Origin of the sequence: Nocardioides speluncae (genome assembly GCF_003121585.1) — a bacterium.
Classification (GTDB): domain Bacteria; phylum Actinomycetota; class Actinomycetes; order Propionibacteriales; family Nocardioidaceae; genus Nocardioides; species Nocardioides speluncae.
Genome location: NZ_QEOO01000028.1, coordinates 1 through 55,313 on the forward strand (window position 1 = coordinate 1; position 55,313 = coordinate 55,313).

Below are 55,313 nucleotides of genomic sequence, written 5' to 3' on the forward strand. Positions count from 1 at the left end.
TCGGGCCAAGCTTGCGATGGGTCACGAACACGGAGGAGAACCAGCCGGTTCACCCTGCCAGCCAGCCCCGGGCCAGCCACCACTGACACTCACAGCTTGCGAAGGTTGATGTCGACCCGGTGCTCCGCTGGCGGCGTGTTCTCACGTGAAGACGGGGCCGGGTCAGTCGTCGGTGATGCCGACCTGGAGGTACTCGGCGGCGTACCGGCCGCTGAGCAGGAGCGAGGCGTAGCGGGCGACCTCGCTGGTGGCGTCGGTGGTGACCGTCTCGACGCGTACGCCGCGGCTCTCGGCCGCAGCCTTGAGCCGGCCGCGCTGCTCGCGGACGACCGGCTCCTCGGCGCCGTCGTCGAGGATCAGCAGCACCGGTCGGACCTCGGCGCCCCCCTCGGAGAACGGGTCGTCGAAGACGTCGTGGCGGCGGGTCGCCTCGATCACCGGCAGCAGGTGCTCGGCGTCGCCGGCGAGCGCGCTGCGGCCGGTGGCCCGGCGGATCGACTCGGCGACGCGGCGCGCGGCGCGGGCGGCCAGCACCGAGCCGCCCCAGACCAGCGGGCTGGTCTCGGCCAGCCCGATCGCCAGCATCTTGGCGGGGTTGACGGCGAGGTCCCGGTGGGGAGAGCAGGCACTGGCCACCTCGTCGAGGGCGACCGCGACCTGCTCGGCGTCGGTGGTCGGGCCGAGCCCGACCCGGTCGAGGTACTCCAGCATCACGACCGCGGTGGCGAGCTGGTCGCCGGTCACAGTAGGCAGCACGGTGGTGTAGCGGCCGGCGGCGTGCTCGGCGACCATCGACGTCGGCGGGCAGGCGACGACCACCTGGCAGCCGCGGCGTACTCCCTCGGCGACGGCCGAGGCGGAGCCGGTGTCGGACCCCTCAGGCGCGAGCATCACGACCAGGTCGAGGCTGCCGGCCCAGCCCGGCAGCGCGGGTCCGGGCCAGGCGACGAACGGCACCGGGCACCAGGGCTCGAGTACGGCGCGGAGCAGCCGCGAGTCCGGTCCGGCTGCGATCACCGCACGCGGGCGCGAGATGTCCTGGTTGCGCGCGATCGCCTCCGACGTCGCGGTCGCGGCGTCGTGGGCCTCACGGCGTACCCGCGCTCCGGACTCGGCCAGCGACCGCAGCACGCTGTCGGCCTCGCCCAGCGCGGTCTCGTCGTCGAGGCGCGACTCGTCGAACCAGCGAACCATCAGGCGGGCCTGCGTGCCTCGTCCACGAGCAGCACCGGGATGTCGTCGCGGACCGGGTAGGCCAGGCCGCAGGCGGTGCAGACCAGCTCGTCGACGGTCGGCTCGAGCTTGCCGCGGCAGTCCGGGCAGACCACGATCTCGAGCAGCTTCTGGTCGATGTTCATGTGTTGCTCCTGATCGTGGCGAGGACCTCGTCGCGCACCTTGCTCATCGTGGCCTGGTCGTTGCCTTCGGCATTGAGCCGCAGCAGCGGCTCGGTGTTGGAGGCTCGGACATTGAACCACCAGTCGGCGTGCTCGACGGTGAGGCCGTCGAGGTGGTCGACGGTCACCCCGTCCTCTCCGGCGTACTGTGCCTCGAGCTTGGTCAGCACCGCCTGCTGGTCGGCGACGGTCGAGTTGATCTCGCCGCTGGACGCGAACCGGCTGTAGTCGGCCAGGAGCGCCGACAGCGGTTTGTCGGTCTCGGCGAGCGCGGCGAGCGCGTGCAGCGCGGCGAGCATGCCGGAGTCGGCCCGCCAGAAGTCGCGGAAGTAGAAGTGGCCGCTGTGCTCGCCGCCGAAGATCGCGCCGGTCTCGGCCATGGTCGTCTTGATGAAGGAGTGGCCGACCCGGGTGCGGACCGGCTTGCCGCCGTTCTCGGTGACGATCTGGGGTACGGCGCGGCTGGTGATCAGGTTGTGGATGATCGTGGAGCCGGGCTCACGGGCCAGCTCGCGGGCCGCGATCAGCGCGGTCAGCGTGGACGGCGAGACCGCCTGGCCCTGCTCGTCGACCAGGAAGCAACGGTCGGCGTCACCGTCGAAGGCGAGGCCGATGTCGGCGCCCTCGGCGAGCACCCGCTTCTGCAGGTCCACCAGGTTGGCCGGGTCGATCGGGTTGGCCTCGTGGTTGGGGAAGGTGCCGTCGAGCTCGAAGTACAGCGGGATTAGCTGGACCCGGTCGCTGCCGAGCCGGTCGAAGACCGCCGGCGCGGTCAGGCCGGCCATGCCGTTGCCGGCGTCGACCACGACCTTCAGCTTGCGGCCGGCGACCGGCGCCAGCGCGAGCAGGTGGGCGGCGTACGCCTCGAGCACGTCGTGGCTGCTGATGCTGCCCTGCCGGCCGGCAACCAGGTTCTCGTCGGAGGCGACCTTGTCCCGGATCTGGGCCAGACCGGTGTCCAGGCCGATCGGCTGGGCGTGGCTTCGGCACAGCTTCATGCCGTTGTACTGGGCCGGGTTGTGGCTCGCGGTGAACATCGCGCCCGGGTGCCCGAGGGACCCGGAGGCGAAGTAGAGCTGGTCGGTCGAGGCGAGCCCGATCAGGATCACCTCGGCGCCGGCACTGGCGGCGCCGTCGGCGAACGCACCCGCCAGGCCCGGCGAGGACGGTCTCATGTCGTAGCCGACCACGACCGTCTGCGCGCCGGTGACCGCGACGAACGCGCCTCCGGTGCGCAGCGCGAGCTGCTCGTCGAGCTGTTCGGGAAAGGTGCCGCGGACGTCGTACGCCTTGAAGATCGCCGCGAGATTGGCGGGATCCAGGGTGCCGGAGTGGGCCATGCGGTGAGCCTAGTGGGTGGGTTCGCCCTCTGGGCTGAGCACCCGGAGATGTCCGCGGCGACCGGTCTCCCGGCCGGTCTCCCCCGCCGGCCCGGTCGGTCCGGCCGGCGCTGAGCCTCCGGAGGTGGCCGCCGGTGCGGCGGGCGGTCGCGCCGCCTCGCGGACCGCGTCGGCGAGCGCCAGCAGGTCGTCGTTGGTCGGTCCGGCCGCCGCCGGGTCGGGGCCGAGGCGCAGCACCTCCCACCCACGGGGCGCGCTGAGCCGCTCGCTGTGCTCGCCGCAGAGGTCGTAGGCGTGCGGCTCCGCGAACGTGGCGAGCGGCCCGAGGACGGCAGTCTGGTCGGCGTACACATAGGTGAGCGTGTTGACCGCGGCCCGGCCGCACGCGGTGCGCGAGCATCGGCGGGCGGAGTTCACGGGGCAGACGCTACCGGGATCTCCAACCGCTCAGGATTAGGCTCGCGGTCATGACTCCTCCCACCCGCACCAAGCGCCCCCGGACCCGCGACCGGCACGGCCGTGGGATGAGGGGTCCGGCGGTGCTTCCCGAGCAGCCCGGCCGCCCTGAGGGCCGGACGCCGCGGGAGCGCTTCGACGCACTCGTGCTGGGCGTGGTTACCGAGATCGACACCCGCTGGCAGGACCGCCTCGGCCTGGTCGAGTACGCCGTCGAGGACGCGCCGATGGTCCCCGACGACTGGTCGACCGAGACCGTGCCACTGTCCTCGCTGATCCGCGGCGCCGGCACCGAGCCGACCCGACTGGTGATCTTCCGGCGCCCGATCGAGCAGCGCGCCGACAGCCGCGACGACCTGGAGGCGCTGGTGCTGACCGTGGTCGTCGAGCAGGTCGCCGAGCTCCTCGGCATCCCCGCCGAGGACATCGACCCACGCTACGAGCGCGACTGACCCTAGCTCGCTGACCGGGCACTTTTGATCGGCCAGGATGCGCTGACCGGGCACTTTTGGTCCCGGTCAGCGCGTTCTGCGGACCAAAGGTGCCCGGTCAGCGCTCGGTGGTCAGTTGGGCAGCCGGCGGGCGATCAACGGGATGGCGACTGCCGCGGCGACGAGGTGGGTCAGCACTAGCGCGATGGCGGTTACGAGGTTGGCGTCCACGAGGAACGGCGGGACCAGGGAGACGGCCGTGAGGGCGACGGCGGTGCGGACGAACGTCCGGGACGGGTGCTGAGCCCAGCGGCGCAGGGCTGCGGCGAGCCCAAGTCCGACGACGGAGAAGATCATCGTGGTCGTACCGAAGCCCAGCACCGGGATGGACTCGCCGCCATCAGGCAGCTCGAAGTCGACACCCGCCGCCATGGCCAGGGCGCCGACGAGGATGGCGGCCACGGAGGCGAGCACTGCGGCGAACAGACCATGGACGACAAGGCCGTAGGAGCGTGCGGAGGAGGTCGCGATAGCGGGCTGGGACTGGGTGGTGGTCATGACGAGCCTTTCGAGACGCGAAGCCGATTTCGATGAAGTGTCCGGCAGACACTGTTTCCATAAGATACTGTTGCCGATGGAAGCAGTTGTCAATGGCCAAATCCGCGAAGGAGCTTCGATGGCAGTGCAGCAGGACGAGGACCGGCGGACACTAGAGCTGCTCTGGGGCCAGCGCCGCGCGTCCAGCCGCGGCCCACAGGCGACGCTGAACGTCGAGAAGATCGCCCTGGCCGCGATCAAGGTGGCCGATGCGGACGGCATCGACGCCGTCTCCATGCAGCGGGTCGCCGAGAGCCTCGACTTCACCAAGATGTCCCTCTACCGGCACGTCGCCGGGAAGGCCGAGCTACTGGCCGTGATGGTCGAGCACGCGGTCGGTGAGCCGCCGGACCTGCGCCAGGTGAAGGGCGGTTGGCGGCCGCGCGTCGAGCGCTGGGCCGCGTCGTTGTCGTCGACCTGGGATGCGCATCCCTGGCTGCCAGGCGTCACTGCAGGCAGCCGGGTCATGGGCCCGCGCGAGATGGCGTGGAGCGAAGAGGCCGTCGCGGCGCTCGCCGACACATCGCTCTCCGCGGCCGAGCGCATGGACGTCGTCACCCTGCTCAGCGGGCATCTCCGCAGTACCCTGACCGCCAACGTGGTCGGCACCCAACCCTGGCACGAGCACGGCCACATCGATCTGGTCCGAGAGCACCGCGAGCGGTTCCCGAGCCTCTACGAGCTCGGCGCCGACAGGACCCGAACCCCGCGACAGACCCGAGACTTCGGGCTCCACTGCGTCCTGGACGGCATCGAGAACGCCATCTCCCAGCGGTGACAGCCGAGACTGTCAGCGACCGGGCGCGACCTGCGGAACCAGGCTGGAGTCGACCAGCTGACGGAGGTGTACGACGGCGCCGCCGGCCTTGTCGTCGAACATCCGGATGGTGCCGAACAGCGGCGCCTGCTCCGACCTGACGATCACCAGCACCGTCTTCTTCGGCAGCGTCAGCTTGGCGGTGGTGCGGGCCGACGGTGCGATCCGCTCGTTGTCGAGCAGCTTGCGGCCGTCGGCGGACAGTGCGGTGACGGTGGCCGAGCCCGCGCGCTCGGGGGCGGCGAGCACGAGCGTGCCGACCGAGTCCGCGGGCACCAGCGCGGCTCCGGTCTCGAAGCTGGGCACCGATGCCACGTGGCTCAGGTCGCCGTTGACGACCGAGCGGACCGCGGCGGTGACCGACTGGCTGGCGGTGACCACCAGCCCGCCCTCGGCCTTGGACAGCTCCTTCAGCAGGGCGCCGGTCAGCGGGACCGTGACCGCGCTCTCAGGCGGCAGCTCGATGGGCTCCACGCCGACCGGCTTGAAGGTGCTCTTCTGGGTGATCACCGACAGCTCGGCGTCGACCTGGTCGTCGTTCGGGTTGGCGATGGTCAGGGTGCGGCTGCCCTCACCCTTCGGCAGGCCGAGCAGGATCGCGGTCCGCGACGCCCGTGGCTGACCGACCAGCCAGTCCCTGGTGGTGCTGCCACCCGACTCGGCCTCGTCGAGCATCGAGGCCGACAGCCGGCCCCGCGAGGTGACCACACGGACCGCGAGATCGGTTCGGCTGGGTGCCTCCTCGCTGAGGTCGACGGTGGTGACGCCGCCACCCGGGACCGTGACACCACGCACCGACGACACGTCCAGCAGACCTTCGCTGCTGTAGATCGTGATGTCGGCGATGGCCGGTCCGGCATCGGGGTTGACCAGCTCGAGGGTCGAGCGGTGGCCCGCGCCGCCGCCGACACCGGTGAACCAGCGCTCGGGAGCCGGCGGCAGGCACTCCCCCGCCGCCACCATCTTCGAGGTGCCGAACCGGCTGGCGAGCAGCGCGGCCGCCGGCTTGCCGTCGGCCGTCAGCACCGCGGCCGCCTTCGCCTCGACGGACGCGACCTTGTCGGCCGCCAGGTTCGCGGACTCCTTCCCCCCCTTCCCGGCCACCGCGACCTTGCCGGTAGCGCCGGCCGCGTTCGCGATCGCCAGCTCGGGACTCCGCGGGACACCAGCCGGACAGCCGATCCGGACCGCGTCCAGGGACTCTTGCGCGGGGGCGCCGGGTGCCGGCGTACCGGGCACGCTGCTGGACACCAGCAGCAGGGCACCGACCGCGAGCAGCGGGGCGATCACCGCCAGCACCAGCGCCGGGCTGAGGATGGGCTTACGGCCCCTGGGCGGGGCGGCGCGGTGCGCGTGCGAGGCGTGCTGGTCGGTCATCAGTGGTCACTCCCTCGTGGCTGCGAGGAGGATCTCCCGATGGTCGGGCCGCCGAGTACGGCGACCGAGAAGATCGCGATCCCCTGGATGATCAGCAGCAGCGCCCTGACCACGGAGCTGGGGCCGTCGACGGCGTCGTCGGGTGGCACCTCATCGAGCTTCCAGGCCCGGGTGCCGGGCTCGTCGGCGCTCGCCTGGGTCACGCCGGCGGCCGCGTCCAGGGTCGCGGCGACCCGGCCGTCCGCGGGCGCCGGCAGCACGACGTACTCGATTCCCTCGGCGGTCATCGCGGCGACCGACTTCTGGCTCGGCGCGGACACCAGCTCCCGGATGTGTGCGGTGAGCGCGGGGTTCTCGTCGGTCAGCGCCAGGATCTCGTCGTCGCCGAGGGTGATCCCGTCGCCGCGCCTGATCGTGTAGGTGAGCCCGTCCTCGACGCTGCCGCGGACCACGAGTACGCCGCGGGCGTCACCGACCTCGGCGCTCTGGGCCATGTACGCCGGGACGTCGGCGTCGGCGTCGTGGACCAGCAGGTCGTCGGGCCCGGCGATCAGCCAGGCCAGCCCGCCCAGCGGCACGACCGAGGCAGCCACGACCGCCACACCGCCGATCAGCCGCTGCCAGGCCGGCCGGCTTCGCGCCCACGGCGCCGGGGTCGCGGCCAGGCAGACTGCGACCACCGCGCAGGCCGCCAGCACCACGACCAGGAACGCCAGCCCGGGCTTGGACGAGACTCCAGCGAGGTCGAGGGTGATCAGCGAGAGCAACAGGGCCACCGCCGCAGCGACGGCCGCGACCAGCCAGGTGACGACGACCGGGATCCGGCTCGCGCGGCGCACCAGCGCCAGCAGTGCGCCGACACCGAGCAGCGCGCCCAGCCGCCACGGGGCCGACGGCTCGCCGAGGCGACCGGTGAGCAGGTCGAAGCTGTCCGGAGTGGCCGACGGCTGCCGGCCGGACTCCATCAGCAGTGCGGCTCCGTGGCCACCGATCAGCATCGGCACGAACCACGGCAACAGCAGCAGCGGAACGACCCAGACGGCGGTCAGCATCGGGCCCCACACCGACTTGTCCCGCGCCACGCCCGGCGCGACGAACCAGCCGACACCGACCAGGGCCAGCACCACCAGCAGCGTGACCACCCACGCCACGGGCGCGAACGCGGTGATCACCGCCAACAGCAGGCCGGTCCGCCAGGCCGCGCGCCAGCGCCGGTCGGCGGCCGGGTCGGCGAAGGTGAGCGCAGCGTGCAGCAGCCAGGGCAGGAGTGCGGCCGCCACCACCGTGCCGAGCCGGCCCTGGCCCCAGGCGCCGGAGACCAGTGGCACCAGGCCGTAGGTCATCGAGCCCCACGCCAGCACCCACCGCGAGGACCCGGCAGGGTCCATCACGTGGCCGAAGACCCGCAGCAGCCGCCAGGCACCCCAGGTGGCGACCGGTACGGCGAACGCCAGGACCACCGTGAGGGCGGCGCCGGTCTTGCCGAACAGCAGTGTTGAGAGCAGCGCCATCGGCAGCAGGTACGCCGGCGCCGGGACGTCGGTGCCGGGGCCGAGCGGGTGCCAGCTCTCGCCGTACAGCTTCCAGAGGTCGCCGGCGCCATCGGGCACCGGCGACAGCGCACCGCCGGACAGGTCGCCGCCGAACGCCGCCCGGCAGGCCCACAGCGAGATGGCGATGAAGCCGATCATCACCAAGGCGATCGGGTTGGTGAACAGCCGCGCCACGAAGCCGGTGTCGACTGGCGCATCCTCGTCGTCATCGCCGCCGATCCGAGCGTCGGCGACCCGCCGTCCGGTCGAGCGGCTGGGCGCGGGCGCCGCCGCCTCCTGGCGGGCGGCCCGGCGACGCTCGGCGACGTCCTGAGCCTGGTTGGTCGCCGCGGCAGCGATGTCGCCGACGAAGTCCAGGCCGTGCCGGTACGGCAGCCACCAGGGTGAGAGCAGCGGCATGACGTCGACCGGGTTCGGGCCGTGGACCCGGGCGCGGGCGCGCCGACCGGCGAGGATCGTGCCGAACCGGCTGTAGGTGTGGCCGAGCGCGGCGAGCTCGTCGAACGCCTGGCCCGGCGACCGCGACAGCACGAAGCCGAACGCACGCAGCAGGCTGCCGAAGAACAGCCGGATCGCGCGCCAGGGCAGCTCCCGCTTCTCGACGTTGGCGAGCACGGTGTAGAGCGCTGCGTTGCGCTCGGCGTAGTGCCGGTGGTTGGTCAGCGGCGTCCGCCGGTTCCCGCTGTGGGCGGCCTCAGCGTGGAAGACGATGGCGTCCGGGACAATCATCGTCTGGTGGCCGGCCCGCGCCGCGCGCCAGCCGAAGTCGATGTCGTTGCCGAACATCGGCAGCCGCACGTCGAAGCCGCCGAGCTTCTCCAGCACCGCACGGCGTACCAGCATGCCGGCGGTGTTGACAGCCAGCACCGGCTTGATCTCGTTGTGCTGACCCTGGTCGTACTCGCCGCGCTCCAGGCCGGTCTCCCGGCGACCGGTCGGCGACATCGTCACGCCCTGCTCGAGGAGCCGGCGCAGCGACGGCCACTCCCGCAGCTTGGGACCGAGGATGTCGGTGTCCGGGTCGAGCTCGGCGACCGCGATCAGCGCCTCCAGCGCACCCGGGTCGGGGTTGGAGTCGTCGTGCAGGATCCAGATCCACTCCGAGTCCGGCGCGACCGCGAGGCCGCGCCGGACTGCGGCGGGGAACGACGTACTGTTGTCCAGCCGGACCACGTTGTGCTCACCGATCGCCGCCGCGAGGAGCTCGGGGCTCTCGTCCCTGCTGCCGGTATCGACCGCCACGATGTGGTTCGGAGGGAGGCGCTGCTCCTGCAGCCCCTTCAGCACGGCGGGCAGCCAGCGGGCGCCGTCATGGCTGACGAGAAGGACGGTGACTGTCACGGCGGGCAACCTTAACCCCGTGAGGTGCCGCTGTCCTAACGTTGCGACCGCTGGGCGCCGCTCAGACGGCCCGCTTCTTGAGTTTGCGTCGTTCGCGCTCCGACAGGCCGCCCCAAATACCGAAGCGCTCGTCGTTCATCAATGCATACTCGAGGCAGTCGTCACGTACCTCGCAGGTGAGACAGACCTTCTTGGCCTCTCTCGTCGATCCACCCTTCTCAGGAAAAAACGCCTCAGGGTCGGTCTGAGCGCACAGCGCGCGCTCCTGCCAACCCATCTCCTCGGCGTCCCCGTCGAGCAGAAACAGCTCTCTCACGGCACTCGCCCTTTCGACCCGGCCACGCTTTGTCACGTGGCCCTTCGCGTGGCCCTGACGGACCACCTTTTCGGTGTGTCGAACGGATTCCCGGATCGTGCTCGGGCCCCCGCCTGACTGTTCGGTGCTCCCTGCTCAAGGTCTTGCGGGGTCCCTCTTCACACCTGCCCCGCACGATCTTCAACAAAGAACACTGTAGGAATTACATGCCTGTCGTACACCGGAAGTCAAGCGCGCATCTGGTATGGCGGGATTGTCGGGGCCCTGTTAGCGAGTTTTGGTACCTAGCGGGCTGGTTTCGGCGTCCGCCAGCCGGAGGGCGGGTCGGCCGTCAACCGTACGTCAGGCAAGGTAGGCGCATGCAGATCACGGTCCTCTCCGGCGGCATGGGCGGCGCGAAGTTCCTGCAGGGACTGCTCCACGCCCAGCACACCGGCCTCCTCCCCGACGGGGAGATCACCGTCGTGGCCAACACCGCCGACGACATCTGGATCCACGGCCTCAAGGTCTGTCCCGACCTCGACACCGTGATGTACACCCTCGGCGACGGCATCGACCTAGAGCGCGGCTGGGGCCGTCGCGAGGAGACCTGGAGCGCCAAGGACGAGCTCGCGGCGTACGGCGTGGAGCCGACCTGGTTCGGCCTGGGCGACCGCGACATCGCCACCCACCTGGTGCGGACCCAGATGCTGGACGCCGGGTTCCCCCTGTCCCAGGTCACCCAAGCACTCTGTCAGCGGTGGCTCAGCCCAATTTTTGGCAACGGCGTGCGGCTGCTGCCGATGACCGACGACCGGGTCGAGACCCACATCGCGATCGCCGATGCCGAGGCGCCGAGCGGCCGGCGGGCGGTGCACTTCCAGGAGTACTGGGTGCGGCTGCGCGCCGAGGTGCCGGCCGAGGCGGTCGTAGTGGTCGGCCTCGAGGAGTCCAAGCCCGGCCCCGGCGTCGTCGAGGCGATCACCGAGGCCGACCTGGTGCTGCTGCCGCCGTCGAACCCGGTCGTCTCGGTCGGCACCATCCTCGGCGTGCCCGGCGTCCGCAAGGCCATCTCCGCCACCCCGGCGCCGGTGGTCGGCCTGTCCCCCATCGTCGGCGGCAGCCACGTGCGCGGGATGGCCGAGCAGCTGCTCACCTCGATCGGCGTCGAGGTCTCGGCGGCCGGGGTGGGACTGCACTACGGCCCCCGCTCGACCGGCGGAGTCCTCGACGGCTGGCTGGTCGACTCCCTCGATGCCGACGACGTCGCTCGGGTGGAGGCCGCCGGCGTCAGCTGCCGCGCCGTACCGCTGATGATGACCGACCACGACGCGACCGCGGCGATGGCCGCCGCCGCCGTCGAGCTGGCGGGCCTCTGATGGCCGAGCTGCGGGTCTGGGCGCCGGACGGCGTCCCCGAGGTCCGCGCCGGCGACGACCTCGCCGCGCTGGTCCTGGACGCCTGCGAGCTGGGCGGGCTGGCGGATGGCGACGTGCTGGTGGTGACCAGCAAGGTGGTCAGCAAGGCCGAGGGCCGGGTCCGGTCGGGCGACCGCGACGGTGCGCTGGCCGCGGAGACGATTCGGGTGGTGGCCCGCCGCGGGCGGACCACGATCGTGCGCAACCGGCTCGGTCTGACCATGGCGGCGGCCGGGATCGACGCCTCCAACGTGGAGGTGGGCTCGATCGTGCTGCTGCCGGTCGACCCGGACGCGTCGGCGCGGGCCTTGCGCGCGGCGCTGCTCGACCGGGCCGGCGTCAACGTCGGCGTCGTGGTCACCGACACCGCCGGCCGCGCCTGGCGCGAGGGCCAGACCGATATCGCGATCGGGGCGGCCGGGGTCGTGGTCGCGGAGAGCTTCGCGGGACAAACTGACGGGTACGGCAACCCGCTGGCAGTCACCCTGCCCGCAGTCGCCGACGAGCTGGCGAGCGCGGCCGAACTGGCGAAGGGCAAGCTGGGCGGCCGACCGTTCGCGGTGGTCCGCGGCCGGGCCGACCTGGTGCTGGACGCGGGCGACGACGGGTCGGGGGCCGCGGCGCTGATCCGCGAGGACGGCGCCGACCTGTTCGGGTACGGCGCTCGCGAGGCCGTGGTCCGGGCGCTACGCGGCGACCCGGGCGACCGGGTCCCGTTCGGCGAGGCCGCCTCCGCCGAGGAGCTCGTCGAGGCGCTGACCTGGGTGCTTGGGCACCCGGCGTACCTCAAGGACGGGGTGGTCCTCATCGAGCCGGGACCCACGGGGGCGGCCGCCGCACTCGCCGAGGCTGTAGCGTTCGCGCACGGCTGGGCACCGGCCGACAGCCAGTTCGGTACCGAAACTCCGGTCCGACTCGGGTTCTTGCCGGTCACTCCGTAGACTCTGCCCCCGTACGTCCCAACACCACCGCGTGGAAAGCCTGAGATCCAGTGGCCAAGACCGACAAGACCGACCGGCGCGCAGTCATCGACCAGATGCGCGCCAAGCAGAAGAGCGCCGAGCGACGGCGCGGCTTCACGATCGTCGGTGTGTGCATCGCCCTCGCCCTGCTGATCGTCGGTGCCGCGGCGTACAGCCCGATCAAGAACTGGTGGGACCTGCGCCAGTTCAACGACATCGCGCTGGAGAAGATCGGGTCGCCCGCGAACGTCTGCGAGAAGGTCACGACCAAGAAGGCCACCGGCACCCAGGACCACGTGCCGGTCAACACCGACGTCCCCTACGAGGACTCGCCGCCGGCCTTCGGTCAGCACTGGGACGAGTGGGACGTGCGCTTCGACCGGAAGATGTACACCTCCTCCGACCGGCCCGACGTCGAGCGGCTCGTGCACAACCTCGAGCACGGCTACACGATCCTCTGGTACGACGACAGCATCGCCGACGACGACACCCAGCTGACCGAGCTCCGGGCGATCGCCAAGAAGATGGACGGCCAGCCCGACAACGACCGCACCAAGTTCAAGGCGGTTCCGTGGAAGAAGGACGACGGCAAGCCGTTCCCGGGCGGCGCGCACATCGCCTTCAGCCACTGGTCGGTCGGCGGCGCCGGCGAGTCGGACGCGGAGAAGCAGGTCGGCGTCTGGCAGTACTGCGACAAGGTCTCCGGCGAGGCGCTCAAGGAATTCATGCTCGAGTACCCCTACATGGACTCCCCCGAGCCCAACGCCTCCGACCGCGGCGAGGAGTAGTCCCGTCGGCCGCTCCAGGCCGACTTCCCCGTCGAAAACTGTCCCGGCCCCACCGAAGTTTCGGTGGGGCCGGGGCAGTTTCACTAGGTACCTAGTGAAACTGCCCAGCCGCCCTACTCTGCGCAGTCGATGCGGGTGCCGGGCTCGAGGTCGGCGCCGGGGGCGATCTCGGCACGGTCGCCGACGGTGGTGTCGGTGAGGGTGGCGCCGGTGCCGACCCGAGCGCCGGGGCCGACGACCGAGTCGGTGACGGTCGCGTCGGCGGCGATCTCGGCGCCGGTCATCACCACGCTGCCACTCACGACCGCGCCTGCGCCGACCAAGACCTCGGCCATCACGACCGCGCCGTCGGCCACGCGCGCAGCGGGGTCGACGGTGGCGGTCGGGTGCACCCGAGCACCCGAGGATGAGGCGGAGATCGCCGGCGTCGGCGCCACCCCGAGTACGACGTCCCTGCTGGCCGCGACCAGCGCCTGCGGCGTACCGACGTCGCGCCAGTAGGCGTCGTCGACGAAGCCGACCACCAGCCGGCCGTCGGCGACCAGGCCCGGGAACGTCTCGCGCTCGACCGACACGACCTGCTCGGCCGGGATGGTGTCGATGACGTCGCGCCGGAACACGTAGCAGCCGGCGTTGATCTGGTTGGACGGCGGGTCGTCGAGCTTCTCCAGGAACGCGGTCACTCGGCCGGTCTCGTCGGTCGGCACGCACCCGAACGCACGCGGGTCGGCGACCGGCACCAGGTGCAGGCTGACGTCGACTCGCTGTCCATCGCGCGGGGTCTCGAAGTCCTTCAGCTGGCCGGCCAGATCGTGACCGGACAGCACGTCGCCGTTGAGGATGATCACCGCGCCGTCCGGGTCGTCGGTCAGCGCGCCGGCGACGTTGCGGATCGCGCCGCCGGTGCCGAGCGGAACCTCCTCGAGGACGTAGTCGAGCCGGATTCCCCACCGGCTGCCGTCGCCGAGCACCGGCGCGAACAGCTCGGCGTGGTACGACGTGGCCAGCACGACGTGGCCGACGCCGGCCTCGGCGAGCCGCGAGATCTGGTGCTCAAGGAACGGCACCCCGCCGACGTCGAGCAGGTGCTTGGGGCGGTGCTTGGTCAGCGGGAGCAGGCGGGTGCCGAAGCCTCCGGCGACAATGACGGCTTCCGGTGCTGCGGCCGATGGCGAGGTCATGGCGCCGAGCCTAGAGAATGGCCCGGTGACGACCTTCAGCGCACTCCTGGCCACGCTGCTCACCGAGCCCGGCCGGCCGCTGGTGACCTTCTACGACGACGCGACCGGCGAGCGGGTGGAGCTGTCGGTGGCGACGTACGCGAACTGGGTGGCCAAGACGTCCTCGCTGTTCGTCGAGGAGCTGGACCTGGAGCGCGGTCAGCGGCTCCGGGTCGACCTCCCGACGCACTGGCTCGGTCCGGTCTTCCTCGGTGCCGCGTGGACGGTCGGGCTGACGGTCACCGAGGACGACGACCCGGACGCGGTGGTGTGCGGCCCCGCGACCCTCGACCGCTGGGCGGCCCAGGCCGAGAAGATCCCGGTGGTCGCCTGCGCGCTGAAGCCGCTCGGCGTCCGGTTCAGCGAGCCCTTGCCGGCCGGCGTCCACGACTTCGGCGTCGAGGTGTGGACCCAGCCCGACGCGTTCACGCCGTGGGACCCGCCCACGGCCGACGATCCGGCCACCGACGACGCGACCCAGGCCGAGCTGTTCGCGGCCGCTCGTGACGGCGTACTCCTCGGTGACGGCGGCCGGCTGCTGACCGACGCCAACCCGGCATCGCCGGACGGCCGCGGATCCTTCACCGAGCCCCTGGTACGCCGCGGCTCGGCGATCTGGGTCGCCAACGCTGACCCCGCCACCTGGCAGCAGAAGTACGAAGCGGAGCGGGCGACCGCTACCAGCTCTGGCCGGTGAGCCGCTCGTACAGAGCGACGTAACGGCGCCGGGTCTCCTCGACGACCTCGGCCGGGATCTCCGGCCCGGGCGGGGTGCGGTCCCAGTCGCCGAGGGTCTTGCTCCAGTCCCGGACGTACTGCTTGTCGTAGGAGAGCTGCGGGCCACCCGGCTGCCAGTCCTCGCGGGCCCAGTAGCGCGAGGAGTCCGAGGTCAGCACCTCGTCGGCGAGGATCAGCTGGCCGTTGCCGTCGAAGCCGAACTCGAACTTCGTGTCGACCAGGATCAGCCCGGCCTTCTCCGCGATCTCCCCGGCCCGGGTGAACAGCCCGAGGGTCAGCTCCTTCAGCTGCGCCGCCGTGTCGTCGCCGACGGCGGCCACGACCTCGTCGTACGTCATCGGCTCGTCGTGGCCCTGCTCCGGCGGCACCTTCGAGGTCGGCGTGAAGATCGGCTCCGGCAGCCGGTCGCCCTCGACCAGCCCGGCCGGCAGCGGCACGCCCCAGATCTCACCGGTCTCCCGGTAGGCATCGAAGCCCTGGCCCGCGAGGTAACCGCGGGCGATGCACTCCACGGCCACGATGTCGACGCGACGGCACCGGACGGCCCGGCCCGCGAACTCGGCCGGCACGCCCTCGTCGTAGGACAGCACGTGGTTGGGCACCAGGTCGCCGAGCTGGTCGAACCACCACCGCGACAGCTGCGTCAGGATCGCGCCCTTGTCGGGGACCGGCGTCGGCAGTACGACGTCGTACACCGAGACCCGGTCGCTGGCGACCAGCAGCAGCTCGTCGTCCCCGATCGCGTAGACGTCGCGGACCTTGCCCTGATGGATGAGGACGGGCTCAGAAGTCATGCCCGGATTCTCTCAGCCCACTAGATCGAATGCGTTCAGGCCCTCGGCCAGGAAGCGGCGCGGCGCGAAGCCGGTCGCGTGGCCCTGGATCAGGAAGAGGTAGCCGGTCGCCTTCTCCCGCACCAGCAGGTCGGGGCGGCCGGTGTTGTCGATGGCGCCGACCCCGATCACCCAGTCGTACGGCGCGAGGTCGAGGCCGCTGAGCGCCTTCGGCTTGGTCAGGCCGCCCGGCCCGTTGCCGGGGTAGAGCACCAGCTTGCCGTTGGCCCGCAGGAGGTTGTCGGGCGCGCCGTCGCCGTCCCACCGGCCGACGCCGACGTGCTGGTTGGCATCGATCGCGCGGTGCGCGACGTAGCTGGCGCGTAGGCCGGTGCCGGTGCCGGGGTAGATCCGCATCGCCCGGCCGCTCGGCTGGCCCATCAGGTCCGGGTAGCCGTCCCCGGTGGTGTCGCCGACCGCGGTGAGCAGGTCGACCGAGCCGAAGCCGTTGCTGATCGTGTCCGGCGCGCCGAACTGGCCACCGCCGCGGCCCAGCCGCAGCACCAGCGACCCGGAGGTGGTCCGCACCATCAGGTCGCCGTGGCCGTCGCGGTTCCAGTCGCCGACGTTGAGCACCTGGCGGGCGTTCCAGAGGCTGGTGCCGGTGACAACCGAGCGCCCGGTCTCGTAGGTCCCGGGATGGCGGAGTACGACGAGCCGGTCGCCGCTGCGCGCGACCAGGTCGGGTGCCGCCGTGCCGACCAGGTTGCCGCCGGTGATGCTGGCCAGACCCTTCACCCCGCCGATCGGGCCGAGCCAGTGCCCGAACCTGCCGTTGCCGCGCCCCGGGAAGACGTAGCCGCGGCCGCTCGACGCGTTGCGCACGAACAGGTCGGGCCGGCCATCGCGGCTGTAGTCGCCGAAGCCGGTGATCACGTCGGACCCGCTCCAGTTGCCGGCGACCGCGATCCGCCGCCCGAGCCGGCCGGCGCCGGTTCCAGGGTGCACCCACAGCTTGCCCGTGCGGTCGCGCGCGACCAGGTCGTGCCGGCCGTCGCCGGTGACGTCGCCCGCGCCCGCGGTGAGGTTGTAGCCCCAGCGGCCGACGATCAGCTGCTTGGTGAACGCGCCGTTGCCCTTGCCCTTGAACAGGTAGAGCCGCAGCGCCTTGTCACGGCCGATCAGGTCGTTGCGCCGGTCGCCGGTCAGGTCACCGACCGGGATGAGATGGGCGAGCCCCCGGAAGGCGACGGTCGCCCGGGAGTAGGCGTCCACCTTGCCGTCGCGGTTGCCGGGGTAGAGGTAGGTCATGCCGGTCCGCCGGTTGCGCGCGAGGACGTCGGTACGCCGGTCGCCGGTCAGGTCCGGCGAGGCAATGACGATGTCGGAGGCGCCGTACCCGGTGCTGATCGTCTGCGGCGGCACGAACTTCAGCAGCCCGCCGGTCGGCAGGATCACCGCCTGCTTGTCGCTCTTGCGGCGCAGCAGCAGGTCGGGGTAGCCGGAGCCGACCAGGTCGGCGTCGCGCTCGCGGCCGGACCAGCTGCGCTGCTGGCCGCGGGCGGCGAGCCTGATGTAGGGGATCTTGGCGTAGAGGTACTTGCCGGGGCAGGCGGTCTGAGCGGCGTCGCGGTGGCCGTTGATGGCCGGGAAGTACGACGAGCCGACCTGCTGCCGCGTGGAGCTCGCGGTCACGCCGTGCAGCGACAGCTTCCAGGCGAAGACCCGGCCGTAGGCGTCGAGCATCGCCTTGCTCGGCTGGGCGGTCTCGAAGTTGCCGATCGCCGACATCGCGAACGAGTAGTCGTTGTAGTCCAGCGTGTGCGCCCCGACGACCGGGCGGTCGACGCCGCCGTACCGGCCCTCCCAGACCCGGCCGAAGCGGTCGACCAGGAAGTTGTAGCCGATGTCGGACCAGCCGCGGGACTGCACGTGGTAGGCGTAGATGCCGCGGATGATGGAGGGCACCTCGGCCGCGGTGTAGTCGTTCGCGTTCACCGTGTGGTGGACGAAGCCGGCGTGCACCTCGTAGTAGTGCAGCGACGACGGGTCACGCAGGCTCTCGTTGGCCCCCCACTGGGCGCGGGAGTAGATCTTCGGTCGCGGGGTGTACGTGCCGGCCTGGAGCTTGATCTGGTCGCTGTCGGTCTGCTGCTCGGTCTCCTGCGCCGGTGGGTCGGCCAGGGTGTCCGTGTCGATCGCGGGCGCCTCGACCTGCTGGTCGGAGGCGCCGGGGTCGATCACGGCCAGCTTCAGGTCAGCGGGTACGCCGCCGCTCGCGGTCGCGCGCACCTGGACGTCGTCGACGTCGCCGACCACGACCGGGTCGGTGCCGGGCCGGGCATGAGCGGCCTCCGGGCTGTCCGGATCAGGGGCGTGCTCGGCGTGGTACGGGAGCGTCGACCAGTCCGACCAGGCGCCGTCCTTGCGGGTGCGCACCTCGACAGTCACCTCGCCGTCGGCGTGCTTGGCCTCGGGGCTCCAGGTGACTCCGACAGCGCCGTACCCGGCGACGGGGGCGGGCCTGCTGGTCACCTCGTCGATCGCCGCCTGCTTGGCGGCGATGCCCTTGGCCGGGTCCGCACCCAGCGGGTACTCCGAGACCGTCGGCTCGACGGGCGCGGTCGCCACCTCGGTCCGGTCGCCGGCGAGGGCGACGTTGGTCGCGTGCGTGGCGTCCACGGATGGGCGCGGAACCACGTCGAGGGAGATCACATCGGCTGCGGGCGCAAGCACTGCGAGCACCGCACCGAGTGCCAGCAGCTGCTGGCAGGCGGTCACGAAACGCGCCTTGCTGGGGGGCATCCGAGAGCTCCAGACGTGGGGAAGTTGTCACATGCGTAGCAAGTTTCACACCAGTCACACGGGTCACCGCAAGACTTGGTGAGTAACTACAAACTTGTAATTTCCACTCGACACGCCGACGCGACCCTCACGAAAACTTTCTCGAAGAAATTCTCAGAACCGTGTCGATTGCCGGTCCTGCCGTTCGGCACCAGGGGTGAAGGGCCACCAACGGCCACCGAAATGCAGGACCTACGCAAGGAGCACAACCATCATGGGTTCCATCAAGTCCGGACTGTTCATCTCCCTCGACGGCGTCATCGAGTCCCCGGAGACCTGGCACTTCCAGTACTTCAACGACGAGATGGGCGCCGCCGTCGGCGAGCTGATGGCAGGCAACGACGCCACCCTTATCGGCCGCACGACGTACGACGAGTTCGCGGCGTACTGGCCGAGCGCCGACCCGAACGACCCGATGACCGCGACCATGAACGACGCCCGCAAGTACGTCGTCTCCGACAGCCTCACCGAGGCCACCTGGAAGAACACGACCGTGATCAGCGGCGACGTGGCGGCCCAGCTGACCGAGCTGAAGAAGGACACCCGCCTCGGCACCACCGGCAGCGCCCAGCTGGTCAGCTGGATGCTCGAGCAGGGGCTGGTCGACGAGCTGCACCTGCTGGTGCACCCGATCGTGGTCGGCAAGGGCAAGAAGCTGTTCGGCGACGGCGAGACCGTGCCGCTGAAGCTGGTCTCGGCCACCACGTTCAGCACCGGTGTCCAGCACCTGGTGTACGCCCCCGCCGCCGACTGATCACCTCCTCCTGGTCACCATTGCCGGGAGCCGGACCCACCACAGGAGAGCAACGATGCGCTACATGGTCATGCACTATCAGACCCAGGACATGGAGGACGGCGTACGGCCGTCGCCGGAGCAGCAGGCCGCGATCGGCCAGCACATGCAGGAGGCCGCGATGTCGGGCGTGCTGCTCACCGGCGAGGGCGTGCACCCGAGCTCGCAGGGCGCCCGGGTCGAGGTCGAGGCCGGCAAGGTTCGGGTGATCGACGGGCCGTTCGCCGAGGCCAAGGAGCTGATCGCGGGCTTCGCGATCCTGGAGGTCGACTCGCTGGCCGAGGCCGTCGAGCACGCGCGGAAGTTCGCACTGCTGGTCGGCACCGAGCGGGTCGACGTACGCCGGGTCATCGAGCTCGAAGATCTGCAGTAACACCATGGACGCCGCGCAGCTGGACCAGGTCGTCGCGACACTCTGGAGGGTGGAGTCACCCCGGGTGATCGCGCGCCTGGCCCGGCTGGTCGGCGACCTCGACACCGCGGAGGAGCTCGCCCAGGACACGTTCCTGGCGGCGATCGAGAAGTGGCGCACCGAGGGGGTGCCCGACAACCCCGGGGCGTGGCTCAACCGAACCGCGAAGTTCCTCGCCATCGACCGGCTCCGCCGCCGCGACAGCCGGCGCAGCAAGTACCAGCAGGTGGCCGCGACCGCGCCGGAGACCGTCGAGCACGACCTGGACGAGATCGTCGACGGCGACCTGGCCGACGACCTGCTCGGCCTGATCTTCATGTCCTGCCACCCGATCCTGTCGCCGGACGCACGCTCCGCGCTGACCCTCAAGCTGGTCTGCGGTCTCACCACCACCGAGGTGGCCCGAGCCTTCCTCGCCCCGGAGGCGACGATCGCCCAGCGGATCGTCCGGGCGAAGCGCACCCTGGCTGCCGCCAACATCCGCTTCGAGCTCCCCGACCCATCGGGGCGGCGAGCCCGGCTGGACGCCGTACGCGAGGTCGTCTACCTGGTCTTCAACGAGGGTCACGCGGCCAGCAGCGGCGACCAGTGGGTACGCCGCGACCTCGCCGCCGAGGCACTCCGGCTGGGCCGGATGCTGGCCAGCCTCACGCCCGACGACACCGAGACCCTCGGCCTGCTCGCGCTGATCGAGCTGCAGGCGTCCCGGATCAACGCACGGACCGGCCCGGACGGTCAGCCGGTGCTGCTGCGCGACCAGGACCGCACCCGCTGGGACCGGCTGCTGATCCGTCGAGGGCTCGACAACCTCGACCGGATCCAGGCACTCGGCGGCAGCCCCGGCCCCTACGCACTGCAGGCCGCGATCGCCGCCTGCCACGCTCGCGCCACCACCGCCGAGGACACCGACTGGGCCCGGATCGCCGCCCTGTACGACGGGCTCGCCCAGATCAACCCGTCACCGGTCGTGGAGCTCAACCGCGGTGTCGCCACCGCCGAGGCCTTCGGCCCGCAGGCGGGCCTCGACCTGGTGCTACCGCTGTTCGAGCATCCGGGCATGGGCGAGTACCCGCTCCTGCCCGCCGTCGCCGGCGACCTGTGGTGCCGACTCGGCGACCACGCTCAGGCCCGCGAGCTCTTCCTCCGCGCCGCGTCGCTCACCCAGAACACCCAGGACCGCTCGGTCATGCAGCAACGCGCCGCCACCTGCGCCGCCGGCCACTAGGTATTCGCCGACCCGGCCCGTGTTCACGCCAGGAATCGCCGACCCGGCCCGTGTTCACGGCACAACTCGCCGACCCGGCCCGTGTTGACGGCAAGGCAGTCAACACGGGCCGGGTCGACGTCGTACGGCGTGAAGACGGGCCGGGTCGACGTCGTACGGCGTGAAGACGGGCCGGGTCGACGTCGTACGGCGTGAAGACGGGCCGGGTCGACGTCGTACGGCGTGAAGACGGGCCGGGTCGACGTCGTACGGCGTGAAGACGGGCCGGGTCGGCGACGTACGGCGTGAAGACGGGCCGGGTCGACGTCGTACGGCGTGAACACGGGCCGGGTCGGCGTCGTACGGCGTGAAGACGGGCCGGGTCGACGTCGTACGGCGTGAAGACGGGCCGGGTCGGGCTAGACGTCGGCGCCTAGCTCGGCGTCGGCGTGCTCCTCGGCGGTCTCGCCGGGCTCGTCGTAGTGGAGGTAGCGGATGCCGGCCTTGACGTCGCCGTCGAAGCCGAGCTTGCCCTTCTCCAGGACCAGCACCCGGTCGCACATCTTCTGGACCGACGCCGCGGCGTGGGAGACGTAGAAGAGCGTGCGGCCGCTCTTGCGGACCTCCTGCATCCTCTGCATGCACTTCTGCTTGAAGGGCTTGTCGCCGACGGCGAGCACCTCGTCGGCGAGGAAGATGTCGGAGTCGACGTGGATCGCGACGGCGAAGCCGAGCCGGGCGAACTCGCCGGAGCTGTACTGGCCGACCGGAGAGTCGAGTCGTTTGCCGACCTCGGCGAACTCGACGATGTCGTCGAACTTCCGACGGGTCTCGGCCTCGCTCATGCCGAGCACGGCGGCGTTGAGGAAGATGTTCTCGCGGCCGGTGAGCTGACGGTGGAAGCCAGCGCCGGTCGCGATCAGGCCGGCGATCCGGCCCCGGGTCAACACCTTGCCGGAGTCGGGCGTCATGATCCCGTTGATCAGCTTGAGCAGGGTGCTCTTGCCGGAGCCGTTGAGGCCCATCAGGCCGATCGACTCCCCCTGCTCGACCCGGAACGACACGTCGTCCAAGGCGAGGAACGTCTCTGACAGCTTGTGACCGCGAGCAGCGGCGACCGACATCTGCTTGATGGTGCGGTGGTAACGCAGCGTGAACTGCTTGCTGACGTTCTCCACGACGATGGACTCAGTCATCAGAGACGCTCCGGGATCTTCTTCTCGAGCTTCCAGAACAGCATCTGGGCCAGCACGAGGACGACCAGTGCGGCGCCGAGGTGGGCGAAGCCGATCAGGAAGAGGTGGTCGGGCAGATCGGTCTTCTCCGTGGCCGCCGGGTCGTTGGTGGTGCCGGTCCAGAAGCCGCGCTGGAACAGCAGCACGGCCTCGGCCACCGGGTTGAGCAGATAGTACGGCGCGGCGGCACCGAACCGGTCGGCGACCATGCTGTACGGGTAGATCATCGGCACGCTGAACGTCACGATCTGCGTGAGCGTCTGGACGATGTTGCCGAAGTCGCGGAAGTAGACGTTGGCCGCGCTGAACACCAGCGCGAGCGCGGTGCCCAGCACCGCGACGATGGCGAAGCCGAGCAGCGCCGCGCCGACACCGACCAGGTCAGGACTCCAGCCGAGCGCGACGCAGAAGCCGGTGAGCAGCAGCATGCCGGGCACCACGTGGTACGCCGAGACCAGCATCGAGGCGACCGGGAACATCTCCCGCGGCACCGCCATCTTCTTGATCAGGCCCTTGTTGGCCATGATCGAGCGGGTGCCCGCGCCGAACGTCTCGGTGAAGTAGTGCACGATCACCAGGCCCGCGAAGATGTGGATCGCGTGGTTCTCGGTGCGTCCGCCCATGATGACGGCGAACACGACGTAGTACATGCCGAGCCGGACCGCAGGCTGGATGTAGGACCAGAAGATGCCGAGGAACGAGCCCTGGTAGCGCGCCGACAGCTCACGGCGTACCAGCAGCTTCAGCAGGTACCGTCGCCGGAAGACCTCCAGCAGCCCGCTGTTGCCGGACGGCGGGACCAGCGGCGCCTCAACGACCCGATTGGCCGTCTCAGCCATCAGACTCCCCTGACTGTTCAGGCTCCTCAGCAGCCTCGAGCCACGGCGCGAAGGTGCGCTCCCACGTCTCCGGCGAGGTGACCTCGCCCAGGGCGCTGCGGTACCGCTCGGCCAGCTCCGGCCACTCCCGGTACAGCCGCTCGTGGATCTCCACGCTGCGCTTGAGCATCGCGCGGAACTGGGCCGGGTCGCGCCGGTAGAGCGCGGCCGAGGTGCCGTCGGGCATCGAGACGACCGCGGCGTCCAGGGTCGCCAGCCGGTACCACCGGGCGTCCATCGCCGGCAGCACCTCCTCCGGGAAGTCGCGCGACAGCGGCCGCACCGGCCGGAACTGGCGCAGCGTGCCGACCGCAGCCGACACCAGCTGGCGACGCTTGCTCGGGATCTCGGAGCTGTCGCCGCGGACGGGCGTGTCCCGGCGGGGCTGCGGGAACGCCTCCGGGTCGGCCTTCAGGTCGGAGTCGGTGTAGCCGGAACGGATCTCCCGGATCTCGCCGAGCTTGGTGCCGAGGTCGGGGTGCAGCTGCTCGGGGCCGGCGAGCACGTCCTCGAGCGCCTTCAGGCGGAGCTCTGCCGTCGAGTACTGCATCGACACCAAGTGCTTGACCTGGTGGCTGAAGGACTCGCGCACCAGCCCGCCGCCGTGCTTGAACGGCGAGTGCAGCAGCGCCGCGACGAACCGGTTGCGCTGGTGGAAGTAGGACTGCCAGTCCAGCGCGTCGTTCTTGTCGGTCCACGGGATGTGCCACACGGCCGAGCCGGGCATGGTGACGGTCGGGAAGCCGGCGGCCTGGGCGCGCACGCCGTACTCGCTGTCGTCCCACTTGATGAACAGCGGCAGCGACAGCCCGATCTCACGCAGCACCACGGTGGGGATCAGGCACATGAACCAGCCGTTGTAGTCCACGTCGATCCGGCGGTGCAGCCAGCGGGTGGAGCGCAGGTTGCGGGCGCTGAAGTCCCAGTCGGCCTGGACCGTCTTCGGGGAGCCCCACCAGAAGCGATGCCGGTCCACGACCTCGCCGTAGCTGTGCAGCCGCGACTTGGCGTAGAGGCTGAACATGTGGCCGCCGACGATCGTGGGCCGGCGCGCGAGGTCGCCGAAGGTGACCGCGCGGATGATGCCCTCGGGCTCGCAGACCACGTCGTCGTCCATGCACATGACGTACGTCGCGGTGCCCTTGCGCACGGTCTCCAGCTGGCCGCGGGCATAGCCGCCGGAGCCACCGAGGTTCCCCTGCTCCAGGATCCGCAGCGTCGAGCCGAGGTCGCCCTCGGCCTTGGCGAAGTCCGGCGAGTCGACGACCTTCTGGGTGCCCTGCTCCATCACCAGCACCTCGTCGAGGTACTCGCGCAGCGTCGGGTCGGCGCCGATCTGGCCGAGCAGCTTGGCGCAGAAGTCGGGCCGGTTCATGGTGGTGATCGCGACGGTGACGGTGCCGTGCTCGGCCCGGTCGGCGGGTACGTCGGCCGACCAGCTGGCCTCCTCGATCACCGCGTCGTGGTCGCCCGCGGTGACGTCGTACCAGTACCAGCCGCCGTCCTGGAACGGGACCAGCGTCAGGTCGAACTCGACGGTGGTGCGCTCGTCGGAGGAGATGTGGGCGGCGTCGACGCGCTGCGAGCGGCCGTTGGCCATCGACCGGTAGACCGTGACCGTCGAGCCGGCGCCGCTCAGCGTGACAGAGAGGGTCACGCTGGTGACCACGGTCCAGCGCCGCCAGTAGCCGGCCGGGAAGCCGTTGAAGTAGGTGCCGAGCGACAGGCTCTGGCCGCCCTCGACCCGGAGCCGGTGCCGGTCCAGGATCGCGTCCGGGCGCAGCGAGGTGCCAGTGGAGGTGGCCTGCCGCGCGGCGGCCTTGTTGACCTCCTTGGCCGACTTGTTGCCGCCGATCGAGTCGCGGTCGGCGTCGAGTACGGCGGGCTCGGTGTCGACGTACAGCGGGATGACGTCGACGTCGCGGTCGGCGGGCAGCACGAACCGCTGCAGCACCCTGCGCACAGTTGCCTCGCCCTTGGTTGTGACAGTCACTCGTCCACTCCTCCGGACTTCAGCTCCGCGCCGTCGGCGAAGTGCGGCTTCAGCTTGTTGTCGAACATCGACAGCGCGGACCCGATCGCCATGTGCATGTCGAGGTACTTGTAGGTGCCGAGCCGGCCGCCGAAGAGAACCATCGGCTCCTTGTTGGCGAGCTCGCGGTAGCGCAGGAGCTTCTCGCGGTCGTCGGGGGTGTTGACCGGGTAGTAGGGCTCGTCGCCCTTCTCGGCGAACCGGCTGAACTCGCGCATGATCACGGTCTTGTCGCCCGGGTACTCACGCTCGGGGTGGAAGTGCCGGAACTCGTGGATCCGGGTGAACTTCACGTCCTCGTCGGGGTAGTTCATGACCGGCGTGCCCTGGAAGTCGCCGGTGTCGACGACCTCGCGCTCGAAGTCCAGCGTCCGCCAGGACAGCTCGCCCTCGGAGCGGCCGAAGTACTCGTCGACCGGGCCGGTGTAGACGATCGGGACCTTGCCGACGTACTCGTCGCGGACGTCGAAGAAGTCGGTGTCGAGGCGGACCTCGATGTTCTCGTGCTCGGCCATCCGCTCGAGCCACGCGGTGTAGCCGTCCTTCGGCAGACCCTCGTAGGTGTCGTTGAAGTAGCGGTTGTTGTAGGTGTAGCGGACCGGGAGCCGGCTGATGATGTCGGCCGACAGCTGGTGCGGGTCGGTCTGCCACTGCTTGGCCGTGTAGTGGGCGATGAACGCCTCGTAGAGCGGGCGGCCGATCAGCGAGACGCCCTTCTCGACGAAGTTCTCCGGCTCCTTGTCGCCGAGCTCGGCGGCCTGCTCCTTGATCAGCGCGCGCGCCTCGTCGGGGGTGTACGCCGCGTCGAAGAACTGGTTGATCGTACCGAGGTTGATCGGCATCGGGTACACCTGGCCCTTGTGGGAGGTGTAGACCCGGTGCTGGTAGTCGGTGAACTCGGTGAACCGGTTGACGTACTCCCACACCCTCTTGTTCGACGTGTGGAACAGGTGCGCGCCGTACACGTGCACCTCGATCCCCGTCTCCGGGTCCGCCTCGCTGTAGGCGTTGCCGCCGATGTGGTGCCGCCGATCGAGGACGAGAACCTTGAGGCCGAGCTCGTTGGCACAGCGCTCCGCGATGGTCAGGCCGAAGAATCCGGATCCGACGACGACAAGATCCGGGGCTGACCCGGGGACAGACGAAGGCAAGACGAGAACTCCTGGTTGGGGGTGGGCGGCGGCCAGTCTACGGAGTCGGGCCGTCAGAGGGGATTCGGCGAGAACGCTGATTCGCCGGCGGGGGCACCTTCATGGACTGCGCGGAACGGATTGCCTTGAACACGTTAGCGGCCTCGGAGCGGCCGCCACGGAGTGGGCTGAGCAGGATCACGGCGAGCGTGATCAGGTACGGCTTGAACCGGACCAGGACGTTCTCGCCGTACCGGAAGTGCACGACGAAGAGGTTCCGGTACATGTAGAACCCCTTCCAGGTGTCGAGCGCGTGCTGCTGGTCGAAGTCGAGCTGGCGGACCAGTACGGCGTCGCGCAGCGCCAGGGCCGGGAAGCCGGCCCGGGCCGCGCGGACTACGAAGTCGACGTCGTCGTAGAAGATGAAGTACGACGGGTCCGGCAGGCCGATCGCGTCGATCACCTCGCGCTTGACCAGGAAGCCCTCGAACGCGGCGTTCTGGATCCCCACTTCGGCCGGCATCGCCTCGCGGGTGCCGTAGACCGTCTCCACGCTGGTGCGCTTGGGCCGGATCGCCAGCGGGTTGCGCAGGTCGAAGTGGGTGGCCGCCTTCTCCACCAGGTTGCCGCGGCTGTCCTCACGGACCGCGGCCAGGCACGGGCCGTCGTGGTCGAGCATGATCGTGAGGCAGTCCGGCGCCGGGACCACGTCGTCGTCCATCAGCCAGATCCGGTCGTGGCCCGCGTCGTACGCCGTCCGGACGCCGAGGTGGAAGCCGCCCGCACCGCCGAGGTTCTCCTCGGAGTGGATCGCGGTGAGCGGCAGGTCGTCGCGCTCGTCGAGAACCTGCCGGGTGTGGTCCGAGCTGGCGTTGTTGACGACGTAGATCTTGTCGGCCGGGCGGGTCAGCGCGGCCAGCCCGTCGAGCATCTTGCTCAGCAGGTCGGCCCGGTTGTAGGTCACCACCACGATGGCGACGGACTCCGGCTGGGGCTCGGTCACTTCAGGAACCTCCGGTGGCCGGTGAAGTCGCCGCGCAGCCCGGCCACCATGGCCTGCGCACTGAGCCGGATCCGGGCGGGACTCGGCTTGGTGAAGGCGTAGAACCAGACCGTCTTCACCACGAAGGCGGCCGCGTGCAACGGGCCGCGGTACTCGCGCAGGTTGACCAGGTTGTTGCGGGCCATGCAGTAGTGCTTGAGGTCGGACGGCGAGTGGTTGTACGTCGTCTTGCCGAACATCATCGGCGTACCGAGCGCACCGATCGACGGGTGGTGCACCTGGGCGCCGACGATGGTGGCGACCCGGGCGCCGGCCTTCTCCGCGCGCAGCCGGTACTCGTGGTCGTCGCCCCAGATGAAGAACTCCTCGCGCGGCAGCCCGATCTGTTTGACCAGCTCGGAGGTGACCAGCACGCCGTTGAACGGGATCACGATCTCGTCGATCCGGCCGCCCTTGGCGGCCGCCTCGGCGTCCGCGAGGTCGTAGACGACCCGGGTGCCGCCGGGCAGCCGGATCGGGAAGACCAGCCGGCCCGGGTCGGCCTCGTCGACGACCAGCGGTCCCCAGAAGTCGAGGTCGTCCTCCTTGAGCAGCAGGTCTAGGCAGTCCGGCTGCGGGAGCCCGTCGTCGTCCATCAGCCAGGCGAGGTCGGCCCCGCGCTCCAGCGCCGTCTCCAGCCCGGCGTGGAAGCCGCCCGCGCCGCCGGTGTTGCGGCCGAGGTGCTCGACGTGGACCGGCACCTTGGTCTCGACCAGCCGGTCCCACGGCCGCGACGCCAGCCACTCGGTGGTGCCGTCGGTCGAGGCGTTGTCGACGACCAGGATCTCGTCGAGTCGCGTCACGTCACGGAGTGCGTCAAGCAGTCGCTGGAGTAGCGCCAACCGGTTGAAGGTGACGACAACGGCGACGACACGGGAGCGCTCGGCTCCGTGGTCCGGGGGGGTCACGGCGTACACCATACGGGTCCCGTCCACCCGGCTCATGTTGACACCCAGAGACCGCTCACCCGTCCCGTTTTGACACGGTTCGTGTCACGGCGTCAGCAGGCGGCGCCGAGGTCGTCGGCCTGGTTGGCGGCGTACCCCTCGTCGCGCGAGCCGATCGACCCACCGGTGGTGCTCTTCGGCTTCTTCTTGGGCTTGGCCTTCTCGTCCTTCTTGCCCTCGGCCCGGTCGATCGCGTCCTCGACCATGTCGTGGATCTTGTCGATGTCCGGGTCGGCGGTGTTGATCGTGGGCGGGACCAGGGAGACCGTGGACATCTTCTGCTCCTTGGCCTTGCCGGCGAGGTCGATGAACCTCGCGAGCTCGCTGGCGGGCAGGTTCGTGGAGAGCATGCCGCTGGTCGCCTTCATGATCTTCTCGAAGTTGCGGACCGCGGTCTGCGGGCTGACCTGGGTCAGCAGCGCGTTCATCACGCACTTCTGACGGGCCATCCGCGAGTAGTCGTCGGAGCCCTCGCGGGCACGCGCGAACCAGAGCGCGTCGAAGCCGTTGAGCTTCTTCTTGCCGGGCTCGATGTAGTGGAAGAAGTCCTCGTGCGGCAGGCCGACCGGGATCTTGTCGCGCACATTGAGCGTCACCCCGCCGACCGCGTCCACGAGCTCCTTGAAGCCCTCGAGGTTCACCATCGCCCAGTAGCTGATCTTCAGGTCGGTGATCCCCTCGACCGCGCTGACCGTCGCGTCGATGCCGGGAGTCTTGGAGTCGCCGAACAGCTCTTTGTTGTCCAGCGCCCAGGTGCTGACGCCGTTCAGGAGGCAGCCGTCGCAGTCGAACCCGTCCGGGAACTGCTCGTCCATGACCGAGCCGTCGGCGAACTCGAAGTTCGCCATGTTGCGCGGCAGCCCGACCAGCACCGTCTTGCCGGTCTCGGCGTCGATGCTGGCGACAGTCAGTGAGTCTGGGCGCAGGCCCCAGCGGCCCTTGCCGGAGTCGCCGCCGAGCAGCAGCACGTTGTAGCGGCCGTCCTCGGCGTCGCTGACCTTGCCACTGCCGAAGGTGGTGACGATGAAGTCCCGCTGTACGCCGACCACGTGCGCGCCGAACAGCAGCGTCCCCGCGACCGACAGGCAGAGCACGCCGTTGACCCCCACCACCGTGAGCCGCTGTCCCTGCCGCAGTGTGAGCGGCTCGCCGAGCCGCCATGCGTCGAAGAAGAGTGCCGCCCACGCGACCGCCAGGATCATCAGCGTGATCCGGATCAGCGAGAGGAGCGTCGCGTTCAGGCCCAGCCAGAGTGCGAAGCCGTGCCAGGCGAGCGTGATCAGGACGACGAGTACGACGAGCCCCGCGAGTCCGGCCCAGATCCGCAGCGCGATCCGGCCGATCGTCTTGTTGCCCGCGGCGAGCTGTGCCGAGCCGGGCAGGACCAACGTCATCAGCATCAGGGTGATCGCACGCCGGAAGCGCACCCGGGCCGCCCGCTCGCGAACGGCGTGCGGCTGTGCGGCGGGGCGTCTCTGATCGTCACACCCGGGGGAAGAGACGGGTGGCATCGAGTTGCTGCCTCTCTGCTGGGGAAGTAGCGGAGCGCTCAATAGGCCCATCTAGTATCACCAGTCACATCAGTAACGCGGTGGAAGGCGCGCCGGGCGGCTGGCAGCATGGCGCGGGTGACCTCCATCTCCCATCGCCAGTCCGACGCCCGCCTGCGGGCGACCTCCGTGCTGACCAGCCGTTTCGTCGAGGGAGACCTTGACGGCGCGCTCTCGGTGCTCGACGAGATGATCGCGGCGTACCCCGAACGCCGGCACAACCACGCCTACCTCCGCACCATGGTCCTGACCCTGCTCGGCCGCACCCAGGAGGCGGTTGCCGAGGTGCGGGCCACCGTTGGGGCCGGCGGCTGGTGGTCGCGGGAGAGGCTCACCGAACCGGAGTTCGAGCAGCTGGCGGCCGAGCCCGGCTACCAAGACGCGGTCACGGCCATGGCCGCGCGCTCCGACCAGGCGCTCGCGGCAGCCGCGGCGGCGACCGCGAGCGTGCGTGAGTATGCCGGCGTCGAGCCTCGGGCCGCGGTCGTCGCGCTGCACATGTACGGCGTGACCGCGGAGGAGACGGCCGGGATCTGGGCCGAGGCGCCCGGGGTCGCCTCGTTCGTGCCGGAGTCGACGTACCTCAACTCTGACGGCGCGCCCGGCTGGGACGACCCGGGCCTGGCCCGCCGCGACGTCGCCGTGGCGGTCGAGCGGGCCCGGGCCGCGGCGCCCGGTCTGCCGTTGCTGCTGGCCGGCGGCTCGCAGGGCGCGGCCACCGCGATGACCCTGGCTGCCGAGGGCGCGTTCCCCGAGATCCGCGGCGTGATCGCGGTCGTCGGTGCCTGTCCACCCGACGCGGTCGTCGGCCCGGGCAGCGTGCCGGTCTTCTCGATCGGCGGCGAGGCCGACCCGATGACGCTTGCCAACCAGCGGGCCGCGCACGACGCGCTCGCCGCGGCCGGAATCGCTGCCGAGCTGGACGAGGTGGCGGACCTGCCGCACATCTACCCGCCCGACTGGGCCGAGTGGGCCGACCGGGCCGTGGACTTCTGCCTCGGGTCCTAGCGCCAGACGGGCGCGATGTTCTTGCGGTAGCCGCGGCCGAAGGCCGCGGTGAGGATCTTCAGCACCGGTCCCGGAATCGTCTGCCTCACGAAGGCGTGCGCCTCCGCGTCGCCGCCGTCCTGGAGCCAGGCGAAGAACTGGCCGAGCACGGCCGGTGACTGCTTCTTCAGCTTGCTCTCCGCCTGCTGCCACTCCGGGTTCTCGAAGTGCGGTTTGGACGCCGGCTCCAGCTCGGCCTCCTCGTGGTCCAGGTGGCTGATCACCACCTGGCGCCCGCGCCGTACCGTCTCCTGCGCGGCGGCCGCGTGCGCTGCCGATGCGCTGGCGGCGTACGTCGAGAGGGCCGCGGTGATCTCCTTGTCGGCGGCCTGCATCGCAGCGTGCTCGGAGTCCATCGCGTCCAGCAGCGCGCCGTCGACGCCGACCTTGCGCAGGATCGGGTGGAACATCTCCTCCTCGTGACCGTGGTGCTCGTGCAGTGGTGGGACAGGTGCTGCCACGCCCGGTTCAGGCCGGCCGCGCGCTCCTTGTCGCCGTCCGGCACGGACCCGAGGACGTCCTCGAGCCGCTGGAAGTCACGGCGGAAAGCTGCGTGGATCGCCTTGTTCATCGAATCGATCGCCATGGCGTCGAGGCTAGTCCGCGGTCAGTGGGTGCGCCCGGCCTCGATCTCGGCCTTTCGGGCAAGCCTGTGTGCCCGCCTGATCTCGGCCTCGCGGTGCCGGCGTACCTCGTCGGGCGTCTCGGGAGCCAGCGGTGGCACCTCGCGAGGCTTGCCGTGCTCGTCGATGGCGACGAAGACGAAGTACGCCGAGGCGACGTGCCGCGGCTCGCTGGCGGCGTCGTTCCAAGGCTGCGCCTCGACCCGTACCCCGATCTCCATCGAGGTCCGGCCTGCCCAGTTGACCTGGGCCATGGTGCGGATGATGTCGCCGACCTGGACCGGGTGCAGGAACGCCATGTCGTCCATCTGCGCGGTGACCGCCGGGCCGCCGCTGTGGCGCTGTGCGACCGCGCCCGCGGTGGAGTCGGCGAGCTTCATGATCTCGCCGCCGTGGACGTTGCCGAGCAGGTTGGCTTCGTTGGTGTGCGCCACCAGGGCGAGCGACACGCGAGCGTACGCCGGAGACAGCGCGCGGTCGGTGCTCATGGGCGGCACGGTAGCGTCTTCGCCATGGCAGATCGTCCCCGGGGCAACGGCACCCCCGCTGAGGGTACCCCCGAGTACAACTGGCTCTACGGTCAGCGGGAGCCCGCCTCCCCCGACTCCGAGGCCACCGAGATCTTCCCCGGCTGGGGCTCCCCGGACCAGCCGACGCAGCCCGCGGCGCCCGCTCCGCCGCCCCCGGACCGAACCCAGGTGCTGCCGGTGCAGCAGCAGCCTTATAACCAGCCGCCGCCCCCGCCGCAGCCGCCGCAGCCGCCGCCCGGGCAGACGCCGTACCGCCAGCCGCCCCCGCCGCCGACCGCACCGGGTCACGGCCCAGGGCCCGGCCTGCCGCTGCCCCGCCGGCCCCGGATCCGGTTCCGGCCGGTCCGCTGGGTGATGCTGCTGCTCCTGCTGTGGCTGGTGTTCCTCATCGCGACCCCGTTTTGGGCCTGGCGGTCGGTCGACAAGGTGGACGCCGAGCCGAGCGGTGAGCGCCCCGGCGACCAGCCCGGTACGACGTACCTCATCGTCGGCAGCGACAGCCGCCAGGGCCTGACCAAGGAGGAGCGTGACGAGCTCGGCACCGGCAACCCGTCCTCGGAGCTGACCGACACGATCATGCTGCTGCACACCGGCGACGGCCCCAACCTGCTGATGTCGATCCCACGCGACTCGCTGGTCAACATCCCGGGGTCCGAAGGCAAGAGCAAGATCAACGGTGCCTACGGCAAGGGCGGCCCGGAGCTTGTCGTCCAGACCATCGAGCAGAACACCGGCATCCGGGTCGACCACTACGTCGAGATCGGGCTCGGCGGCTTCGTCGGCCTGGTCGACGCGGTCGGTGGGGTCGAGATCTGCCCGAAGAAGGCGATGAAGGACCCGAAGGCCAACCTCGACATCAAGAAGGGCTGCCAGGAGGCCGACGGCGTCACCGCGCTCGGCTACGCCCGCTCCCGGAAGTTCGCCACCGGCGACATCGAGCGCGCCGAGCACCAGCGTGAGGTGGTCTCGGCGGTTGGCAAGAAGGCGGTCTCACCCTGGTCAGTGGTGAATCCGATCCGCTACTGGAAGCTCAACATGGCGGCCACCGACTTCATCACCACCGACGAGAACACCGGGCCTACGAAGCTCGCCGGCTTCGCCCTGGCGATGACCCGCCTCGACGGCGACAACGGCATGACCTGCGGCGTCCCCATCGCCGACCTCGCCGTCAACTGGGACGAGAAGCGCTCCAAGCAGATGTTCGAGTACATCCAGAACGACGAGACCGACAAGATCGGCAAGCTCTGCAACAAGTCCGGCCTGGTCACCGGCCCGTAGGCCGCAGGTGGACGGTTGCCGGCCGCCGGTTGACGAACCGCCGGTTGCCGCCAGTTGAGAAGTTGCCGGTTGCCGCCGGTTGAGGAGGTTGCGCAGCAACCGTCTCGAAACCAAGGCACGCTCCGCACCGGTCTCCGGGTCATCCACAGGCACGCACATCGACCTTGGTTTGGTCGCGCCATGTCGAGAGGCTTGGCGCCATGGCATGGGCGTACCTGCTGGAGTGCTCCGACGGCTCGTTCTATGTCGGCAGCACGACCGACATCGAGCGACGCGTCTGGGAGCACAACGAGGGCCTCGGCGCGTCGTACACAAGGCGCCGCCGACCCGTTCGCCTCGCATGGAGCGCCGAGTACGAGCGAGTGAGCGATGCGTTCGCGGTCGAGAAGCAGGTACAGGGCTGGAGTCGCGCCAAGCGCCTCGCACTGATCGAAGGTCGCCTACAAGATCTGCCGCCCCTGGCTAGCCGCGCGTGGCGGTCGCCCTGACGCTACCGAGCGCCTTGGTTTCGAGACGGTTGCTGCGCAACCTCCTCAACCAGCGGCGGTTCTCAACCGGCGGGGTCCCTCAACCGGCGGCGTGAGGCTCAGAGCTGGGACTGGATACCGGAGAGGAGTTGGCGGGCGATGACTATGCGCTGGACCTGGTTGGTGCCTTCGTAGATCTGGGTGATCTTGGCGTCGCGCATCATCCGCTCGACGGGGTAGTCGCGGGTGTAGCCGTAGCCGCCCAGCACCTGCACTGCGTCCGTCGTGACCTCCATGGCGACGTCGGAGGCGAAGGCCTTGGCGGCGGCGCCAAAGAACGTCAGGTCCTTGTCGCCGCGCTCGGAGCGGCCGGCGGCGGCGTAGGTCATCTGACGGGCGGCCTCGACCTTCATGCCCATGTCGGCGAGCAGGAACTGCAGGCCCTGGAAGTCCGAGATCGGCTTGCCGAACTGCTGCCGCTCCTGCGCATACCCGAGCGCGTAGTCAAGAGCGCCCTGGGCGACGCCGACGGCCTGGGCGGCGATGGTGACCCGGGTGTGGTCGAGGGTCTTCATCGCGGTCTCGAAGCCGGTGCCCTCCTCGCCGATGATCCGGTCGCCGGGGATCCGCACGTTGTCGTAGTAGACCTCGCGGGTCGGCGAGCCCTTGATGCCGAGCTTCTTCTCCGGGGCACCGAAGGAGAGGCCCTCGTCGGTGGCCTCGACGACGAACGCCGAGATGCCACGCGAGCGCTTCTCGGGGTCGGTGACCGCCATCGTGGTGTAGAACGCCGACTCGCCGGCGTTGGTGATCCAGCGCTTCACGCCGTTGAGGATCCAGCCGTCGCCATCACGGACCGCGCGGGTCTTCATGCCGGCGGCGTCGGAGCCGGCGTCCGGCTCCGACAGGCAGTATGAGAACCCGCCCTCGCCGCGCGCCAGCGCGCCGAGGTACTTCTTCTTCAAGTCCTCCGAGCCCGAGATCTGCACCGGCAGCGAGCCCAGCTTGTTGACCGCCGGGATCAGCGACGACGAGACACAGGCGCGGGCGATCTCCTCGATCACGATCACCGTGGCCAGCGCGTCGGCGCCGGCCCCGCCGTACTCCTCCGGCACGTGCGGCGCGTGGAAGTCGGCGGCGAGCAGGGCGTCGGCAGCCTCGCGCGGGTAGCGGGCGTTCTCGTCGACGTCGGCCGCGAACGGCGCGATCTTGGCGTCGGACAGGGCACGCACGGCCTCACGAACGGCCTGGTGCTCCTCGGAGATCGCGTAGAGAGGGAACTCGGAAGACATAGTGCGCATCGTACTTCCGGGTAGCCTGCGGTTGCGCCTTCGTTCCCGTGGGCGTTGTCACACCAGCGAGGAGCCATGAAGCTGCCCGACCGCCTCGACCGCCTGCCGGCTCACGAGCTCAGCCGGCGCGTGTACGGCGAGCCGTACGTCACCGCGGACGGCACCACGATCGTCCCGGTCTCCCGCGTCGGCGTGACCTCGGCCCGTCCGGTCGGCGTCTTCGTGCTGCGCGATGGCAAGACCACCTGGCACCCCGCAGTGGATCACACCCGAATCGCGCTGATGGGCGGGGCGATCGGCATGGTCGCCGCGGCATTCAGCACCCTCGCGCTGGTACGCCGTCCGCCGTGGCCGGACATCCGGCTAGCGTTGAAGCGTGAGTGACTGGCAGAAGCAGGAGTACGTCGACCTGATGCTCGACGACCTGAAGGTGTGGGCGATCGTGGGCCTGTCCGGCGACCCGAGCCGGACGGCGTACCGCATCGCCGACATGCTGCAGCGGCGCGGCAAGCAGATCGTGCCGATCCACCCGAACGCACCCGTGGTGCTGGGCGAACAGGGCTACCCGACGCTGGCCGACGTGCCGTTCCCGATCGACGTGGTCGACGTGTTCCGCCGGTCCGACGCGGCCGGCGAGTTCGCCGACCAGGCGGTCGCGGTCGACGCCAAGGCCGTCTGGTTCCAGCTCGGCGTGATCGACGAGGACGCGTTCCGGCGTACGGCGGAGGCGGGCGTGCCGATGGTGATGGACACCTGTCCGGCCATCGAGTGGGGCAAGCGTTGACCGAACCGGGTCGCGACCTGGCCGTGCCGCCCGGCCCTGGCCTGCCGTCGGGCGCCACCATCCCGGCGACCGAGCTCGTCGAGCGGTTCTCGCGGTCGGCCGGCCCTGGCGGCCAGTCGGTCAACACCACCGACAGCCGGGTCGAGCTGCTGTTCACGCCGGCCACGTCGACGGCGTTCACCGACGATCAGCGCCGCCGGATCGTGAGCCGACTCGGCGAGGGCGCCATCTCCGTGGTCGCCTCCGAGCGCCGCTCCCAACTGCGCAACCGCGCCGCCGCCCGTGAGCGGCTGGTCGAGATCCTGCGCGGCGCGCTCGCTCCCCCACCGCCCCCGCGGGTGCCGACCAAGCCCTCGAAAGCAGCGCGACGCCGGCGGGTCGACGCCAAGAAGCGGCGCGGCCAGACCAAGGCCCTGCGCGGCCGGGTCCGTGGAGAATGAGCCCGTGCGCAGCGACGAGCGGGTCAAGATCTCCAAGCGGATGTCGTTGGCCTTGCGACACGCACCGGAGCGGTTCGGGCTGAGGCTCGACCGGGCGGGGTGGGTCGACGTGACCGACCTGCTCACCGCGTTGGAGCTCACCAGAGATCAGCTGGACGAGGTGGTGGCGACCAACGACAAGCAGCGGTTCGCGCTGTCCGCGGACGGCGACCGGATCCGCGCCAACCAGGGCCACAGCATCGCCGTCGAGCTGGATCTCGCGGTCGCCGTGCCGCCGGCGGTGCTGTTCCACGGAACCGTCGCGATGGTACTGCCCGCGATCATGAACGAGGGCCTGCGCCCGATGCGTCGGCACGACGTACACCTGTCGGCCTCGACCGAGACCGCCCGCAGGGTCGGCGCGCGGCGGGTGCGCCGGTCATCCTTGAGGTCGCGGCCGAGAGGATGCACGCCGACGGCCACACCTTCCGCGTCAGCGAGAACGGCGTCTGGCTGACCGCGTCGGTCCCGCCGGCGTACCTCAGCGTGATCTAGAAGCCGACCTTCCGAGGGCCGGCTGAGGCTTCTCTGACCTTCGCGCCCTTCTCGCGCGCCAGGTCGCCGAGGGACTCCTGGTAGTCGACCAGCTTCTTCTGGAGCTCGGAGTCGGAGGTGGCCAGGATCCGTGCGGCGAGGATGCCGGCGTTCTTGGCGTTGCCGATGGCGACGGTGGCGACGGGGATGCCGCCGGGCATCTGCACGATCGAGAGCAGCGAGTCCATGCCGTCGAGGTACTTCAGCGGCACGGGTACGCCGATCACCGGCAGCGGCGTAACGGAGGCGACCATGCCGGGCAGCGCAGCCGCGCCGCCGGCGCCGGCGATGATCACCGACAGCCCGCGGCCGGCGGCCTCCTTGCCGTAGTCGAGCATCTCCTGTGGCATCCGGTGCGCGGAGACCACGTCGGCCTCGTACTCGACACCGAGCTCGGCCAGGATCTCGCCCGCCGCCTTCATCACCGGCCAGTCGGAGTCGGACCCCATCACAATTCCCACGCGTGCACTCATGAACCGGAGCCTAGTAGCGCCCCCGGCATGACGACTCACTCACTCTCGTCGCCGAGCTCGCCGGCGAACCAGGCCGCCGCGTGCCGCGCGCGTTCGAGGCAGTCGTCGAGGTCGTCGCCGTACGCGTTGACGTGGCCGACCTTGCGGCCGGGCCGGATCTGCTTGCCGTAGAGGTGCACCCGCAGCTCGGGGTCCCGCGCCAGCGCGTGCGGGAAACCGTCGTACAGGTGACCGGCCGCGGGGTCGCCGCCGAGGATGTTGACCATCACCGTCCACCGAGCCCGTGGCTCGGGCGAGCCGAGCGGCAGATCCAAGACGGCGCGCAGGTGGTTCTCGAACTGCGAGGTGACCGCGCCGTCCTGGGTCCAGTGGCCGGTGTTGTGGGGACGCATCGCGAGCTCGTTGACCAGCACCCGGCCGTCGGTGGTCTCGAACAGCTCCACCGCGAGTACGCCGGTCACGCCGAGCTCGCCCGCGATCTTCAGCGCGATCGCCTGTGCGTCGCCTGCCAGCTCGGGCACGAGGTCGGGTGCAGGGGCGATTACCTCGCGGCAGATCCCGTCGACCTGGGTGGTCTCGACGACGGGGTACGCCGCGGCCTGGCCGCTCGGCGAGCGCGCCACCAGCGCGGAGAGCTCGCGCCGGAAGTCGACCAGCTCCTCGGCCAGGATCTGGACGCCGGTCGCGATGGCCGCGTCGAAAGCCTCCTCACAATCAGCTTCCGAGCGGACCACCCACACGCCCTTGCCGTCGTACCCGCCCCGGGTCGTCTTCAGCACCGCCGGGAACCCGAACGCGGCCACCTCGGCGGGCGTAGTCACGACCGCATGCCGCGGGCAGGGCACGCCGATCGCGGTCAGTCGGGACCGCATCACGGCCTTGTCCTGGGCGTGCACCAGCGCTTCGGGGCCAGGCCGGACCGCCACCCCGGCGTCCTCGAGCGCGTGCAGGTGCTCGGTGGGGACGTGCTCGTGGTCGAAGGTGACGACCGCACAGCCGTCGGTGACCTTCAGCAGCGTCGGCAGGTCGCGGTAGTCGCCGACCAGATGGTCGGGGATCACCTGCGCGGCCGAGGCATCCTCGGCCTCGGCGAGCAGCCGCAGCGGAAGGCCGAGCGTGTTGGCCGGCGGCGCCATCATCCGGGCGAGCTGACCGGCGCCGATGATGGCGAGAGTCGGGGCTTGGTCTGGCACCCGCACAGCGTAGTGGTCATGCTTGGGAGTTCGTCGGGGCCTGAGCGGCCCGGGCACGCACGTCGCTGCGTTGTCGTCGGTCGACGGGCCACCGGCCCGCCTCCCTCCGACGCCTTGCGCTGCACGCACCCTGACCACTCATGCCCTCGAAGAACTCCCAAGCATGACCACAGTCGTGTCCATCAGTAGAACAGGTTCTTGTCGAACGCAAGGACTTTCTTGCATACTTCTGAGCCTAATCGCGCACAAACAAACACTCGGCGAAACGGACGGCCGCCATGCGACGACTCATCTGCCTGCTGATCACCCTCGGTCTCTGCGGTACGGCGGTCGCTGCTGCGGCCTCCGCGACACCCGCGACCGCACCCGCCACCGCGCCGTCCGCTGCGGCGGCCGAGCTCCCCGGCAATGCCGACTCCCCGCTCACGATCCCGCGGGTGCGGAGCTGGGCGAAGTCGAGCACGGGCTACCGGTTCGCGGACGGCGCCCGGATCGTGGTCGCGAAGCCCGCGCTCCAGTCCACCGCGACCCAGCTCGCAGCGGACCTCAGATCGCTGACCGGCCTCACCGTGCCGACCACGAAGGGGGCCGCGCGCACCGGCGACATCGTGCTGGACCTCGGCACCACCGAGGGCGGCGACGAGGGCTACCGCCTGGTGTCGGCTCCGGTCCTCCGGATCACCGGAAACACCGACCAGGGCGTCTTCCTCGGCACCCGGACCCTGCTCCAGGTGGTCAAGCAGAACCGCAGCGTGCCGGGCGGAACGGCGGTCGACTGGCCGCTCTACCGCGAGCGGTCGTTCATGGTCGACGTCGGCCGCAAGTACTTCACGATCGGGTGGCTGAAGAGGCACATCCGCGACATGTCCTACCTCAAGATGAACCAGCTCCACCTGCACCTCAACGACTTCACCGGCTACCGGCTGGAGAGCCCGAAGCACCCGGAGATCGTGTCCGCCCAGCACTACACGCGCGCCCAGATCACCGACCTGGTGGCGTACGCCGCGAGGTACCACGTCGAGGTGATCCCGGAGCTCGACTTCCCCGGCCACTCCGACCCGATCCTGGCCGCGCATCCCGAGCTCAAGCTGATCAACAAGGACGGCGTCGCCCACAAGAGCAACATCGACCTGTCCAAGCCCGCGGCGTACACGCTGATGAAGGACCTGATCACCGAGGCCCTGCCGCTGTTCCCGGGCAGGTACTGGCACATCGGTGCCGACGAGTACATCACCGACTACGCGGCGTACCCGCAGCTGGGCGAGTACGCGAAGCAGAAGTACGGCGCGAACGCCAAGCCGAAGGACACCTACTACGGCTACTTCAACTGGGCCAACGCGATCGTGCGCGCCGCCGGCAAGCAGGCGCGCGCCCACAACGACGGGATGTGGGGCGGCGACGGAACCGTCACCGTCGACAAGAACATCATCATCGGGCACTGGTCGCTCAGCGGCCCGCCGCCGTGGTGGGGCCCGGCGTACACCCCGCAGCAGCTGATCGCGATGGGCTACACGATCCAGAACGCGCCGTTCACGCCGACGCATCACACCGCCGGCGGCTGGGCGGCGCCGTTCAACGTCCCGGCGGGCGTGATGTACGAGACGTGGGACCCGAGCATCACCGTCGACAGCTCCACGCTCACGCCGGCCGAGAACGCGCACAACCTCGGCTCGATGCTGAAGCTGTGGTGCGACGAGGCAATCCAGACCGAGGACCAGCTCGGGTCGGCGGTCTACGACAAGCTGCGGGTGATGGCGCAGCACACCTGGCGGTCGGTCAGCCCGCCGTTCTGGTTCCAGTTCGCCTACATGATCGGCGCCGTTGGGTCGGCGCCGAGCTAGCTGCGCAAGCGGCAGCGGCAGCTAGCCGGGAGAGGGACTAGCTGCCGCTGGCCAGGCTCTGCGGCGCCGCGGTCTCGAAGCGCAGTCCCTTGCCGCGGATCGTGGTGATCAGGGTCGGGTGGCGGGTGTCGTCGCCGAGCTTGCGGCGCAACCAGCCCAGGTGCACGTCGATCGTCTTGGAGGACGTCCAGAACGTCGTGTGCCATACCTCGCGCATCAGCTCGTCCCGGCTGACGATCTCGCCCGGACGGCCGATGAGGGTGACCAGTAGGTCGAACTCTTTGCGTGACAGGTTGACTTCTTGGCCCCTCCGCCAAACCCGGCGATCCGCCGTGTCCACCCTCACGTCCTGAACTTCCAGCACTTGCACACCGTAAGAAGAGACTGGCCCCGGCGTTCGGGGAATGCGGAAACTTTGCTTTCCGAGCGCGGCGAATGTCGCGGATGTCGCGGGGGAATTTCCTAGTGGCGACGTACGGCGATGGGTTCGACCAGCCCGAAGCCGCGGATCGGCCGGGCCGGGAGCTTGCGGGTCTCGAACCTACTAGCCGGCAGCATCGCGGCGGTGGCGTCATCGATGATCACCCGGTTGCGGCGCGCGACCGAGGTGAGCCGGGACGCAAGGTTGACCGGCGGGCCGAACACGTCGCCCATCCGCATCACCACCGCGCCGCTGGCCAGCCCGAGACGGACGTCGGGCATCCGGGTGTCGCGCCCGATCACCGCGATGATCGCGTCGGCGATGTCGAGGGCGCGGACCGGGTCGTCGACCACGAACAGCACCGAGTCGCCCAGTGACTTCACCACCCGGCCGCGGTGCGCGGCGACCACGTCGTGGCAGCGCGACTCGAAGACCTCCACGAGGTCGCCGAGGCGGCTCTCGTCGATCTGGTTGGACAGCGCGGTGAAGCTGACCAGGTCCGCGAAGCCGACCGTGAGCTCGGTGTGGGCCTGCTCGTCGGTGTCGCCGTTGGCCGTCATCGGCTCGGCCCGGGCCACCGCAGCGGCAAGGTGCCGGCGCCAGGCGTAGACCAGCAGGAACTCGAACTGCCGTTCCAGCTCGATCCGCTCCAGCGCGGCCGCGATCCGGCCGCTGCCGTCGGCCGGGGCGAGCAGCGGCAGCAGCGCGGCGACCTGCCAGTCGGCGAGCCGGGCCATGGTCTGTCCGAGGCCGCGGGTCATCGTGATCGCGGTGTCGAAGTCCAGCAGTCCCGAGTCGACGTATGTCCGCAGCTGGGTCAGCGCCTCGACGTCGGCACTGGTGAACGCCGACTCGTCGTCGTACTCCGGGAAGCCGAGCGCCCGCCAGAGCCGCCGGGCCTGGTCCAGCGACGTGCCACCCTCACGGGCGACCTCCGCGGCAGTCAGCGTCGGCTGCTCGCCCAGGATCGCCGTCTCGAGCGCTTCCGGACTGGCGTCCTCGTCAGGTTCCATCGTCGGCGTGCCGGCGCTCCGACAGCTTGTGGAGCTCCTCGGCCACCTTCAGCTGGACCTTCTCGACGCGCGGGATGTCGTGGAGCTCGACGCGGCCGTCGGCGCTCGCGTCGGTGACCACGAGGGTGCCGCAGCCGAACAGCCGGTCGATGATGCCGATCTCGAAGTCGACGCCGCTGATCCGGTTGAGCGGGATCGTGCGGCCCTCCTTCGCCACGAAGCCGGAGCGCTTCATGAACCGCCGGTTGGTGAACGTGTAGGTGGTGGTGAACCAGACCACGAACGGCCGCAGCACCCACCAGACGATCGCCGCCGCTGCGACCACCCAGGCGGCGATGTGCAGGACGTCGGCGCCGGTGCCGTCGCCGATCGTGCCGACGTAGACCGCGGCGGCCAGGGCCAGCACCAGCACGATCAGAGGAAGCATCAGGGCTTTCGGGTGGGTCCGGGTGGACACCACGACGTACTCGCCCTGGTTCAGGAGCTTATTCGGAAAGGCCACGCTCAGATCATGTCACTGATCGGCGGCCCGCACGTGAACCACGTCACCGGCGCCGACCGAGACCGTGCCGTCGGCCGTCTCGACGGCGAGCCGTCCGGACTCGTCGACGTCGGTCGCCCGCCCGGTCAGCTGCTCCCCCGACGGCAGGTCGACGCGGACGTCGGTACCGAGGGTCGCGCAGGCCTGACGGTACGCCGGCCGCAGGCCCGCGTCGGGGTTGCCGTCGGCGCCCGCCCAGGCGGCGTACTCGTGGGCGAAGGTCGCGAGCAGCCCGCGCAGCAGCTCGGTCCGGTCGGGGGCGGTGCCGGTCGCGAGGGCCAGCGAGGTCGCGGTCGGCACCGGCAGCTCGTCCTGGGTGGCCGACACGTTGAGGCCGATGCCGACCACCGCGGCCTGGCCGGCGTCGGTGTCGACCAGCTCGACCAGGATCCCGGCGAGCTTCCGGTCGTCGACGAGTACGTCGTTGGGCCACTTCAGGCGGGTCGGCGCGACCCCGCGCAGCGCCTGGTGGACGGCGTACCCGGCCAACAGCGGCAGCCAGGGCCAGCGCCCCGGCGGCAGCGGAGCCGGCCGCACCAGGAAGGAGAAGGTCAGCGCGGCCTGGGGCGGGGTCTCCCAGGTCCGGTCCAGGCGGCCGCGGCCGGCGGTCTGATGCTCGGCGGCGATCACCAGGCCGGCGGGCGCCCCGGCGCGAGCCCGCTCGGCCACCAGGGCGTTGGTCGATGTGGCCTCGGTCACCACGGTGATCTCCGACCACAGCGAGCCGAGCTCGGTTGCGGTCAGACGAGCCGGGTCGAGCGGTGGGCGGCTGGGCAGCGCATCGGTCACGGGCACTAGATTGACCCACGACGACTGAGGAGGCTAGAGGCGTGAGCGCACAACCTGGCGAGGGGACCGAGGTCCCGGCTGAGATCGACGTACACACCACGGCCGGCAAGCTGGCCGACCTGGAGCGGCGGCTCGACGAGGCGGTGCACGCCGGTTCGGCGAAGGCCATCGAGAAGCAGCACGCCAAGGGCCGCAAGACCGCGCGCGAGCGGATCGAGATGCTCTTCGACGAAGGCTCGTTCGTGGAGCTCGACGAGCTCGCCCGGCATCGGTCGACCGCCTTCGGGCTGGAGAAGAACCGCCCGTACGGCGACGGCGTGGTCACCGGCTACGGCACGGTCGACGGCCGCCAGGTCTGCGTGTTCTCCCAGGACTTCACGGTCTTCGGCGGCTCGCTGGGCGAGGTGTACGGCGAGAAGATCACCAAGGTCATGGACCTCGCGATCAAGACCGGCTGCCCGATCGTCGGCATCAACGAAGGCGCCGGTGCCCGGATCCAGGAGGGCGTGGTCTCGCTCGGCCTGTACGGCGAGATCTTCCGCCGCAACGTGCACGCGTCCGGCGTGATCCCGCAGATCTCGCTGATCATGGGCTCCTGCGCCGGCGGCCACGTCTACTCCCCCGCCGTCACCGACTTCACGGTGATGGTCGACGGCACCTCCAACATGTTCATCACCGGCCCCGACGTGATCAAGACCGTCACCGGCGAGGACGTCACGATGGAAGAGCTCGGCGGCGCCCGCACGCACAACACCAAGTCCGGCAACGCCCACTACATGGGTGCCGACGAGGAAGACGCGATCGAGTACGTCAAGGCGCTGCTGTCCTACCTGCCTGCGAACAACCTCGACGAGCCGCCGGCGTACGACGAGGAGGCGTCGCTTGAGTTCAGCGACCTGGACCGGACGCTCGACACGCTGATCCCGGACTCGCCCAACCAGCCCTACGACATGCACACCGTGATCGAGGCGGTGCTCGACGACGAGGAGTTCCTCGAGGTCCAGCCGCTGTTCGCGCCGAACATCCTGGTCGGCTTCGGCCGGGTCGAGGGCCGGCCGGTGGGCGTGGTCGCCAACCAGCCGATGCAGTTCGCCGGCACCCTCGACATCGACGCGTCCGAGAAGGCCGCGCGCTTCGTGCGCACCTGCGACGCGTTCAACGTGCCGGTGCTGACCTTCGTCGACGTGCCCGGCTTCCTGCCCGGCACCGACCAGGAGTGGAACGGCATCATCCGCCGCGGCGCGAAGCTGATCTACGCGTACGCCGAGGCGACGGTCCCGCTGGTCACGATCATCACCCGCAAGGCGTACGGCGGTGCGTACGACGTGATGGGCTCCAAGCACCTCGGCGCCGACATCAACATCGCCTGGCCGACCGCGCAGATCGCGGTGATGGGCGCTCAGGGCGCGGCGAACATCGTCTACCGCCGCGAGCTCGCCGCCGTCGCCGACTCCGGCGGCGACGTCGAGGCCCGCCGCGCCGAGCTGGTCGACGACTACGAGACCACGCTGGCCAACCCCTACATCGCCGCCGAGCGCGGGTACGTCGACGCCGTCATCGCGCCGCACGAGACCCGCGTCGAGGTCGTCCGCGCCCTGCGGCTGCTGAAGTCGAAGCGAGAGACCTTGCCCCCGAAGAAGCACGGGAACATCCCGCTGTGAGTGACGCTGTGAGCACCGACGGGGGCAAGCCGGTCCTGCGGATCGTCAACGCCGACGCGACGCCCGAGGAGGTCGCGGCGGTCGTCGCGGTGTTCTCCGCGCTGGGCTCATCGAGCGCGGCGGCCACGCCGCGGCGTACTCCGGAGTGGTCGGCACCGCGCCGCCGGTTCCGGCAGACCTTCGCGCACGGCGCCGGCGGCTGGCGGTCGAGCGGGCTGCCCCGGTGATGACACCGGTGATGACACAGTGACCTCGGCGGTCCAGGCGGAGTTCGACCACCTGGTGTACGTCGTACCCGACCTGGACCGCGCGGCTCAGAAGTTCCGGGCGGCGGGGTTCGAGGTCAGCGGCGGCGGCAAGCACGATGACGGGCCGACCCACAACGTCCTGGCGCCGCTGGCGGGCGAGACCTATGTCGAGCTGCTGGCGTTCCGCAGCGGGCTGGTGCGCCGCGCGATCCGGCTGTTGGCCCGGACGCCGCTCTGGCCGCGGTTCGCCGCGAAGCAGCCCCCGGTGCGGCGACCCTTCGTCGATGCGATGGGCCGGGCGAGCGGCCCGGCGCGGGTGGTGTGGCGGGTGGCCGACCTGGACGGTGCGGTCACGGCCCTGCGCGCCGCCGGCTTCGAGTACGACGCCCCGAACGCGATGTCGCGAACCACGCCCGACGGCCGGCCGGTCCGCTGGTGGCTCGCCGGCGCGGCCGACCTGGACCTGCCCACGCTCATGGAGGACCTCACACCTCGTGCGGACCGGATCCCGGCCGCCGCGGCGGACGCGCCGTCGGTAACCGGGATCCGGCTGGCCGTCGCGCACCCGGAGCGGGTGCGCGCGGCGTACGAGCTGCTCGGCCTCGGCAACCTCGACCTGTCCGCGGCCGCGCCGGAGATCACCCTGTCTGAAGGCACCCTTCCGTAGGCCCGCCTTCCGCGTTGAACGACCGTTCGTTCAAACGAAGGTTATGAACGAACGGTCGTTCAAGCGGCGTCACCGGGTCAGCTGCTCGCCCGCGCCCGACCGGGAGCGAAGATCGCGGCGACCACGGCGACCGCGACCGCGGCGGCACCGGTGAGCAGCGCGGGGCCGACGGCGCCGTCGTACCCGGTCGGCGAGATCTGACCGCCGTTCTCAAGGAACACCGCAACCAGCACGGCCACGCCGAGGGCGACGCCGAACTCACGAACGGTCGAGTTGGCGGAGCTGGCCATCGCGAAGTCGTCGTCCGGAAGGCCGTCGAGTACGGCGGTGGCGCTGGGCGCGAAGGTCAGACCCATCCCGACGCCGGCCAGGATCAGGCCCGGCACGAACTCGCCGTACGTGCCCGCGGACTCGGCGACCGCAGCCATCCACACCAGCGCCGCGGCCTGCATGACCAGACCGGTCAGCAGCAGGGCCCGCAAGCCGGTGCGAGGCGCCAGTGCGCCCGCTAGCGGGGCCACGACCATCGGCGCCGCGGTCCACGGCAGGGTGCGGATGCCAGCCTCCAGCGGCGTGTAGCCCTGCACGACCTGCAGGTACTGCGACAGCAGGAACACCGCGCCGAACATGCCGAGGGTGAACATCAGGCCGATCACGTTGGCGACCGAGAACCCGCGCGAGCGGAACAGGCGCAGCGGCAGCGTTGCGTGCTCACGACCCCGGGCGTGCACGACGTACGCCGGCAGCAGCAGCGCCGCGACGACCATCGAACCGACAACGCCGATCGAGCTCCAGCCGTCCTCGTTGCCGTGGACGATGCCCCAGATGCCGAGGAAGACGGCACCGCCCAGCAGGAAGGTGCCGACGATGTCGAGCGGGCGGCGGACGCCCTTCGACTCGCGCACCGCCCAGATCATCAGCGGCACGGCGACGACGGCGACCGGCACGTTCAGCCAGAAGATCGCCTGCCAGCTGACACCCTCGACGACCGCGCCACCGACCACCGGGCCGAGCGCCACGCCGAGCCCGGAGACGCCGCCCCAGATGCCGATCGCGGCGGCGCGCATCTGGGTCGGCACGGCCGCGGCCAGCAGGGTCAGCGACAGCGGCATGATCGCCGCGGCACCCAGCCCCTGAACGGCGCGGGCCGCGATCAGCGCCTCGGCCGACGAGCTCAGGGCGGCCGCGATCGACGCCGCGGTGAAGACGGCGATGCCCGCGAGCATCACCCGGCGGCGGCCGAGCCGGTCTCCCAGCGTCGCAGCCGGCAGCATGAACGTCGCGAAGGCCAGCGTGTAGGCGTTGAGGAACCACTGCAGCTGGCTGACGTTCGCGTTCAGGTCGGCCTGGACCACGGGCAGGGCACTCGTCATCACGAGGTTGTCCAACGTGGCCATGAACATCGGCAGCGAGGTGGCGACGATCGCCACCCAAACAGGGACCTTGCGGCCGCGAACGGCCGGTCCCTCGGGGATCGGGTCGACCGGGCGGTCGACGCTGAGTGTGCTCACGGTGTGCTCCTGGAAGTCGAGTTCGCAACTAAGAAGGCATTGAATGATTACTTATATGGAAGGCTAAGTAATCAAGTGATAATCTGTCAACCATGGCGCCCACGAAGTCAGCAGAAGCAGCAGCCGCACCGGTCACCCGGATGGGCGCCGGCGAGCGCCGCGAGCTGGTGCTGGAGGCGGCGACCCGCGCCTTCGCACGCACCGGCTTCGCCGGCACCAGCACCGACGCGGTGGCGCGCGAGGCCGGCGTCTCCCAGCCGTACGTCGTGCGCATCTTCGGCACCAAGCTCGACCTCTTCCTCGAGGTCTACCGGCGGGCCGTGGGCAAGATCGCGGCCGCGTTCCGCGCCGTACTCGACGACGGTCAGTTCGACCCCGACAGCGAGGACGACTGGACGCGGCTCGGCAACGCCTACACCGACCTACTGGCCGACCGCGACTTCCTGCTGGTGATGATGCACGGCTTCTCGGCCGGCAGCGTCCCGGAGATCGGGGCGGCGGCCCGCGGCTGCATGTCGGAGATCTTCACGATCGTCACCAGTACCGGCTGCTCGGCCGAGGCGGCCAGGGACTTCATCGCCCAGGGCATGCTGATGAACATCATGCTCGCGATGGGCGCCGCGGAGCATCTCGACGAGTCACCGGCGCTCGCGGCACTCACCGAGTGCGCGTTCGGTGAGGCGATGGCAGTGGTCAGCCCGCCCCGCTGACTCGACCACCTAGGCTGACCCGGGTGACCACGCTCGTTCTCGCCTCCGCCTCCCCCGCCCGCCTCTCGACCCTGCGCAGCGCCGGCATCGAGCCGACCGTGATCGTGAGCGGCGTCGACGAGTCACAGGTCGATGGGCTGCCGCCGGCCGAGCTGGCGCTCCAGCTGGCCGAGCTGAAGTGCGCGGCCGTGGCGGCTCGTTCCGATCTCCCCGAGGACGCCCTGGTGGTCGGCTGCGACTCGGTGCTGGAGCTGGACGGCGAGGCGCTCGGCAAGCCGGCCGACGCCGACGAGGCGGTACGCCGCTGGCAGGCGATGCGCGGCCGCACCGGCACCCTGCACTCCGGCCACTCCCTCCACGACACCGCGACCGGCAAGATCGCCGCCGCGACCGCGAGCACCGTGGTCCACTTCGCCGACATCACCGACGAGGAGATCGCGGCGTACGTCGCCACCGGCGAGCCGCTCCACGTCGCCGGTGCCTTCACCGTCGACGGCCTCGGCGGCGCCTTTGTCACCGGCATCGAGGGCGACTACCACAATGTCGTCGGCCTCAGCCTGCCGTTGTTCCGCGACCTGCTCCTCGAGCTCGGCCACACCTGGACCGAGCTCTGGGCGTAGCGGCCCGCCCGAAAACCAGGTCTCATCGAACGCGTCGAGGGCCGACACTTGTTCGCGGCGTAACCGAAGTCTGTCGCGGGAAGGATGCCCGCGCGCGCCGCGAAAGGAAGTCCCATGGAGTCGGCCATCACCGTCACGCCAGCGCAGCTGCCCGAGCTGCTGCTGAACGTGGCGACCGTGCGACCGATCTTCGTGTGGGGCGCGCCCGGCATCGGCAAGTCGAGCATGGTCCGCGCGTTCGCCGAGTCCCTTGGCCTGGACTGCGTCACCCTAATCGGCACTCAGCTGGCACCGGAGGACCTGATCGGCGTACCGCAGATCCACGAGGGCCGGTCGCGGTTCTGCCCGCCCGAGTCGATCGCCCGTGACCAGCCGTACTGCCTGTTCCTCGACGAGCTCAACTCGGCCTCGCCGGACGTCCAGAAGGCGTTCTACTCGCTGATCCTCGACCGCCGCATCGGCGGCTACGAGCTGCCCGAGGGCAGCGTGGTGATCGGGGCGGGCAACCGTGCCACCGACAACGCCTTGGCTCGCCCGATGGCCTCGGCGCTGGCCAACCGGCTGGTGCACGTGCACCTGCGCGCCGACGTGGCCGACTGGCTGGCCTGGGCGGTCAACGCGGGCATTCACCAGTGGGTCGTGAACTATCTGACCGAGCGTCCGGACCACCTCTGGAGTGCCGCCCCGAAGGTCGAGGAGGCGTTCTCGACGCCACGGTCGTGGCACATGCTGTCCGACGCCCTGCACTCGTGGGGTCCGGTGCTGGAGGACGAGATGCTGCGGGTGCTGGCCCACGGCACGCTCACTCCGGCGCACGCGTCGGGGTTCTGCGGCTGGGCCAAGATCGTGCGGCACGAGTACGGCGTCGAGGAGATTCTGAAGGGCAGCGCGAGCTGGCCGCGCGAGCCTGAGGACCGCGACCTCCTCTACTACCTCGCCGAGTCCTTCCGCGCGCGCCTGATCAAAGGGCTGCCCGCGGACAAGAACCATGGCTCGCAGGCGTCACAGGAACTCGGGTTCCGGGCCAAGGCGCTGCTGGTCCAGCTCGCGGAGATCTCCCTGGAGGTCGCCCAACTGGTGCTTGCCGAGGACGAGAACGGCGACCAAGGCACGCTGCCGAGCTGGTTCCTGGTCGAGGCGGCGCGCGACATGCCCCGCCTGGTTGCCGCCCGGAAGTGAGGCCGAGCCCGTGAGCCGTAGTGGCGGCAAGGCGCGTCGGCCCGACCCGGCCGCCGAGGCGCGTCAGGCCGGGCTGGACGCGGTCAACCAGCACGTCGCGTTTCGGTATCTGTCGTGGCGGTCGGTGCTGGACGAGCACCACGATCACGTCCCCGCGGACGGGTGGGCCGTGGTCTCCTCGGCCGGCACGGTCTACCTGCACCCCCGCCGCCACGGCAGCCCTGGCGAGTGGGCCTGGGCCGTTGCGCACGCGCTGCTCCACCTGGGTATGGGGCACGCCCCCGACGCCAAGGGCGCAGCCGCCCGGCCGCAGGCGGGCGTCGCCCGGGCCGCCGCGCAGTGCGTGGTCGCGAACCGCTTCCTCGCCGGGCTGAACCTTGGCCAACCACCGCTCCCGCTGCCGGCCGTCCTGCCGGACGGCGACGAGGACGGGCTCGCCGTGCAGTGGGCCGAGCACGGCGTCCCGGCGCAGTTCCAGGACTGCGGTTCGGGCGGCTCCGCGGTCGACGTACTCCTGGCTGCCGGGTACGGATGGCCAGACCCGGTCGACTGGCAGGCGCAGTTCGCGGCGGGGCTCACCGACGCCGTGGCCGAGGCGATAGAAGAGGCGGGCGGGAGCTCGCGCTGGAACGCGGACGGGTCCCGGCGCCGCAAGCCTCAGTGGGAGCGGGCGCTCGGCTGGTTCGTGTCGCACTACCCGCTCCTCGGCGCGGTCGCGTCCGGGATGACCATCGTCGCTGACCGTGCGCTCGCTCAGCAGTGGGACATCTCCGTCGCCGCCGTCAACGCCAGCGCGGGGGAGATCTACATCAACCCGCTGGTGAGCCTCACCGAGGACGAGTGGCGCTTCGTCCTCGCCCACGAGATGCTGCACGCCGCGCTGCGGCATGCCGACCGCTGCGGCATGCGCGATCCCTACCTCTACAACGTCGCGTGCGACTACGTGATCAACCAGTGGCTGATCGAGATGCGCGTCGGTGCGATGCCCTACGGGAGCCTGTACGACGCGCGCCTGGCCGGCCTGTCCGCCGAGGAGGTCTACGACCGGATCGCTGGGGACCTACGCCGGCTGCGCCGCCTGTCCACGATGCGCGGCAAGGGCCGCCCGGACGTGCTGGGCGACCCGCTGCCGCGGCCCGGCGAGACCGGGCGCGGGGTCGAGTTGGACGACTTCTACCGGCGGGCCCTCCTGACCGGGCTGAGCTACCACCAGAGCGAGGAGCGAGGGCTGCTGCCGAGCGGCCTGGTCCAGGAAATCCGCGCGCTCGAGCACCCTGCGCTTCCGTGGGACGCCCAGCTGGCGCGCTGGTTCGACGAGTGGGTCCCTGCGCGCGAGCCGATCCGGACGTTCGCACGGCCGCCGCGGCGGCAGGCCTCCACGCCCGACATTCCGCGGGCCGGTCGCTACCTGCCCGATGAGCCGGTTCCGAGCTGCACGTTCGGCGTCGTACTCGACACCTCCGCGTCGATGCCCACCAAGCTCCTCGGCAAGGCCCTCGGCGCGATCGCGTCGTACGCACTGGCTCGCGACGTGGCAGCGGCGAGGGTTGTGTTCTGTGACGCCGCGGCCTACGACGCCGGCTACATTCCGGTGGCGGAGATCGCCGGGCGGGTCCAGGTGAAGGGCCGCGGCGGGACCGTGCTCCAGCCGGGCGTCAACCTCCTGCAGACCGCTGACGATTTCCCGGACACCGCTCCGATCCTGATCATCACCGACGGAGCCTGCGATGTGCTGGCAGTCCGCCGCGAGCACGCCTACCTGGTTCCGCGCGGTGCGCGGCTGCCGTTCACGCCACGGGGCCCGGTCTTCGAGTTCCGGTGACCGGCGTGACTAGAGCTCGCCTGGGGTGAAAAGCGTCAGCTGCAGGCCGTCGGGGTCCTGGACACGGGCGTTGCGGTCGCCCCACGGGGTGTCGACGGCGGGTGCCACTCGGGTGCCGCCGGCATCGGCGAGCTGGTCGGCGAGGGCGTCGCTGTCGGGTACCTGGAAGCAGAGGCGCACCTGGCCGGAGACCTGGCCCCCGGCCTCCACGTCATCGATGTTGGCCGCCTGCGCCTCGTCGAACAGCTCGAGGGTGGCGCGGCCGGCCTCGAGCAGGATCACCCGGCCGTCGTCGCTGCTCCAGTCGGCGACCTGGTCCAGGCCCATCGTGTCGCGGTAGAACGCAACGGCCCGGTCGAAGTCCTGGACGGTCAGGGTGACCCGCAGCTCGCTGATCTCGGTCATCGGCATCCCTGTCCTGGCGGTTGATCAGTGGAGGGTGGGGCGGTACGTGAGCTCCTGAGTGTGCCCGTCGAGCACCCGGCTCTCGAGCAGCTCCAGGTCGAAGTCGGCCGCGCCGCCGAAGACCGGGAATGCCCCGGTCCGGCCGCTGACCACCGGGAACACCGTCAGCTGGACGCGGTCAACCAGGCCGGCCGCCATCAGCGCCCGGTTCATCGACAGGCTGCCGTGGGAGCGCAACGGTACGTCGGACTCGTCCTTGAGCCGGGCGACGACCTCGACGGCGTCGCCGCTGACCAGGGTCGCGTCCGGCCAGTCGAGCGGGCCTTCGAGGGTCGTGGACACCACCGTGGTCGGCATGTTCCGCATCAGGGTGTTCACCGGGTCGAGGTCCTTGATCGCCCCTGTGCTGGGGCCCATCAGCTGCACGAACTGCCGGAAGGTGTTGGCCCCGAGCACCAGCCGCTGCTCCTCGCCGTACGCCGTCAGGCGGCCGTCGAGGAACTCGGGACCCTGCTTGCTCCAGTAGCCGCCCCAGTCGCCGTCCTCGTTGTAGGAGCCGAAGCCGTCGACGGTGGAGAACACGTCGAAGGTGTACGTCGCGGGCATGCGGCTCCTCAGTGGTCGGCGGGCACCCGGTTGTGGGGACGCGGGCGGCGCGGGTGGCGTGGGTGGATCGGCGTACTGAAGATGAAGGTGCGGAACAGATAAAAGCGGGCGGCCATGCCGAGGCCGAGGCCGACCACGTTGGCGGCGACGTTGTCCGACCACGGGTCGGTCCGGTCGAGCACGTTGCGGCTGAACCACAGGCAGGCGATCGGCAGCGTCATCGTGGCGACGTTGATCAGCACGTACGCCGTCCGGCCGCCGTCCGGGTGGCTGGTCGAGCGGTGCCGGAACGCAAACGAGCGACTGCCCCGGTAGCTGATCGCCATGCCGACGGTGTTGGCGATCACGTAGGCCCAGATCACGTGGTCGTCGAGCAGCGCGTGGCTGCCCGGGTTGAACCCGTGGACCAGGAAGTTGAACAGGATCAGCGCGACCATGGTGGCGATGCCGCCCACCGTCAGGAAGCGGGCAATCTCCGCCACCAGTCGCTGCCAGCGGTTCCCCATGGCGTTAAGGCTAGCCGGGTGCCCCGTTCAGCCCACCGAAACCCCCAGGTCATCGGGCATATCAGCGGGTTTGTACCTCTTCCCAGGTCACGCCGTTGTCGGTGCTGCGGTAGAGCCTCTTGGAGGCGCCGGCGTAGATGGCGACGCCGTCGCTGCGCACATCGAAGGTGACGAGGTCCGGGCGATGCGCGGCGTCATCGAACGGCGGGCCGGAGTCGACGCGCACGAAGGCTCTCCCGTCCTCACCCAGGTAGAACCCAGCATCCTCGCCGTTGGACGGCGTGGAATGCGTGAGGAACGATCCGTCCGGCAGGACCGCAACCTGGTACGCCTCTGCCGCCGGCGGCACCGCGCCCTCACTCGAGGCTGGCTCGATCCGCTGCCAGGTCGCACCGCCGTCGCGGCTGACATGAAGTGCGTCGATGACGGGTGAGCGATAGGAGTCGCTGGTCTCCCCGAACGCGAGCGTGGCGGCGCTGGCGGACGGTACGACGAAGTAGAGGTCGCCGAGTTGGTCGGGAAGCGGATGCCGCTGCCAGTTCAGGCCGCCGTCGTCGGACCACAGGTAGCCGGGACTGGCGCCGTACCCGGGGTTGACAATCGCATGGAGGCGACCATCGGCCGCCTGATGCAGCTCGTGCACATCCTCGGGCACCGGCACTCGGTGGCCGGCTAGGGTCACCGGGTCGACGGCGACCCAGCCGGCATACGGCACGCCAGACCCTTGGATGCCGACCACAACCTCGGCTGGCTCGGCCGGCCATGGAGTCCGATCCACCTCAACCTCGCTGAGCGTCCCATCGGTTGCCAGCAGCTGCGGCGGCTTCGCCCATCGCTCGATCAGGAAGCCAACCCTGCCGAGCGGCTTGGCGGAGCCGAGCCGACCACGCACCGTATGCCGGGACTCGAAGCCGTCGTCTGTCACGGCAATCGCGTGCCGGTCACCAAGCCACCATCCGACCGCCCTGATATCGGGGTCGTCGGGCGACACCACGACGAACTCGACCTCGGCGCGTCGGTGGTCGATGATCTCGTCGGCCGACATCTTCGGCGTGGGCAAGTCGGTCGGACTGGGACCGGGGTCTGAAGGTTCGGCGCGGTCATGCCCGGGCAGCTGGGCAAGGCCGATCACCACGGCCACCGCAGCGGCGGCCAGCCCGGCGAGCGCCGTACGCCGGAGCCGGCGGCGGCGAGCGCCGCGGTGGCGCAGGGCAGCCAGGTCAGGTGTGCTGTCCACCGCGTCCGCGGCGGCATCGGCGACGCCGCCGGTGAGCAGCTCGTCGAGGTCACGCATGGCGGTCCTCCTTCATGGCCCGAGAGGTGGAGTCGAGCAGGGCGGCAAGCGCCTGCCGGCCGCGGCTCAGCCGCGCCTTGACGGTGCCGACGGCGACACCGGTGGCGGCTGCCACCTCGTTGATCGGCAGGTCGGCCAGGTAGTGCAGCGCGAGCGCCTCCCGCTGCCCGGCCGGCAGCCGCTGCATCGCCGCGACCAGCACCAGCCGGTCATCGGGTAGCGGTGGATGGCTCGCCTCAGGACGGGCGGCGCGGAACCCGAGCCGCTCGCCGGCCGCGCGGCGCCGGAACCGGGTGCGCGCGACATTGACCGCCACCGTGCGCAGCCAGGCCTCCGGGTTGTCGGCGGCCTCGAACGCGCGCCTCTTGTCCGCTGCCCGGACGAACGCCTCGGCGACCACGTCCTCGGCCTCGCCCAGGTTTCCGCAGACGGCGTACAGCTGCCCGACCAGGCGCCGGTACGACGCGTCGAACACCTCCTGCAACCGGTCCATCGCCGTCCCCCTTCTGGTCAGTCACTCATGCGACTCACGGCGACGGCGAAAGGTTGCGTGCGCTTGCGGCCGTCTACAGGCCGAGCCGGCTGGCCGACTCCTCGCGCATCTCGACCTTGCGGACCTTGCCGGTGACCGTCATCGGGAACTCATCGACCAGGAGCACGTAGCGCGGGATCTTGTAGTGGGCGAGCTTGCCGGTCGCGAACGCCCGGACCGCGTCGGCATCCAGCGGCGCGGCGCCCTCGCGAATCCGGATCCAGGCGCACAGCTCCTCGCCGTACTTCTGGTCCGGTACGCCGACGACCTGGACGTCCTCAACGTCCGGATGGGTGTAAAGGAACTCCTCGATCTCGCGCGGGTAGATGTTCTCGCCGCCGCGGATCACCATGTCCTTGATCCGGCCGACGATCGTGCAGTAGCCGTCCTCGCGCATCACCGCCAGGTCACCGGTGTGCATCCAGCCGTCCGCGTCGATGGCCTCGCGGGTCTTGGCTGAGCCCTCCTCGTTGTCAAGAGGCCAGTAGCCGACCATCACCGAGTAGCCGCGGGTACAGAACTCCCCCGGCTCGCCACGCTCGACGGTCGCGCCGGTGGTCGGATCGACGATCTTCACCTCGACGTGCGGGTGCACCCGGCCGATGGTCGCGGTCCGGCGGTCCAGGTCGTCGTCAGCGCGGGTCTGGGTCGACACCGGGGACGTCTCGGTCATGCCG

General features: G+C 70.5%; 58 protein-coding genes (1 of these 58 running past the window's edge). 24 read left to right on the forward strand and 34 right to left on the reverse strand.

Going from position 1 to position 55,313, the window contains the following annotated elements; all coding sequences use genetic code 11:
• Nucleotides 1-162: 162 nt before the first annotated feature.
• The 4 genes from DDV73_RS15470 to DDV73_RS15485 are packed head-to-tail and all read right to left on the reverse strand — an operon-like array spanning nt 163 to nt 3,154.
• Entirely contained in the window at nt 163-1,194 is a 1,032-nt protein-coding gene (locus tag DDV73_RS15470) for an SIS domain-containing protein (RefSeq protein WP_109508164.1), read from the reverse strand.
• The gene (locus tag DDV73_RS15475) at nt 1,194-1,358 is read right to left on the reverse strand and encodes a Trm112 family protein (protein WP_109508165.1); all 165 of its coding nucleotides are present in this window, start codon (nt 1,356-1,358) and stop codon (nt 1,194-1,196) included. Before DDV73_RS15475 ends, DDV73_RS15470 begins: the two co-directional genes overlap by 1 nt.
• The gene (locus DDV73_RS15480) at nt 1,355-2,737 is read right to left on the reverse strand and encodes a phosphomannomutase/phosphoglucomutase (RefSeq protein WP_109508166.1); all 1,383 of its coding nucleotides are present in this window, start codon (nt 2,735-2,737) and stop codon (nt 1,355-1,357) included. Before DDV73_RS15480 ends, DDV73_RS15475 begins: the two co-directional genes overlap by 4 nt.
• Nucleotides 2,738-2,746: 9 nt before the next feature.
• The gene (locus tag DDV73_RS15485; protein WP_109508167.1) at nt 2,747-3,154 is read right to left on the reverse strand and encodes a DUF3499 domain-containing protein; all 408 of its coding nucleotides are present in this window, start codon (nt 3,152-3,154) and stop codon (nt 2,747-2,749) included.
• A 50-nt stretch (nt 3,155-3,204) separates the two neighbouring features.
• Here DDV73_RS15485 and DDV73_RS15490 point away from each other — a divergent pair, with 50 nt between their 5' ends.
• The gene (locus DDV73_RS15490; protein ID WP_240617308.1) at nt 3,205-3,645 is read left to right on the forward strand and encodes a metallopeptidase family protein; all 441 of its coding nucleotides are present in this window, start codon (nt 3,205-3,207) and stop codon (nt 3,643-3,645) included.
• Nucleotides 3,646-3,756: 111 nt separating this feature from the next.
• Here the strand turns inward: DDV73_RS15490 and DDV73_RS15495 are convergent, their stop codons facing one another.
• Nucleotides 3,757-4,182 (reverse strand): DUF6069 family protein, encoded by a 426-nt coding sequence (locus DDV73_RS15495; protein ID WP_109508168.1) that lies wholly within the window; start codon nt 4,180-4,182, stop codon nt 3,757-3,759.
• A 118-nt stretch (nt 4,183-4,300) separates the two neighbouring features.
• Between DDV73_RS15495 and DDV73_RS15500 the strand changes: the two genes are divergently transcribed.
• Nucleotides 4,301-4,999, forward strand: coding sequence for a TetR/AcrR family transcriptional regulator (locus DDV73_RS15500; protein WP_161962418.1), 699 nt, complete (start codon nt 4,301-4,303; stop codon nt 4,997-4,999).
• A gap of 12 nt (nt 5,000-5,011) precedes the next feature.
• Here DDV73_RS15500 and DDV73_RS15505 read toward each other — a convergent pair whose 3' ends face one another.
• From DDV73_RS15505 to DDV73_RS15515, 3 genes are all read right to left on the reverse strand, one after another.
• Nucleotides 5,012-6,415, reverse strand: a complete 1,404-nt coding sequence (locus DDV73_RS15505; protein ID WP_109508170.1) for a DUF5719 family protein — start codon at nt 6,413-6,415, stop codon at nt 5,012-5,014.
• Nucleotides 6,415-9,309, reverse strand: a complete 2,895-nt coding sequence (locus DDV73_RS15510) for a glycosyltransferase family 2 protein (protein WP_161962419.1) — start codon at nt 9,307-9,309, stop codon at nt 6,415-6,417. Before DDV73_RS15510 ends, DDV73_RS15505 begins: the two co-directional genes overlap by 1 nt.
• 61 nt (nt 9,310-9,370) lie before the next feature.
• Nucleotides 9,371-9,586 carry a WhiB family transcriptional regulator gene (locus DDV73_RS15515; protein ID WP_206050907.1) on the reverse strand — a complete coding sequence of 72 codons (216 nt, stop codon included), beginning with the start codon at nt 9,584-9,586 and terminating at the stop codon, nt 9,371-9,373.
• Between the two features lie 398 nt (nt 9,587-9,984).
• On the opposite strand from DDV73_RS15515, the gene cofD reads away from it, so the two are divergent.
• The 3 genes from cofD to DDV73_RS15530 are packed head-to-tail and all read left to right on the forward strand — an operon-like array spanning nt 9,985 to nt 12,772.
• On the forward strand, nt 9,985-10,983 hold the full coding sequence (cofD, locus tag DDV73_RS15520; protein ID WP_109508172.1) for a 2-phospho-L-lactate transferase: 999 nt from the start codon (nt 9,985-9,987) through the stop codon (nt 10,981-10,983).
• Nucleotides 10,983-11,963, forward strand: a complete 981-nt coding sequence (locus DDV73_RS15525) for a coenzyme F420-0:L-glutamate ligase (protein WP_109508173.1) — start codon at nt 10,983-10,985, stop codon at nt 11,961-11,963. The genes cofD and DDV73_RS15525 overlap by 1 nt, the downstream gene beginning before the upstream one ends.
• 50 nt (nt 11,964-12,013) lie before the next feature.
• Entirely contained in the window at nt 12,014-12,772 is a 759-nt protein-coding gene (locus DDV73_RS15530; protein WP_109508174.1) for a DUF3105 domain-containing protein, read from the forward strand.
• Nucleotides 12,773-12,885: 113 nt separating this feature from the next.
• Here the strand turns inward: DDV73_RS15530 and DDV73_RS15535 are convergent, their stop codons facing one another.
• Nucleotides 12,886-13,953 (reverse strand): nucleotidyltransferase family protein, encoded by a 1,068-nt coding sequence (locus DDV73_RS15535; protein ID WP_109508175.1) that lies wholly within the window; start codon nt 13,951-13,953, stop codon nt 12,886-12,888.
• Nucleotides 13,954-13,978: 25 nt separating this feature from the next.
• On the opposite strand from DDV73_RS15535, the gene DDV73_RS15540 reads away from it, so the two are divergent.
• On the forward strand, nt 13,979-14,689 hold the full coding sequence (locus tag DDV73_RS15540; RefSeq protein ID WP_109508261.1) for a TIGR03089 family protein: 711 nt from the start codon (nt 13,979-13,981) through the stop codon (nt 14,687-14,689).
• Here the strand turns inward: DDV73_RS15540 and DDV73_RS15545 are convergent.
• Together DDV73_RS15545 and DDV73_RS15550 are read right to left on the reverse strand one after the other, a co-directional pair.
• Nucleotides 14,670-15,524, reverse strand: a complete 855-nt coding sequence (locus DDV73_RS15545; protein WP_109508176.1) for a phosphoribosylaminoimidazolesuccinocarboxamide synthase — start codon at nt 15,522-15,524, stop codon at nt 14,670-14,672. The genes DDV73_RS15540 and DDV73_RS15545 overlap by 20 nt on opposite strands.
• Before the next feature lie 12 nt (nt 15,525-15,536).
• A complete protein-coding gene (locus tag DDV73_RS15550; protein WP_109508177.1) occupies nt 15,537-18,308 on the reverse strand; it encodes an FG-GAP-like repeat-containing protein in 2,772 nt (923 codons plus the stop codon).
• A gap of 253 nt (nt 18,309-18,561) precedes the next feature.
• On the opposite strand from DDV73_RS15550, the gene DDV73_RS15555 reads away from it, so the two are divergent.
• From DDV73_RS15555 to DDV73_RS15565, 3 genes are read left to right on the forward strand one after another with little or no spacing between them, the layout of a single operon-like run.
• The gene (locus DDV73_RS15555; RefSeq protein WP_109508178.1) at nt 18,562-19,101 is read left to right on the forward strand and encodes a dihydrofolate reductase family protein; all 540 of its coding nucleotides are present in this window, start codon (nt 18,562-18,564) and stop codon (nt 19,099-19,101) included.
• Nucleotides 19,102-19,156: 55 nt separating this feature from the next.
• Nucleotides 19,157-19,513 (forward strand): YciI family protein, encoded by a 357-nt coding sequence (locus DDV73_RS15560; RefSeq protein ID WP_109508179.1) that lies wholly within the window; start codon nt 19,157-19,159, stop codon nt 19,511-19,513.
• 4 nt (nt 19,514-19,517) lie between these two features.
• A complete protein-coding gene (locus DDV73_RS15565) occupies nt 19,518-20,777 on the forward strand; it encodes an RNA polymerase sigma factor (RefSeq protein WP_109508180.1) in 1,260 nt (419 codons plus the stop codon).
• Nucleotides 20,778-21,175: 398 nt separating this feature from the next.
• Here the strand turns inward: DDV73_RS15565 and DDV73_RS15570 are convergent, their stop codons facing one another.
• The 7 genes from DDV73_RS15570 to DDV73_RS15600 all read right to left on the reverse strand — a co-directional run bounded on the left by DDV73_RS15570 (nt 21,176) and on the right by DDV73_RS15600 (nt 29,414).
• The gene (locus tag DDV73_RS15570; protein WP_109508181.1) at nt 21,176-21,952 is read right to left on the reverse strand and encodes an ABC transporter ATP-binding protein; all 777 of its coding nucleotides are present in this window, start codon (nt 21,950-21,952) and stop codon (nt 21,176-21,178) included.
• Nucleotides 21,952-22,830, reverse strand: coding sequence for an ABC transporter permease (locus DDV73_RS15575; RefSeq protein WP_109508182.1), 879 nt, complete (start codon nt 22,828-22,830; stop codon nt 21,952-21,954). The genes DDV73_RS15570 and DDV73_RS15575 overlap by 1 nt, the downstream gene beginning before the upstream one ends.
• A complete protein-coding gene (locus DDV73_RS15580) occupies nt 22,823-24,862 on the reverse strand; it encodes a glycosyltransferase (RefSeq protein ID WP_109508183.1) in 2,040 nt (679 codons plus the stop codon). The genes DDV73_RS15575 and DDV73_RS15580 overlap by 8 nt, the downstream gene beginning before the upstream one ends.
• Nucleotides 24,859-26,052: a UDP-galactopyranose mutase gene (gene glf, locus DDV73_RS15585; RefSeq protein WP_109508184.1), complete on the reverse strand. Its 1,194-nt coding sequence runs from the start codon at nt 26,050-26,052 to the stop codon at nt 24,859-24,861. The genes DDV73_RS15580 and glf overlap by 4 nt, the downstream gene beginning before the upstream one ends.
• A gap of 37 nt (nt 26,053-26,089) precedes the next feature.
• Nucleotides 26,090-27,034 (reverse strand): glycosyltransferase family 2 protein, encoded by a 945-nt coding sequence (locus tag DDV73_RS15590; RefSeq protein ID WP_109508185.1) that lies wholly within the window; start codon nt 27,032-27,034, stop codon nt 26,090-26,092.
• Entirely contained in the window at nt 27,031-27,981 is a 951-nt protein-coding gene (locus tag DDV73_RS15595) for a glycosyltransferase family 2 protein (protein ID WP_240617309.1), read from the reverse strand. Before DDV73_RS15595 ends, DDV73_RS15590 begins: the two co-directional genes overlap by 4 nt.
• 92 nt (nt 27,982-28,073) lie before the next feature.
• A complete protein-coding gene (locus tag DDV73_RS15600; protein WP_240617310.1) occupies nt 28,074-29,414 on the reverse strand; it encodes an LCP family protein in 1,341 nt (446 codons plus the stop codon).
• Between the two features lie 234 nt (nt 29,415-29,648).
• Here DDV73_RS15600 and DDV73_RS27995 point away from each other — a divergent pair, with 234 nt between their 5' ends.
• Nucleotides 29,649-30,578 (forward strand): alpha/beta hydrolase, encoded by a 930-nt coding sequence (locus DDV73_RS27995; RefSeq protein WP_154402776.1) that lies wholly within the window; start codon nt 29,649-29,651, stop codon nt 30,576-30,578.
• On the opposite strand, the gene DDV73_RS15610 is transcribed toward DDV73_RS27995, so the two are convergent.
• Nucleotides 30,575-31,078 carry a hemerythrin domain-containing protein gene (locus DDV73_RS15610; RefSeq protein WP_154402777.1) on the reverse strand — a complete coding sequence of 168 codons (504 nt, stop codon included), beginning with the start codon at nt 31,076-31,078 and terminating at the stop codon, nt 30,575-30,577. The genes DDV73_RS27995 and DDV73_RS15610 overlap by 4 nt on opposite strands.
• A 146-nt stretch (nt 31,079-31,224) precedes the next feature.
• On the reverse strand, nt 31,225-31,728 hold the full coding sequence (locus DDV73_RS15615) for an acyl-CoA thioesterase (protein WP_109508189.1): 504 nt from the start codon (nt 31,726-31,728) through the stop codon (nt 31,225-31,227).
• Between the two features lie 24 nt (nt 31,729-31,752).
• Here DDV73_RS15615 and DDV73_RS15620 point away from each other — a divergent pair, with 24 nt between their 5' ends.
• Together DDV73_RS15620 and DDV73_RS15625 are read left to right on the forward strand one after the other, a co-directional pair.
• Nucleotides 31,753-33,048, forward strand: a complete 1,296-nt coding sequence (locus tag DDV73_RS15620) for an LCP family protein (RefSeq protein ID WP_109508190.1) — start codon at nt 31,753-31,755, stop codon at nt 33,046-33,048.
• 200 nt (nt 33,049-33,248) lie between these two features.
• Nucleotides 33,249-33,536, forward strand: coding sequence for a GIY-YIG nuclease family protein (locus DDV73_RS15625; protein WP_109508191.1), 288 nt, complete (start codon nt 33,249-33,251; stop codon nt 33,534-33,536).
• A 98-nt stretch (nt 33,537-33,634) separates the two neighbouring features.
• On the opposite strand, the gene DDV73_RS15630 is transcribed toward DDV73_RS15625, so the two are convergent.
• Nucleotides 33,635-34,807, reverse strand: coding sequence for an acyl-CoA dehydrogenase family protein (locus DDV73_RS15630; protein WP_109508192.1), 1,173 nt, complete (start codon nt 34,805-34,807; stop codon nt 33,635-33,637).
• 75 nt (nt 34,808-34,882) lie between these two features.
• Here DDV73_RS15630 and DDV73_RS15635 point away from each other — a divergent pair, with 75 nt between their 5' ends.
• The 4 genes from DDV73_RS15635 to DDV73_RS15650 are packed head-to-tail and all read left to right on the forward strand — an operon-like array spanning nt 34,883 to nt 36,527.
• Nucleotides 34,883-35,191, forward strand: a complete 309-nt coding sequence (locus tag DDV73_RS15635) for a hypothetical protein (RefSeq protein ID WP_109508193.1) — start codon at nt 34,883-34,885, stop codon at nt 35,189-35,191.
• Nucleotides 35,184-35,591 (forward strand): CoA-binding protein, encoded by a 408-nt coding sequence (locus DDV73_RS15640; RefSeq protein WP_240617311.1) that lies wholly within the window; start codon nt 35,184-35,186, stop codon nt 35,589-35,591. The genes DDV73_RS15635 and DDV73_RS15640 overlap by 8 nt, the downstream gene beginning before the upstream one ends.
• Nucleotides 35,588-36,031 (forward strand): alternative ribosome rescue aminoacyl-tRNA hydrolase ArfB, encoded by a 444-nt coding sequence (gene arfB / locus DDV73_RS15645; RefSeq protein WP_109508194.1) that lies wholly within the window; start codon nt 35,588-35,590, stop codon nt 36,029-36,031. The genes DDV73_RS15640 and arfB overlap by 4 nt, the downstream gene beginning before the upstream one ends.
• 4 nt (nt 36,032-36,035) lie before the next feature.
• Complete coding sequence (locus DDV73_RS15650) at nt 36,036-36,527, forward strand: RNA 2'-phosphotransferase (RefSeq protein ID WP_240617312.1); 492 nt, start codon at nt 36,036-36,038, stop codon at nt 36,525-36,527.
• Between the two features lie 34 nt (nt 36,528-36,561).
• Here the strand turns inward: DDV73_RS15650 and purE are convergent, their stop codons facing one another.
• Both purE and DDV73_RS15660 read right to left on the reverse strand, forming a co-directional pair.
• Nucleotides 36,562-37,077, reverse strand: a complete 516-nt coding sequence (gene purE, locus DDV73_RS15655) for a 5-(carboxyamino)imidazole ribonucleotide mutase (protein ID WP_109508195.1) — start codon at nt 37,075-37,077, stop codon at nt 36,562-36,564.
• A gap of 35 nt (nt 37,078-37,112) precedes the next feature.
• Entirely contained in the window at nt 37,113-38,270 is a 1,158-nt protein-coding gene (locus DDV73_RS15660; protein WP_109508263.1) for a 5-(carboxyamino)imidazole ribonucleotide synthase, read from the reverse strand.
• Between the two features lie 278 nt (nt 38,271-38,548).
• Here DDV73_RS15660 and DDV73_RS15665 point away from each other — a divergent pair, with 278 nt between their 5' ends.
• The gene (locus tag DDV73_RS15665) at nt 38,549-40,111 is read left to right on the forward strand and encodes a family 20 glycosylhydrolase (protein ID WP_109508196.1); all 1,563 of its coding nucleotides are present in this window, start codon (nt 38,549-38,551) and stop codon (nt 40,109-40,111) included.
• A gap of 37 nt (nt 40,112-40,148) precedes the next feature.
• On the opposite strand, the gene DDV73_RS15670 is transcribed toward DDV73_RS15665, so the two are convergent.
• The 4 genes from DDV73_RS15670 to DDV73_RS15685 form a co-directional block, all read right to left on the reverse strand.
• Nucleotides 40,149-40,475, reverse strand: a complete 327-nt coding sequence (locus DDV73_RS15670; RefSeq protein WP_109508197.1) for a winged helix-turn-helix domain-containing protein — start codon at nt 40,473-40,475, stop codon at nt 40,149-40,151.
• Between the two features lie 98 nt (nt 40,476-40,573).
• Nucleotides 40,574-41,545 carry an adenylate/guanylate cyclase domain-containing protein gene (locus tag DDV73_RS15675; RefSeq protein ID WP_109508198.1) on the reverse strand — a complete coding sequence of 324 codons (972 nt, stop codon included), beginning with the start codon at nt 41,543-41,545 and terminating at the stop codon, nt 40,574-40,576.
• Nucleotides 41,535-42,047 (reverse strand): PH domain-containing protein, encoded by a 513-nt coding sequence (locus tag DDV73_RS15680; RefSeq protein ID WP_109508199.1) that lies wholly within the window; start codon nt 42,045-42,047, stop codon nt 41,535-41,537. The genes DDV73_RS15675 and DDV73_RS15680 overlap by 11 nt, the downstream gene beginning before the upstream one ends.
• Nucleotides 42,048-42,059: 12 nt before the next feature.
• Complete coding sequence (locus DDV73_RS15685) at nt 42,060-42,875, reverse strand: biotin--[acetyl-CoA-carboxylase] ligase (RefSeq protein ID WP_240617313.1); 816 nt, start codon at nt 42,873-42,875, stop codon at nt 42,060-42,062.
• Nucleotides 42,876-42,916: 41 nt separating this feature from the next.
• Here DDV73_RS15685 and DDV73_RS15690 point away from each other — a divergent pair, with 41 nt between their 5' ends.
• The 3 genes from DDV73_RS15690 to DDV73_RS15700 are packed head-to-tail and all read left to right on the forward strand — an operon-like array spanning nt 42,917 to nt 45,451.
• Nucleotides 42,917-44,536, forward strand: a complete 1,620-nt coding sequence (locus DDV73_RS15690; protein ID WP_109508200.1) for an acyl-CoA carboxylase subunit beta — start codon at nt 42,917-42,919, stop codon at nt 44,534-44,536.
• Nucleotides 44,533-44,763 (forward strand): acyl-CoA carboxylase epsilon subunit, encoded by a 231-nt coding sequence (locus DDV73_RS15695; protein ID WP_109508201.1) that lies wholly within the window; start codon nt 44,533-44,535, stop codon nt 44,761-44,763. Before DDV73_RS15690 ends, DDV73_RS15695 begins: the two co-directional genes overlap by 4 nt.
• A gap of 19 nt (nt 44,764-44,782) precedes the next feature.
• A complete protein-coding gene (locus DDV73_RS15700) occupies nt 44,783-45,451 on the forward strand; it encodes a VOC family protein (protein WP_109508202.1) in 669 nt (222 codons plus the stop codon).
• A gap of 77 nt (nt 45,452-45,528) precedes the next feature.
• Here DDV73_RS15700 and DDV73_RS15705 read toward each other — a convergent pair whose 3' ends face one another.
• The gene (locus DDV73_RS15705) at nt 45,529-46,962 is read right to left on the reverse strand and encodes an MFS transporter (protein WP_109508203.1); all 1,434 of its coding nucleotides are present in this window, start codon (nt 46,960-46,962) and stop codon (nt 45,529-45,531) included.
• A gap of 92 nt (nt 46,963-47,054) precedes the next feature.
• Here DDV73_RS15705 and DDV73_RS15710 point away from each other — a divergent pair, with 92 nt between their 5' ends.
• The 4 genes from DDV73_RS15710 (at nt 47,055) to DDV73_RS15725 (ending at nt 51,293) form a co-directional block, all read left to right on the forward strand.
• On the forward strand, nt 47,055-47,672 hold the full coding sequence (locus tag DDV73_RS15710; protein ID WP_240617314.1) for a TetR/AcrR family transcriptional regulator: 618 nt from the start codon (nt 47,055-47,057) through the stop codon (nt 47,670-47,672).
• 23 nt (nt 47,673-47,695) lie between these two features.
• On the forward strand, nt 47,696-48,292 hold the full coding sequence (locus DDV73_RS15715; RefSeq protein ID WP_109508205.1) for a Maf family protein: 597 nt from the start codon (nt 47,696-47,698) through the stop codon (nt 48,290-48,292).
• 114 nt (nt 48,293-48,406) lie between these two features.
• Entirely contained in the window at nt 48,407-49,471 is a 1,065-nt protein-coding gene (locus DDV73_RS15720) for an ATP-binding protein (RefSeq protein WP_109508206.1), read from the forward strand.
• 10 nt (nt 49,472-49,481) lie between these two features.
• Nucleotides 49,482-51,293, forward strand: a complete 1,812-nt coding sequence (locus DDV73_RS15725) for a vWA domain-containing protein (RefSeq protein WP_109508207.1) — start codon at nt 49,482-49,484, stop codon at nt 51,291-51,293.
• 9 nt (nt 51,294-51,302) lie between these two features.
• On the opposite strand, the gene DDV73_RS15730 is transcribed toward DDV73_RS15725, so the two are convergent.
• The 6 genes from DDV73_RS15730 to DDV73_RS15755 all read right to left on the reverse strand — a co-directional run.
• Nucleotides 51,303-51,698, reverse strand: coding sequence for a VOC family protein (locus tag DDV73_RS15730; protein ID WP_109508265.1), 396 nt, complete (start codon nt 51,696-51,698; stop codon nt 51,303-51,305).
• 24 nt (nt 51,699-51,722) lie between these two features.
• On the reverse strand, nt 51,723-52,304 hold the full coding sequence (locus tag DDV73_RS15735) for a dihydrofolate reductase family protein (RefSeq protein WP_109508208.1): 582 nt from the start codon (nt 52,302-52,304) through the stop codon (nt 51,723-51,725).
• Nucleotides 52,305-52,312: 8 nt separating this feature from the next.
• Nucleotides 52,313-52,810, reverse strand: a complete 498-nt coding sequence (locus DDV73_RS15740; RefSeq protein ID WP_109508209.1) for a GtrA family protein — start codon at nt 52,808-52,810, stop codon at nt 52,313-52,315.
• A 61-nt stretch (nt 52,811-52,871) separates the two neighbouring features.
• Nucleotides 52,872-54,104 (reverse strand): WD40/YVTN/BNR-like repeat-containing protein, encoded by a 1,233-nt coding sequence (locus DDV73_RS15745; protein WP_109508210.1) that lies wholly within the window; start codon nt 54,102-54,104, stop codon nt 52,872-52,874.
• Entirely contained in the window at nt 54,097-54,597 is a 501-nt protein-coding gene (locus DDV73_RS15750) for an RNA polymerase sigma factor (RefSeq protein ID WP_109508211.1), read from the reverse strand. Before DDV73_RS15750 ends, DDV73_RS15745 begins: the two co-directional genes overlap by 8 nt.
• Before the next feature lie 73 nt (nt 54,598-54,670).
• Nucleotides 54,671-55,313, reverse strand: partial view of an AMP-binding protein gene (locus DDV73_RS15755; protein WP_109508212.1) — the final stretch only. The gene runs 977 nt beyond the window's last position; 643 of the gene's 1,620 nt are visible here — the last part of the coding sequence; its start codon lies off the right edge, out of view; the stop codon is at nt 54,671-54,673.

Bases quoted from the DNA above. Each gene is read 5' to 3' on its own strand.
- DDV73_RS15740 (WP_109508209.1), bottom strand. From the start codon at position 52,810: ATGGGGAACCGCTGGCAGCGACTGGTGGCGGAGATTGCCCGCTTCCTG.
- DDV73_RS15730 (WP_109508265.1), bottom strand. From the start codon at position 51,698: ATGACCGAGATCAGCGAGCTGCGGGTCACCCTGACCGTCCAGGACTTC.
- DDV73_RS15570 (WP_109508181.1), bottom strand. From the start codon at position 21,952: ATGACTGAGTCCATCGTCGTGGAGAACGTCAGCAAGCAGTTCACGCTG.
- DDV73_RS15470 (WP_109508164.1), bottom strand. From the start codon at position 1,194: ATGGTTCGCTGGTTCGACGAGTCGCGCCTCGACGACGAGACCGCGCTG.
- DDV73_RS15525 (WP_109508173.1), top strand. From the start codon at position 10,983: ATGGCCGAGCTGCGGGTCTGGGCGCCGGACGGCGTCCCCGAGGTCCGC.
- purE (WP_109508195.1), bottom strand. From the start codon at position 37,077: ATGAGTGCACGCGTGGGAATTGTGATGGGGTCCGACTCCGACTGGCCG.
- DDV73_RS15550 (WP_109508177.1), bottom strand. From the start codon at position 18,308: ATGCCCCCCAGCAAGGCGCGTTTCGTGACCGCCTGCCAGCAGCTGCTG.
- DDV73_RS15475 (WP_109508165.1), bottom strand. From the start codon at position 1,358: ATGAACATCGACCAGAAGCTGCTCGAGATCGTGGTCTGCCCGGACTGC.
- DDV73_RS15675 (WP_109508198.1), bottom strand. From the start codon at position 41,545: ATGGAACCTGACGAGGACGCCAGTCCGGAAGCGCTCGAGACGGCGATC.
- DDV73_RS15535 (WP_109508175.1), bottom strand. From the start codon at position 13,953: ATGACCTCGCCATCGGCCGCAGCACCGGAAGCCGTCATTGTCGCCGGA.
- DDV73_RS15615 (WP_109508189.1), bottom strand. From the start codon at position 31,728: ATGAGCACCGACCGCGCGCTGTCTCCGGCGTACGCTCGCGTGTCGCTC.
- DDV73_RS15600 (WP_240617310.1), bottom strand. From the start codon at position 29,414: ATGACGTTGGTCCTGCCCGGCTCGGCACAGCTCGCCGCGGGCAACAAG.
- DDV73_RS15665 (WP_109508196.1), top strand. From the start codon at position 38,549: ATGCGACGACTCATCTGCCTGCTGATCACCCTCGGTCTCTGCGGTACG.
- DDV73_RS15500 (WP_161962418.1), top strand. From the start codon at position 4,301: ATGGCAGTGCAGCAGGACGAGGACCGGCGGACACTAGAGCTGCTCTGG.
- DDV73_RS15545 (WP_109508176.1), bottom strand. From the start codon at position 15,524: ATGACTTCTGAGCCCGTCCTCATCCATCAGGGCAAGGTCCGCGACGTC.
- DDV73_RS15735 (WP_109508208.1), bottom strand. From the start codon at position 52,304: ATGCCCGCGACGTACACCTTCGACGTGTTCTCCACCGTCGACGGCTTC.
- DDV73_RS15750 (WP_109508211.1), bottom strand. From the start codon at position 54,597: ATGGACCGGTTGCAGGAGGTGTTCGACGCGTCGTACCGGCGCCTGGTC.
- DDV73_RS15560 (WP_109508179.1), top strand. From the start codon at position 19,157: ATGCGCTACATGGTCATGCACTATCAGACCCAGGACATGGAGGACGGC.
- DDV73_RS15635 (WP_109508193.1), top strand. From the start codon at position 34,883: ATGAAGCTGCCCGACCGCCTCGACCGCCTGCCGGCTCACGAGCTCAGC.
- DDV73_RS15745 (WP_109508210.1), bottom strand. From the start codon at position 54,104: ATGCGTGACCTCGACGAGCTGCTCACCGGCGGCGTCGCCGATGCCGCC.
- DDV73_RS15620 (WP_109508190.1), top strand. From the start codon at position 31,753: ATGGCAGATCGTCCCCGGGGCAACGGCACCCCCGCTGAGGGTACCCCC.
- DDV73_RS15490 (WP_240617308.1), top strand. From the start codon at position 3,205: ATGACTCCTCCCACCCGCACCAAGCGCCCCCGGACCCGCGACCGGCAC.
- DDV73_RS15625 (WP_109508191.1), top strand. From the start codon at position 33,249: ATGGCATGGGCGTACCTGCTGGAGTGCTCCGACGGCTCGTTCTATGTC.
- DDV73_RS15575 (WP_109508182.1), bottom strand. From the start codon at position 22,830: ATGGCTGAGACGGCCAATCGGGTCGTTGAGGCGCCGCTGGTCCCGCCG.
- DDV73_RS15515 (WP_206050907.1), bottom strand. From the start codon at position 9,586: ATGGGTTGGCAGGAGCGCGCGCTGTGCGCTCAGACCGACCCTGAGGCG.
- DDV73_RS15630 (WP_109508192.1), bottom strand. From the start codon at position 34,807: ATGTCTTCCGAGTTCCCTCTCTACGCGATCTCCGAGGAGCACCAGGCC.
- DDV73_RS15495 (WP_109508168.1), bottom strand. From the start codon at position 4,182: ATGACCACCACCCAGTCCCAGCCCGCTATCGCGACCTCCTCCGCACGC.
- DDV73_RS15555 (WP_109508178.1), top strand. From the start codon at position 18,562: ATGGGTTCCATCAAGTCCGGACTGTTCATCTCCCTCGACGGCGTCATC.
- cofD (WP_109508172.1), top strand. From the start codon at position 9,985: ATGCAGATCACGGTCCTCTCCGGCGGCATGGGCGGCGCGAAGTTCCTG.
- DDV73_RS15720 (WP_109508206.1), top strand. From the start codon at position 48,407: ATGGAGTCGGCCATCACCGTCACGCCAGCGCAGCTGCCCGAGCTGCTG.
- DDV73_RS15480 (WP_109508166.1), bottom strand. From the start codon at position 2,737: ATGGCCCACTCCGGCACCCTGGATCCCGCCAATCTCGCGGCGATCTTC.
- DDV73_RS15565 (WP_109508180.1), top strand. From the start codon at position 19,518: ATGGACGCCGCGCAGCTGGACCAGGTCGTCGCGACACTCTGGAGGGTG.
- DDV73_RS15505 (WP_109508170.1), bottom strand. From the start codon at position 6,415: ATGACCGACCAGCACGCCTCGCACGCGCACCGCGCCGCCCCGCCCAGG.
- DDV73_RS15710 (WP_240617314.1), top strand. From the start codon at position 47,055: ATGGCGCCCACGAAGTCAGCAGAAGCAGCAGCCGCACCGGTCACCCGG.